Here is a 55,715-nt window from a genome sequence, read left to right on the forward strand (position 1 = left end):
CCCCATTTAACCCAGCATTTCGCGTTGCAAAAAGGCGTCAAGACCCGAAATCCCCGGGAGCTTACATCAGTAAGTGACCGGGGTTGAGGGCCGCAGACAACGCATCGGCAGCGGGAAAGGCGCCCCCCACCCATTTAACCCAGCATTTCGCGTTGCAAAAAGGCGTCAAGACCCGAAATCCCCGGGAGCTTACATCAGTAAGTGACCGGGGTTGAGGGCCGCAGACAACGCATTTGCAGCGTGAAAGGCGCCGGTTAAATTATTTGGCGTCGGTCGCCGTACCGTTAGCATGCCAGGTAAAGACCCCGAACTCGAACCCTTTCAGGTCGCCTTTCTGATCCCACGACAGCGGGCCCATCACGGTGTCTACCGTCGCGCCTTTCAGGTATTTAGCGATTTCCGCCGGATCGTCAGACTGATTCAGGCCCGCCTGCAGCGACTGCAGCGCCGCGTAGGTGGTCCACACGAAGGCGCCGCTCGGATCCTGTTTCTTCGCCTTGATCGCATCCACGATCGGTTTGTTCGCCGGAACCTGGTCGTAGTTCTTCGGCTTGGTCACCAGCAGGCCTTCCGCCGACTCGCCGGCGATGTTAGACAGGGAGACGTTCGCTACGCCTTCCGGGCCCATAAACTGGGTTTTCAGACCGGCAGCACGGGCCTGACGCAGGATCTGGCCCATTTCCGGGTGGTAGCCACCGTAGTAAACGAAATCGATATTCTCTTTCTTCAGGCGCGCCACCAGGGTGGAGAAATCTTTCTCACCGGCGGTGATGCCGTCGAAGAAGACCACGTTCGCCCCGCCTTTTTTCAGGCCATCCTGCACCGCACGGGCCAAACCTTCACCGTACTGCTGTTTATCATGTACCACAGCGATACGCTGCGGCTTCACTTTGTCGAGAATGTATTTCGCTGCGGTGGGTCCCTGATCGGAGTCCAGGCCGGTGGTGCGCAGGATCAGCTTATAGCCGCGCGCGGTCAGCTCCGGGGCAGTCGCTGCCGGCGTGATCATCAGAATGCCTTCGTCTTCATAGATGTCAGACGCCGGCTGAGTGGAAGAGGAGCACAGATGGCCAATAACGTACTTGATGCCGTCGTTGACCACTTTGTTGGCGACCGCTACCGCCTGTTTCGGGTCGCAAGCGTCATCATATTTGACGATCTGCAGCTTATTGCCCTTGATGCCGCCCTTAGCGTTGATATCCGCTACCGCCTGCTCGGCACCGGTAAACTCCTGGTCGCCGTACTGAGCCACCGGGCCGGACATCGCCCCGACGACCGCGATTTTGATGTCTTCCGCCAGCGCCGCGCTGCTCATAACTAAGGCAATACATCCTGCCAGTAACGCTTTACCCTTCATATTCATCCTGAGGCTCCCCATTATTATGGTTTTTGCATTTGTTGTGATGTTGTTTGTTAGCGCATTATTTTGTTTATATCGATAGGAAAAGCATATGATAGCTAATTCACCGGGGGCTGCTCGCGCTTTTGCAGCACACTATGCTAAACATACCGTCATTCTGAGGAATTTGAAACGACTAAATTGCGGGCTATGTAACAGATAAGTGACAAATAAAAAAACCGCGCCAGCATGAACCGGACGCGGTGCAAAACAGGCCCTGATTACCAGCCAGCGGGCAGGTAGCCTACCGCGGACGCTATCGCGTAGACGGCGCTGCAAAGATACAACAACACAATGAAGCATTGGATAAGCGGATGGGTCATCCAGGCCGGACAGGTCCAGCCTGGGGTCAGGTCGCCACGCTGGCGGGCGCCCTTCAGCATCAGGATCGGCATAATTGATAAAATGACGCCGCTGAACACTCCGGCAAAATAGAGCGCGTTGACGAAAGAAACCATGCCGCTATAGGCCAGCACGAACGGCGGGATCGCCACCACCAACAGCACCATCAGGCGCCGGGCGGGCTGTTCGTCATTCCCCAGGCGGAACTGATCGAAGATATTGGTCAGAAAGCTGCCGCCCAGCCCCCAGTAAGAGGTCAGCATGGCGCACAGCGCAAACAGGTTGGCCGAGAAGAACGCCCATTCGCCAAGCGCCCGGCCCCAGGAGATGGTGGCCACATCCGAGATATTGTCCAGGCCATTAAGCGAGATAACCGATAGCGGCACCAGCGCCAGCAGGGCAAAGGTCAAAGCCATACCGACCATAATGGCCCTGGGCAATTTTTCCGGTTTGTCGGCGAAGCCCCGCGCCATCTCCGGCACGATATACTGTGCCGAGAAGCAGAATGCCACGACATTGAAGACCGGAACCATATACAGCCAGTTGCCGTCGAGCAGATAGCCCACGCGGGTGGTCTCTTTCAACAGCGTGGCAATCACCAGCACCGAGATCATCACCACCATACCGATGCTGATAAATTTCTCGCCGCGGCCAATCGCCTTCAGGCCCAGGTAGAGCACCCCTGCCGCCGGGACGAAAAACAGCACGCTGCCCAGCGCCGGCGAGATGCCAAACAACGAGTGCAACAGCTTGCCGCTGCCGGTCATATAAGCCGTCAATGCGCCGACGCTGTTAACGCAAACGGAGAGGAACATCATCAGCGCGCCAAAGCCGCCGACGTAGCGCTTCGATAAACCACTGAGCTGCAGATGTTTACGGGTGCGGAGCGTGGATTCCGCGACATAGAGCATAGTCACCGTCGTCAGGCTGCCCACCAGCACCAGCCAGAACAGCAGCGGTAAGAAGCCCGCTTTGCTCGACGCATAGGCGATAGAGAGGACACCCGCACCGATATTGGTACCGACAATCATCGATACCCCTTCGATGAAGCTCAGAGATTTTGTAGGGACAGCCGTACGTTCCCGGCCGGTGAGGACGGGAGAAAAGGTGGAGTTTTCAGACATAATACTTTCCGTTTTACTCCGGCGGTTTTTACCGCCGGAAAAAAGGTGATATCAGGGTGATAAACCACTCACGCTGAGCATGAACAGCTGGCTGCGGCGTCCTGTTTCTGTTCGGCTTCCCTGCCGCCGCAGCCCGCCGGGGAGACGTTAGCTCTTCAGGATGCGCGCCAGAATATCCAGCGCTTTCGAGAACTGGGCGTCGGGGATAGTCAACGGATACAGGAAGCGGATCACGTTGCCGTAGACGCCACAGCTCAGCAGCAGCAGGCCGTTTTCCTGCGCTTTCTGTTGCACCTGGCGGGTGAACTCCGGCGACGGCTCGCCAGTTTGCGGATCGTTAAACTCCACCGCCACCATCGACCCCCGGCCACGGACATCAACGATCGCCGGGCAGGTGGCGCGCGCCTGGTTGAGCACCTCCTGCAGATGGCTACCCAGCTGTTCAGCCCGTTGACACAGCTGCTCTTCGGCAATGACATCCAGCACCGCGTGCGCCGCGGCCACCGCCAGCGGGTTACCGGCATAGGTTCCGCCCAGCCCGCCTGGGGCTGGCGCATCCATCACCTCGGCGCGACCGACAACGCCCGACAGCGGGAAGCCGCCGGCGAGGCTTTTCGCCATCGTCATCAGATCCGGTTTCACCTGATAGTGCTGCATAGCGAACAGCTTGCCGGTGCGGGCGAAACCGGTCTGCACTTCATCAGCGATCAGCAGAATACCGTGGGTATCGCACAGATCGCGCAGCGCCTGCATAAAATCGGCCGGCGCGACGTTAAAGCCGCCTTCCCCCTGGATCGGCTCGAGGATAATGGCCGCTACCTGATCCGGCGCAATATCCGCTTTGAAAATACGCTCCAGGCTTTTCAGCGCATCCGCGGTGGTCACGCCGTGCGCCTCATTGGGATAAACGCCGTGATAGACCGATCCCGGGAAGGGCCCGAAGCCGATTTTGTAGGGCGCGACCTTACCGGTGAGGGCCATGGTCATAAAGGTACGGCCGTGGAAGCCGCCGCCGAAAGTAATCAGCCCCGGGCGGCCGGTGTAAGCGCGGGCAATTTTCACTGCGTTCTCAACCGCTTCCGCGCCGGTGGTGAAGAAAGCCGTTTTTGCCGGCCCGTCAATTGGCGCCAGATCGTTGATACGCTCCGCCAGCGAAACATAACTTTCGTACGGCACAATCTGATAGGCGGTGTGGGTGAACGCCTGCAGCTGATCGGCGACCGCGGCGACCACTTTCGGATGACGGTGACCGGTATTTAACACGGCGATCCCGGCGGCGAAATCGATCACCTCATTGCCTTCGATATCCCACAGCGTGGCGTTTTCCGCCTTCTCGACAAAGTAGTTACACATTACGCCTACGCCGCGCGGCGTCGCCTGCTGGCGACGTTGATTCAGTTCTGAGCTTTTCACCTGCGAATCTCCTGTCGTGTATGTCACGTTATCGCAACAAATTAGAAACGATGTCGTTTATTTACACAGGAGTTGGCCCTATAATCGAGTACCAATTTAGAATATCTGAGGGATCCAATTGCGTTCGCTGGTGGGTGACCTGGTGCTGGTCCGTCTGCAGGAAGAGCGGGATCCTCTTCTGCACAAACGCTTATATAACGCGCTGCGCCGCGCGATCCTCGATGGTTCGCTGGCGCCGCAAAGCCGCCTGCCGCCGTCGCGCGATCTGGCGGGTGAACTCGGCGTATCAAGAAACACCATATTAACAACTTATGAACAATTACTGGCGGAAGGATATGTGGTTTCCCGCCGGGGAAGTGGAACATTCGTTGCCCAAACCGCCCCTGAGAGCTCATTGACGGCTAAAGGTCAGCAAGAAAACAGCAGTATCGCGGCACCGACGGTGCATCTTTCACGCCGAGGCCAACATCTGCTCGGCCAGGTCAGCGCCAGCCCGCGCCAGTGGGGGGCGTTTATACCCGGCGTGCCGGACGTTAACGCCTTTCCCCACCCGCTGTTCAGTAAGATCCAGGCCCGTATCAGCCGTCGGCCCAAGCCGGAGCGGCTCAGCTATAGCTGCAACGGTGGCACCCCGGAACTGCAGCAGGCGCTGGTGGATTATCTGCGCGTGTCGCGCGGCGTCCACTGTCAGGCAGATCAAATTCTTATCACCGAGGGGATCCACCAGGCGATCGATCTGGTCACCCGCATGCTGTGTGATAACGGCGATCTGGCGTGGGTGGAGGAGCCTTCCTATTGGGGGATCCGCCACGTGCTGGCGATGAACGACGTTCGGGTGGAACCCCTGACCGTCGATGCCAACGGCCTGTGCCCGCCGGAAACGGTTGACGACGCGCCGAGGCTCATCTTCGTTACGCCTTCCCACCAGTACCCGCTGGGCGCGGTGATGAGCCTTGAGCGCCGCCAGCGACTGCTGGCGCTCGCCCGTCAGCAGGGGAGCTGGATCGTCGAAGATGATTATGACAGTGAGTTTCGCTTTTCCGGCCAGCCGATCCCTGCCCTGCAGGGTCTGGTCCCCGATGCCCCGGTGGTCTATATCGGCACCTTCAGCAAAACGCTCTATCCCGGCCTGCGCCTGGGCTACGTGGTGATCCCCCGTCCGCTGGTCAGCGATCTGAAGCACGCCCATGCCGAGCTTTACCGCGGCGGCCATTCGCTGATCCAGATGGCGCTGGCGGAGTTTATTACCGCCGGCCACTATTCGGCCCATATCCGCCGTATGCGGTTGCTCTACAGCCGTCGCCGCGCCTTTTTAACTGAGCTTATCCAGCGGCACTGTATGCCGTACGCCCTGTCTGACTTCAGCGATAATGCCGGGCTGCATTTGATCCTCAATTTGCCCGCAGAGGCTGACGATGTGGCGATTGCCAAAGAGGCTAATGCGCGCCACATTCTGGTGCGGCCGCTGTCGCGCTACTACCTGACGGCGGCGCGGAAGAAAGGATTACTGATGGGATTCGCCAGCCAGCCCGAAGAGCAGATGGCGCCGGCGTTCAGCGTCTTACTCGGCTGCCTGCAGACGCACTGCCCGCAGATGCTCCTGCCCCGGGAGGACGCAGAAAAACAAAACGCCCCAACCTGAGGCGGGGCGTTATCGGGGAGCCTGATATCAGGTATCAGGCAGGCGTGGCGTATCAGGCTTCGATAGCGGCACGCAGTTTTTTCATGGCGTTCTTTTCCAGCTGACGCACACGCTCTGCGGAGACGCCGTAGCGGTCGGCCAGTTCCTGAAGCGTGGACTTGTTGTCTTCGTCCAGCCAGCGGGCGCGGATGATGTCCTGGCTACGCTCGTCCAGGCCCTGCATCGCATCAGTCAGCTTATTCGCCGCCTGCTCTTCCCAGTTGTCGTCTTCGATGCCGTCGGCAAAGTTAGACGTTTTGTCCTGCAGATAAAGGACCGGCGCCATCGGCTGGCTGTCGGACTCATCGTCGGAAGACATGTCGAAGGTCATGTCCTGGGCCGCCATACGGGATTCCATCTCGCGGACGTCTTTGCTCGACACGCCCAGCTCACGGGCCACCATTTCCACTTCATCCTGGTTGAACCAACCCAGACGCTGTTTGGTTTTACGCAGGTTAAAGAACAGCTTACGCTGTGCTTTGGTGGTAGCGACCTTCACAATACGCCAGTTACGCAGCACGTATTCGTGAATTTCAGCTTTAATCCAGTGCACGGCGAAGGAGACCAGGCGCACACCCACTTCCGGGTTGAAGCGACGCACGGCTTTCATCAGGCCGATATTGCCTTCCTGGATCAGATCCGCCTGCGGCAGGCCATAGCCCGAGTAGTTACGAGCAATGTGAACAACAAAGCGCAGGTGAGACAGAATCAGCTTTTTCGCTGCTTCCAGATCGCCCTGGTAATGCAGCTTTTCAGCAAGCTCCCGCTCTTCATCAGCCGACAGCATCGGCCAAGTGTTAGCGGCCCGGATGTACGATTCCAGGTTACCAACGGGGGCTAAAGCTAAAGTTTGCATTTCTTTGGTCATTCAAATCCTCTCAATTGATATCTTCTGACGCGTTCTTGTCCCCATCAGGCAACAAGCATGCCAGCATTCATGAGCAACGAGAATATCACTCACATTAGTATCAGACAGTGATTTTATCCACAAGTTCCATGCAACGGTGTGAATAAATTACGCACAAAATGTGACACCACGATGAACAAGTGAGGGCAGGAAAAGGAGAACAAGCTTGCGGTATCTTTCCCTGCGAACAGGAACTCATTGCAGCAGGGAAAGATTATATCACGCTTTTTTTAATCGGGAGTAAAGTGACGTAAATGTTGCACTGTCGCCAGCCAGGCGGCGACCCACCCGATCATCGAGCAGACAATCAGCATCAACAGGCACTCGTCGAAGCCCAGGCCGCTCAGCTCAAACTGGGTGCCGAACACTTTCGCCACTTCGGTCACTGCCGACGAGAGGCGCATCACCAGAATCTCCGACAGGATCAGCGATAAAAACGCGCCGGAGAATCCCAGCATCGCCCCGCCGTAGAGGAACGGACGCAGGATAAAGCCGTCGGTGGCGCCGATCAGCTTCTGCACGTTAATGGTATCGCGGCGGGCAAAGATGCTCAGGCGCACGCTGTTGCCGATCACCAGGAACACCGCCGCCACCATCAGCACGCCGATCATCGCCGACACGCGGCCTACCAGCCCGGTAAGCGAGGAGAGACGGGCAAACCAGCTGTCGTCCATCCGCACCTCATCCACCCCCTGGATCCGCGATACCCGCTCGCGCAGGGTATTGAGCGCTTCCGTGCTCTGGAAATCCAGCTTCGGCACCACGATGGCGACCGCCGGCAGCGGGTTCTCTTCCAGCATATCCAGTGCGCCGCCAAAGCCTGACCAGTTACGGAATTCACCCAGCGCCTCGTCACGGGACAAATAGTTTACCTTGTCGACGCCCTGCTCCGCCTGCAGCTGGCCCACCACCCGCGCCGCGGCGTCGTCATCCAGCGTTTTTTCCAGATAAACGGTGATCTGCGGCGATGGATAATACTGTGACGCCGCGCTGCTGACGTTTTTGTAGACCATGTAGCAGACGCTTGGCAGGGTCAACGAAATGGCGATGACCATCACCGTCAGGAAGGTCGCCAGCGGCGTGCTTTTGAGATCCTGCAACGCGCCGTGCCAGGCATAGCGCACCTGTTCGTTGAACACGTTACTCTTACGCGAGGCCGGGTTAGGCGCCGCTTTCGGCCGTTTTGGCGCATTGCGCCCGCCGCCGCTGCCACCCGCCGCGTTGCGCAGGCGATCGAACTTACTGCCGAACTGGCGAATCTGGTTCATTGCGTCGCGCTTATTCACCCCGAATGCCTCCATGCAGATGGCCGTCGCTGAGCGACAGCACGCGGTACGGACGACTGGAGATAAGCCCCAGATCGTGCGTCGCCATCAGTACCGTCACCCCAACGCGGTTAAACTCTTCAAACAGACGTAAAATCCCCTCCGAGAGCGCCTCGTCGAGGTTACCGGTCGGTTCATCCGCCAGCAGCACCGCCGGCTTGTTGACCACCGCGCGGGCTATACCGACGCGCTGCTGCTCACCGCCGGAGAGCTGAATCGGAAAGTTCTTCGCTTTGTCCAGCAGGCCGACCTTGTCCAGCGCCGCCGAGACGCGGCGACGAATGTCATCGCCGCTGGCGCCGGCGATAATCAGCGGGATCGCCACGTTGTCATACACGGTACGATCCATCAGCAAATGGTGGTCCTGGAAAATCATGCCGATCTGGCGGCGCAGGAATGGCACCTCACGGCTCTTCAGGCGGCTGATTTCATGACCGCTGAAGAAGATTTTCCCGGCGCTGGGCCGTTCAATACCACAGATAAGCTTCAGCAGGGTACTCTTCCCTGCGCCGGAATGGCCGGTCAGAAACGCCATCTCGCCCGGCTGCAGGTGGAAGGTCACCCCCTGCAGCGCTTGTCTCCCACCGAGATAGGCTTTGCTGACTTGTTCAAAGCGAATCATTCTTAATCCTCTCGGGCAAAAAGTGCCTCAATAAAGTCGCCCGCATTAAACGGACGCAGATCCTCAATACGCTCGCCGACGCCAATATAGCGAATCGGAATGCCGAACTGATCGGCCACCGAGAAGATCACGCCGCCTTTGGCGGTGCCGTCCAGCTTGGTCAGGGTGATCCCGGTCAATCCTACCGCCTCATGGAACAGTTTGGCCTGGCTAATGGCATTCTGCCCGGTGCTGGCGTCAATAGTTAACATCACCTCATGCGGCGCGTCGACGTCCAGTTTTTTCATCACCCGGACAATCTTCTTCAGCTCTTCCATCAGGTGCGATTTATTCTGCAGACGCCCGGCGGTGTCGGCAATCAGTACGTCAACATGGCGCGCCTTCGCCGCCTGAATGGCGTCGAAAATCACCGAGGCGGAGTCCGCGCCAGTATGCTGGGCGATCACCGGGATATTGTTACGCTGACCCCAGACCTGCAGCTGTTCCACCGCCGCCGCGCGGAAGGTATCACCCGCCGCCAGCATCACCGATTTACCCTGCTGCTCAAACTGACGCGCCAGCTTGCCGATGGTGGTGGTTTTCCCCACCCCGTTTACGCCGACCATCAAAATAACAAATGGCGTTTTGCCTTCTACGTTCAGCGGCTCATCCACTTTGGCGAGAATCTCGCCCATCTCTTCTTTCAGCAGGCCGTACAGCGCTTCCGCATCGCGCAGTTGCTTACGGCTGGCGCCTTCCGTCAGGTTAGTAATGATCTTGCGGGTGGTTTCCACCCCGACGTCGGCGATCAGCAGTTGCTCTTCCAGCTCTTCAAACAGATCATCGTCGATCTTCTTGCCGCGGAACAGGCTGATAAATCCGGAACCGAGATTTTCTTTGGTTTTCAGCAAGCTACGCTTGAGGCGGGCGAAAAAGCCTTCTTTCGTCGGTTTTTCCTGCTCCTGAGCCAGCGCTTCCACCGGCGCCTCGTCCTCGGGCTCCGGCACCACGACCGCCGCCTCTTCGGCCGCCTCGGCCGCCAGCGCCAGTGCTTCCAGCTCTTCATCGCTTAACGGGGCGTCCTCTTCAGGGACCTCCGTCTCCTGCGGCTCGGCGATAACGTCTGCCACAGGCTGCTCTGCTACGGCTTCCGCCACCACCGGTTCGGCGATCACCTCTTCCGCCAGCGGCTCAACCACCGCAGGCTGTTCAGGCGGTTCGCTGACCGCGGGCTCCGGTTCAACAACAGGCGCGTCTTCGACCAGAGCAGGCGTTTCCACCCACTCTTTTTCCTGCACGCTGGCAGGCTCCGCGAGGTGCGCTTTTTCGCTTTCGACCACCGTCTCGGTCACTTCGACGACATCTTCGGCAAACGCCTCCGGGTCTGCTTTCGGCGCGCTCGGCTCAGCAGGGGTTTCCGCTACCGGCGACTCATCGGCAACCGCTTGTTGTTCTTCTACTTTTTGTTCAGTCTCGGTTTCCTGTGCCTGTTCTTTCTGTCCAAAGCCCAGCCAGGAAAAGAAGCCACGTTTTTTCTCTTTTGCCATTTGCGACCACACTCCTCGCTGTTTTATTCATGGCGCAGCTTCATCAGAAGCTGAAAAAATGATGAAATTAGTCGGATAGTCTATCACTTAACTTAACTCGCAGCACCGCCCCCGGATTAAGGTTTCGTCAACCGCCGTCGATCGCTAGAATAGCAGGCCGGAAGTTGAGACTTGAGCAGAGAGATGAAAAAACCAAACCACGCGGGCAGCGGCCAGATCCGCATTATCGGTGGGCAATGGCGCGGCCGTAAATTACCGGTGCCGGAGAGCCCGGGCCTGCGGCCGACCACCGACCGGGTTCGCGAAACCCTTTTTAACTGGCTGGCGCCGTCCATCGTTGACGCGCACTGCCTCGACTGCTTTGCCGGCAGCGGCGCGCTGGGGCTGGAGGCGCTGTCCCGCTATGCGGCCAGCACCACGCTACTGGAGATGGAGCGCGGCGTAGCCCAGCAGTTGCAAAAAAATCTCGCCACCCTGAAAGCGGATCGCGGCAAGGTGATCACCACCAACACCCTCAGCTTCCTGAGCCAGCCGGGGACACCGCACCAGATCGTGTTCGTCGACCCGCCGTTCCGTCAGGGGCTACTGGAAGAGACGCTACGTCTGCTGGAGACACAAGGCTGGCTGGCCGATGAGGCCCTGGTGTATGTCGAAAGCGAAGTCGAAAACGGTTTACCGCCGGTGCCAGCTAACTGGCAGCTGTATCGTGAAAAAGTGGCCGGACAGGTCGCCTACCGTCTTTACCAACGTGAGGCCCAAGGAGAGCACCATGCTGATTAATTTAGGCCGCCTGCTGATGCTGTGCGTCTGGGCCTTTCTGTTATTGAACCTGTTTCAGCCCTTCCCGAAGCCGCTGAATATTTTCGTCAACGTCGCGCTGATTTTCATGATCCTGATGCACGGGCTGCAGTTGACGCTGCTGAAGGCGACGCAGCCGAAAGAGGCGCCGCCGCTGAGCCGCTTTGAGCAAATCCGCATTTTTATCTTCGGCGTGTTTGAGCTCGTCGCCTGGCAGAAAAAACTGAAGGCGACGCTGAAAAAGTAGTCCTGAAAAGGGCTCAGGGATCGGGCGTAAACGCCACGAACGCTGTGCCCTTATAACTCAACATCCCGCGATCGCCCACGCTCAGCGCATGATATTGCGGCGCGTCGAGGCGAAACATCACCTCCAGTCCACCGTTTTCGGGGCGAAAGCTCGCTTCATAGCGCGTCTCACTGCCTGCGGGCGTCACCGTCTGCTGCCGCGAGCGCCGATCGTTAATCACTTTTTCCCGTTTATTGCTGACGATAACCCGCTTTTGTAGCAACGGCGCGGCGTCATTCGCCTGTTTCTCACGGCGCTGCTGGACATAGCGAAACGAAGCCGCCACCACAATCACCGCGACGACCAGAACAAAAAAGAGGGGCATTTTACTCATCAAGGTTACCCATAAAAAATATCAGGATTCAGCATACTGCGTCGGGAATAACATTGTCATCTGCTACGCCAAACCACTACACTGAGTTGTAGCATCACGCATCCGTAACTTTCTTTATGATAACAGATACAGGGACTTACTATGCTTTGGTCATTTATTGCTGTCTGTTTCTCCGCATGGCTTTATGTCGATGCATCCTATCGTGGGCCGGCCTGGCGACGTTGGGTATTTAAACCTGTCACCCTGATTCTGTTGCTGTTACTGGCCTGGCAGGCGCCGATGTTCAATGCCATCAGCTATCTGGTGCTGGCCGGCCTGTGCGCCTCGCTGCTCGGCGACGCCCTGACCCTGCTGCCGCGCCAGCGGGTGATGTACGCGGTGGGCGCTTTCTTCCTGTCACATCTGCTGTATACCATCTGGTTCGCCAGCCAGCTGACGCTGTCGTTCTTCTGGCCGCTGCCGCTGGTGCTGCTGGTATTCGGCGCCCTGCTGATGGCGGTGATCTGGAGTCGGCTGGAAGAGATGAAAATGCCGGTGCTGACCTTTATTGGAATGACGCTGGTGATGGTCTGGCTGGCCGGTGAGCTGTGGTTTGCCCGCCCCACCAACACCGCGCTGTCCGGTTTCGCTGGCGCGGCCCTGCTGCTGCTGAGCAATGCCGTGTGGCTGGTGAGCCACTATCGTCGCCGCTTCCGCGCCGATAACGCCATTGCCGCCGCGTTCTACTTTGCCGGCCACTTCCTGATCGTGCGCGCGCTATACCTGTAATTTAGTCCTTGACTCTGGAGTCGACTCCAGAGTGTATCCTACGGCTAATGAGAAAATTATCATTTCCCGGAGGGTGCCATGTCGACTCCAGACGCGCAGGATAAAAAAGTCCCACAATTCTCGTCATTCACCATGCGGCCAGCGACCGCGCCGGCGGAGAGCTGCTGTACAGATCACGCCTGCGCCACAGAATCCGCCCCTGCCGCCGAAGCGCTCGACGACGCCCGCTATAGCTGGCAGGTTGATGGCATGGACTGCGCCGCCTGCGCCCGCAAGGTGGAAACCGCGGTTCGCCAGGTACCCGGCGTCAGTCAGGTCCAGGTGCTGTTCGCCACAGAAAAGTTGCTGGTTAACGCCGAGGGCGATATCCGCGCTCAGGTTGAGAACGCGGTCCGCCAGGCGGGCTATACGCTGCGCGATGCCGATGCTCCCGCAGCAGAGAAAACCCGAGGGTCGCTGCTGCGCGACAATCTGCCGTTACTGACGCTGGTTATCATGATGGCCCTGAGCTGGGGGCTGGAGCAGGCCAACCACCCTGCCGGTCAGTTGGCCTTTATTGCCACCACCCTGGTTGGCCTGTGGCCGGTTGCTCGCCAGGCGCTGCGCCTGATCAAGAGCGGGAGCTGGTTTGCCATTGAAACGCTGATGAGCGTCGCCGCCATCGGGGCGCTGTTTATCGGCGCCACTGCGGAAGCGGCGATGGTCCTGCTGCTGTTCCTGATCGGCGAGCGTCTCGAAGGCTGGGCCGCCAGCCGCGCACGGCAGGGGGTGAGCGCGCTGATGGCGCTGAAGCCCGACACCGCCATCCGTCTGCGCAACGGTGTGCGGGAAACCGTCGCCCAGCGCGACCTGCGTCCCGGAGATGTGATTGAAGTGGCCGCCGGCGGGCGTCTGCCGGCGGATGGCCAGCTGCTGTCGCCGTTTGCCAGCTTTGATGAAAGCGCCCTGACCGGCGAGTCGGTGCCGGTGGAGCGTCAGGCCGGGGAACGAGTCGCGGCGGGCGCCACCAGCGTCGATCGCCTGGTGCAGCTTACCGTGATATCCGAACCGGGCGACAGCGCCATCGACCGCATCCTGAAGCTGATTGAAGAGGCAGAGGAACGTCGGGCGCCAATCGAGCGTTTTATCGATCGCTTCAGCCGGATCTACACCCCGGCCATTATGGTCGTAGCTTTGTTGGTCGCCATTGTCCCACCGCTGTTCTTCGCCAGTGCCTGGCTGCCGTGGATTTATAAAGGGCTGACGCTGCTGCTGATCGGCTGTCCGTGCGCGCTGGTCATCTCCACGCCGGCGGCCATCACCTCCGGCCTGGCGGTCGCCGCCCGCCGCGGGGCGCTAATCAAAGGCGGCGCGGCGCTGGAACAGCTGGGCCAGGTGCGGCAGGTGGCGTTCGATAAAACCGGCACTCTGACCGTCGGCCAGCCGCAGGTGACTTCGGTGATCGCCACAGCTGAGGTTGACGACAACGCGCTGCTGGCGCTGGCGGCGGCGGTGGAGCAAGGCTCCAGCCACCCGCTGGCGCAGGCCATCGTCCGTGAAGCACAGCGGCGTCAGCTGAGTATTCCGCTTGCCAGCGGCCAGCGGGCGCTGGCGGGCTCTGGCATCGAAGCCGAGGTGAACGGCAGCCGCATCTTGATCTGCGCCGCCAGCAAAGCCGCCCCGGCAGAACATGAGGCGCAGATCCAGCAGCTGGAAAGCGCCGGGCAAACGGTAGTGCTGGTGATGCGCGGCGAGACGCTGCTCGGTATTCTGGCGCTGCGCGACACCCTGCGCGACGACGCGCGTCAGGCGGTGGATGCTCTGCATCAGTTGGGGGTTCAGGGGGTGATCCTTACCGGGGATAACCCGCGCGCCGCGGCAGCCATCGCCAGCGAACTGGGGCTGGAATTCCGCGCCGGTCTGCTGCCGGCGGACAAAGTGAAAGCCGTCATGGCGCTGAATGCCGATGCGCCGCTGGCGATGGTCGGGGACGGAATCAACGACGCCCCGGCGATGAAAGCGGCCACCATCGGCATCGCCATGGGCAGCGGCACCGATGTGGCGCTGGAGACGGCCGACGCCGCGCTGACCCATAACCGTCTGACCGGCCTGGCGCAGATGATTTCTCTGGCGCGCGCCACCCATGCCAATATTCGCCAGAACATCGCGATAGCCTTAGGGCTGAAGGGGATTTTCCTCGTCACCACCCTGCTTGGCCTGACCGGCCTGTGGCTGGCGGTGCTGGCGGATACCGGCGCCACCGTGCTGGTAACGGCTAACGCGCTGCGGTTATTGCGTAAGAAGTTGTAGCATAGATACCGGCTTCCCTGCTCGCGCTACGCTTAGCAGGGCTACGGTTCCAGACCGTCGGGTAGCCCGGATAAGGCGCTACGCGCCGCCATCCGGAGTATTTCCTGCTCGCGCTGCGCTTAGCAGGGCTACGATTCCAGACCGTCGGGTAGCCCGGATAAGGCGCTACGCGCCGCCATCCGGGGTATTCCCTGCTCGCGCTGCGCTTAGCAGGGCTACGGTTCCGGACCGTCGGGTAGTCCGGATAAGGCGCTACGCGCCGCCATCCGGGATATTCCCTGCTCGCGCTACGCTTAGCAGGGCTACGATTCCGGACCGTCGGGTAGCCCGGATAAGGCGCTACGCGCCGCCATCCGGGGTATTCCCTGCTCGCGCTGCGCTTAGCAGGGCTACGGTTCCAGACCGTCGGGTAGCCCGGATAAGGCGCTACGCGCCGCCATCCGGGATATTCCCTGCTCGCGCTGCGCTTAGCAGGGCTACGATTCCGGACCGTCGGGTAGCCCGGATAAGGCGCTACGCGCCGCTATCCGGGAAAAGCTCAGTGGCTTTTGCGGATCAGATAGCGGTACGGCAGGGCTTCGGTTTCCTGGGCCACCAGCTCATGCTCCATAAAGCGGCAGAATCCCGGGATATCGCGGGTGGTGGCCGGATCGTCAGCAATAATCAGCAGCGTCTCGCCGACCGGCATCGTCCGCACGGTTTTACGCACCATCATGACCGGCTCCGGGCAGCGGAGCCCCAGGGCATCCAGGGTATGGTCAGGAGTGGAGAAAAGTTCGCTCATTTTAGTCTCACGTTAACAAAACGGCCCTAGTTTACCCCCAGTTCGCCAGTACGCAAGCCAGGTTAACGTTTGCGCGAAAAACAACCATTGCATTACGCCGACAACGCAGTATCATGCAGCCGTTTTTTATTGGGTTCCCTCACCCCAACGTTCCGCTGCCGATTGCTCCTTAACCTGAAGCATGACGGGCATAAAAAGGTCACAATATGAATCCGTTTACTACCGTACAGCGCAAAAAAGCGCTCGTCTGGCTTTCGCTATTTCATCTGCTGGTCATCACCTCCAGCAACTATCTGGTTCAGCTGCCGATCTCCATTTTTGGTTTCCATACCACCTGGGGCGCGTTTAGTTTTCCGTTTATCTTTCTCGCCACCGATCTGACGGTACGCATTTTTGGCGCACCGCTGGCGCGACGCATCATTTTCGCGGTGATGGTCCCGGCGCTGGTTATCTCTTACGGCATCTCTGCGCTGTTCTACATGGGCGAGTGGCAGGGCTTTGCCGCGCTGGGCACCTTTAATCTCTTCGTCGCGCGCATCGCCATCGCCAGCTTTATGGCCTATGCACTGGGGCAGATCCTCGACGTCCACGTCTTCAACCGCCTGCGGCAGAGTCGCCACTGGTGGCTGGCCCCCACCGCCTCGACGCTGTTCGGCAACATCAGCGATACCGTCGCGTTCTTCTTTATCGCTTTCTGGCGCAGCCCGGACCCGTTTATGGCCGCCCACTGGGGGGAAATCGCCCTCGTCGACTACAGCTTTAAAGTGCTTATCAGCATTATTTTCTTCCTGCCGATGTACGGCGTGCTGTTAAATATGCTGTTGAAAAGACTGGCGGATAAATCTGATTTGTCGGCATTACAGCCGAGTTAAAGGTACTCGCGGGCCGATGTGTTAAGATAGCCGGATGAGCCATTAGTGGCCGTTTATCGAAAGGAAGATGTCAATGCGCAATTTGGTTAAATATGTCGGTATTGGCCTGCTGGTAATGGGGCTTGCCGCCTGCGATAACAGCGATTCAAAAGCGCCAACCGTTGGCGCAGCAGCGGAGAGCAATGCCAGCGGCCAGGCAATCAGCCTGCTGGATGGCAAACTGAGCTTCACCCTGCCTGCGGGCATGGCCGACCAGAGCGGCAAACTGGGTACCCAGGCGAACAACATGCACGTCTACTCTGACGCTACCGGCCAGAAAGCGGTCATCGTCATCGTCGGCGACAGCACCAATGAAGATCTGGCGGTACTGGCGAAACGACTGGAAGATCAGCAGCGTAGCCGCGACCCGCAGCTGCAGGTGGTGAGCAACAAATCGCTGGAGATGAAAGGCCATACCCTGCAGCAGCTGGACAGCATCATCTCTGCCAAGGGGCAGACCGCCTGGTCTTCCGTGATCCTCGGCAAAGTGGATGACAAACTGCTGACCCTGCAGGTGACCCTGCCGGCGGACAACCAGCAGCAGGCGCAGACCGAAGCAGAAAGCATCATCAACACCCTCACCATCCAGTAATTACTGGCCTGGTGCGATGGCCTCCGGTTCGCTAACCGGGGGCCGTTTTTTTAGCCGCCAGCCCAACAGCAGCGCCGCCATCACCAGCCCAGCCGCGGCGAGATAAATCATCGAGATCCCGGTCCACGCCATCAGCAATCCGGCCAGCGGCCCGGTGACCCCCAACGACAAATCCATAAACACGGTATAGGTCGCCAGCGCCGACCCCTGATTGTGCTGCGGCACCGCTTTGACCGCCACCACCCCCAGCGCCGGGAAGACCAGCGAGAACCCCGCCCCGGTAAGGAAGGTACCGATTTTCGCCAGCAACGGCGTATCGGCAAAGCCGACCAGCAGTAGTCCGATAATCTCCACGCTAAAGCAGAGCATCGCCACGTTCAGTCCACCGAGGCGATTAATGCCGTTAGGAAACAGCAGCCGCGTGCCAACGAACGCGCAGCTGAATAACGTCAGAGCGAAAGCCGCGCCGTCCCAGCCTTTGGCGTCATAAAACAGCGTGATAAAGGTGGCGATCACCCCGAAGCCGGCGGAGGCCAGCGCCAGCGCCATACCGTAGGGCCAGACCCGGCCAAGCACCGCGCGAAACGACATCGCTTTACCTTTGGTAGCCTTCACCGCCGCGCGGGGCAGCGCACAGAGGATCGCCACCAGCGCCACCGCCATAATGACTACCGCCAGGCCGCTGAGGCCAATGTGTGAATAGCACAGCACGCCGAGCGGCGCGCCCATCGCCATCGCCCCGTAGGTCACAATCCCGTTCCACGAGATCACCCGCCCGATATGCAGCGAACCGACCACGCCGACGCCCCACAGCGTCGAGCCTGTGCCGGCGAAGCTCTGGCCGATACCAAGGATCACCCGTCCGAGGCATAACAGCAGCAAGCTAACCAGAGGCCAGCCGCTGCTCCAGGCCGCCAACAGATAGCTCAAACCGCTCAAAAAACAGCCACAGAGACCGAAGACGACAATCTTTTTAGGCCCCAGCAGGTCGGCATAGCGCCCGGCATGCGGGCGGCTGAGCAGCGTGGCGAAATATTGCAGACTAATCACCAGCCCGGCCCAGAAAGCGCTAAAGCCCATGACATCATGCACATAGCCGGGCAGCACCGCCAGCGGCAGGCCGATGGTGAGATAGCTGGCAAAGTTAAAGATAACGACAGAGACAATCCGCAGATTGAGGCGCAGTCCATTGAGCGCCGGCTCGGCGACGGGTTCGGGCATCAGGTTCCACCAGAGTTTTATAACATAGAACCACTATTACCACGACCTCCGTTGAAAAGCAGCCTTCCGATAGTAATAGCCGGACCGGCGACATCGCCATGCCCATCACCGCAAATTCCGCGACGATTTGTCGGCTTTACTCAATTGAAATATATACATGCATATTAATGATTGTCGCTATTGCCTGGTCAGGATTAAATTACATATACTTCATCGCTGCCCTGATAGCGCCTTATTGTTTATCAGAATTTTAATATTTCAATAACATTGGAGTATTCATCTGTCATATTTATAAATACAGATGAAGATTTGAATCTGACAGAACAACCACAGCATATCAGCCTGCTTAAATTTTTCTCACGTGGCATAAACCAATGCCCTGTAGCTAATAAATTGATATGGAGTATTCATGAAAAAAATTATTCATTGGATGATTGCCGCAACGGTTGTCAGCGCGCTTGCCGGTTGCGCGCGTACCGCCCCTATTGAACAAGTCAATACGATAGTGAGTGCCGGTCATACTGCGGCGCAGGTGAAGGATGCGATTATCAAAGCGGGTGCACAGCGCGAATGGATTATGTCTGATGCGGGCCCTGGCGTTATTAAAGGTCACTTACAAAATCGCGACCATGTTGCTGACATTAAAATTAACTACTCCGCAACAAGTTATTCTATTGTTTATATGAGTAGTCTGAATCTAATGGCCGCCAACGGAAAAATTCATAGAAACTATAACCGTTGGGTACACAACCTCGATAAAGATATCCAGGTTACCCTGGCGGCAAACACCGCAATGCAACAATAAATATACATACGGGTCACTAATGGCCCGTTTCCTCCGATTATATGTAAAAGGTTGTACCAAACGTGTACCAACAGGATTCTCTCAGCGCGCTTGATGCCATCACTGAAGCGCAGCGTATTGCTTTTGCTCCTATGCTCTTTCAAAGCGCATTATGTCTACGAAACTCAGGCATTCTGGCTTTTCTGGACCAGCAAGGTAAACTCGGCGCGACGCTTGAAGCCATCAGCGAAATTTTCGAGGGAAAAGAATATGCCGTTAGCGTTTTGCTGGATATGGGGTTAAGCGGTCGTATCCTTACCTGTAAAGAAGAGCGCTATTACCTTTCTAAAATAGGACATTTCTTACTTCATGATACGATGACGCGAGTAAATATGGATTTTACTCAAGACGTTTGTTATCAGGGATTATTCTTTCTGGAAAATGCCCTCCAGGAAGGAAAGCCTTCAGGGTTAAAAGTTTTTGGTGAGTGGCCAACGATCTACCCAGCATTGTCGCAACTTCCGCAAGCGGCGCGTAAAAGCTGGTTTGCTTTCGATCATTACTATTCCGACGGCGCCTTCAGCGCCGCGCTACCATATGTATTCGCCAGCCGGCCCGCAACCCTGTACGATGTCGGCGGGAATACCGGCAAGTGGGCGCTGCGCTGCTGCCAGTATGATGAAAATATCGCAATTACGTTATTAGATTTGCCGCAACAAATTGCGCTGGCCCGCGAAAATATAGAAAATGCGGGCCTTACCCATCGCATTGACTGTCATGCTGTGGATATGCTGAGTGACGCCCCCTTACCAGGAGAGGCGGATATCTGGTGGATGAGCCAGTTCCTTGACTGTTTTTCCCCGGAACAAATTATCACCCTACTCAGTAACGTCGCGCAGGTCATGAAACCTGGCGCGCGCCTGTGTATTCTGGAGCTGTTCTGGGATGCGCAGAAGTTTGAAGCAGCATCATTTAGTCTGAATGCGTCTTCGCTCTACTTTACCTGTATGGCCAACGGCAACAGTCGTTTCTACAGCGTAGAGAAGTTTTATCGCTATCTGGAAATGGCGGGTTTCCGGGTAGAACAACGCCACGATAATTTAGGCGTTGGGCATACCTTGTTGATATGTGAGAAGAATAATTGATTTTTCGCGGACGCGTGTAGATGACATTTGCATTTAACATAGTTGATTGGCAGGCCTTCGCGCCTGGAGTCAGTGGCACCGAGCAGTGGCAACGGTGGTCACAGCATTTGCACGCCATCGATCCAACCGCGGCGCCGGCCAAACTTAGCGAATTACCGATGATGACCGCCCGTCGACTCAGTTCAGGCAGCAGGCTGGCCGTGGAGTGCGGGCTGGCGATGCTGCGCCGCCATGAGATCGACGCCGTTCTCTATACCAGCCGTCACGGCGAACTAGAACGTAACTATCGCATCCTGCACGCCCTGGCGATGGAGCAGGCGCTCTCGCCTACCGATTTCGCCCTATCGGTACATAACTCCGCCGTCGGCAATCTGACGATTGCAGCGAAAAAACCCATTGCATCGTCATCGCTCTCCGCTGGACGCGATACTTTCCAACAGGGTTTATATGAAGTGATGGCTCTACTACAGGCGGGCTATCAGCGCGTCTTGATGGTTGATTTCGATGGTTTTCTGCCTGAATTTTATCACTCGCAGCTACCACCGGCGATGCCAACCTGGCCCTACGCGGTGGCGTGGGTCATTGAAACGGGAAGCCAATGGCGCTGCAAAGCGCAACGTCATGACGCAGTCGAAGAGAGCACGCTGCCGCAAAGCCTGTTGTTTTTACAGTATTATTTGCAGAATGCGCGCGCATTCACGCTGCCCGGCGAACGCGTGCAATGGCAGTGGAGCCGTTCATGACCTCTCTTCTGTGTCGCCTTAATCGGCTCTGGCGCGCGGCGATGACCGGTTTTTGTTTCGCGCTGTTTGGCCTTGGCGGGCTGCTGCTCTCTGTTGTCTGGTTCAATCTATTGCTGCTCCTGGTGCGCGATAAGGCCCGCCGCCGCCGCATCGCGCGGCGCAGTATTTCGCTCAGTTTCCGCTGTTTTCTCAGCGTGGTGAAAGGCGTCGGCGTACTCGATTACCAGATTAAAGGGCGCGATATTTTACGTCAGGAGCGCGGTTGCCTGGTGGTCGCCAACCATCCCAGCCTTATCGACTACGTTATGCTGGCCTCGGTGATGCCGGAGACCGACTGCCTGGTGAAAAGCGCGTTGCTGAAAAACCCATTTGTCAGCGGCGTGATCCGCGCGGCGGATTATTTGATTAACGATCGCGCCGATGCCCTGCTCCCGGCCAGCCGGCAGCGCTTACAGCAGGGCGATACCATTTTGATTTTCCCGGAAGGAACCCGAACGGTGCCGGGAGAAAAAATGCAGCTGCAGCGCGGCGCGGCCAATATCGCCGTGCGCTGCGGCAGCGACTTGCGCGTCGTCATCATCCGCTGCACCGAGCATATGCTGGGTAAACAGAGCAAGTGGTACGACGCGCCGCGAACGAAGCCGTTATTTACCGTCGAAGTCGGAGAACGGTTGCGAATAGACCAGTTTTACGAGGCAAATAAACAAGAACCGGCGCTGGCCGCACGGCAGTTAAACCGGCATATTTTGCTTAAATTAGAATCAGGCACTACACCTGAAACAGGAATTAATGATGCAAGCGCTTTATCTTGAAATTAAGAATCTGATAATCAGTACATTGAACCTGGACGAGTTGTCCGCTGATGATATCGACACCGATGCCGCCCTGTTTGGCGATGGCCTGGGTCTGGACTCCATCGATGCGCTGGAGCTGGGCCTGGCGGTGAAAAATCAGTACGGCGTGGTGCTGTCGGCTGAGAGCGAAGAGATGCGTCAGCACTTTTTCTCCGTCGCCACGCTGGCATCATTTATTCAAGCGCAGCGTGCCTGAGGAGAACCGTCATGACCGAACAACAAGCCATTTACGAAGAAGTCTCCTCGCTGCTGGTGAAGGTATTTGAAATCGATCCGCAGGATATTAAACCTGAGGCCCACCTGTACGAAGATCTCGAACTGGACAGCATCGACGCCATCGACATGATCGTCCATCTGCAAAAGAAAATCGGCAAGAAAATCAAGCCAGAAGAGTTTAAAACCGTACGCACCGTGCAGGATGTCGTCGATGCGGTAGAACACTTACTGAAAGAAGCGTAATTCACCATGTCGGGCATACGCTCGCTGCCGGTCGTTCCGTTATTGACAGGGGTATTGCTGCTGGCCTGGCCGTTCTTAGTCTGGTTTGGCCTCGCGCATAACAGCCTGCAAGGGCTGTTGCCGCTCATGGCGCTGATGTTGTTTTTACGCTTTCGCCAGACCCGGCGACAAGCGGGAGCGCTGAGCGTGGTCACTCAGATTGTGGCGGTGGCCGGCATGACGCTGTGTATCGCCAGCTACCTGCTGAAAACCCATCAGCTGCTGCTGTTTTATCCGGTGGTGGTGAACAGCGTGATGCTGGCGGTGTTTGGCGGTTCGCTATGGTCAACGATGCCGATCGTCGAGCGCCTGGCGCGACTGCGTGACCCCACTCTCCCGGACAGAGCCGTGCGCTACACCCGACGCGTCACCCAGATCTGGTGCGCCTTTTTCATCATTAACGGCAGCATTGCGCTGTTTACCGCGCTGTATGGCGATCTGTCCCTGTGGACGGCGTGGAACGGCATGATTTCCTATCTGCTGATGGGCACGCTAATGGCCAGCGAGTGGCTGGTGCGCCAGCGGGTGATAAAACGAGATAAACCATGAAGCAGCCTCTCCCGCTGGACCAGTGGCTCAGCGCCCCGCGTTCGCCGGAAACGCCGATCGCGTGGCAGGACGCCCAAGTCTGGACGCTCGCGCATCTGCGCCATGACGTTGTCCGCCTGCTCACGCACTTGCGACAGCAGCCAGGCGCGCGCTGGGCGCTGTGCATTGAAAATAGCTACTTGTTTATCGTCGCCCTGCTGGCAACGCTGCATGCCGGCAAAACGCCCGTGCTCCCCGGCCACGGTCGCCTGTCGCTGTTAAATGAGCAAAAAGCGCTGTTTGACGGCCTGCTCAGCGATAAAGCGCTGGCATGGGATGGGCCGCTGCTGAAGGTCGAGTCCACCATGACACCGATGCGCGACGAGACAGATTTTCCGGCGCCAGGCAAAGACGCGCGCATCGAGTTGTTCACCTCCGGCTCCACCGGCCAGCCGAAGCCAATTAGCAAACCAATTGACTCCCTCGACCACGAGGCGGCGCTGTTATCGGCGCACTATGCCGGGCGTCTGACGGGCTGTCGGGTGGTGGCCTCCGTGGCGCCGCAGCATTTGTATGGCCTGACGTTCCGCTTGTTTCTGCCGATGGCGCTGGGGTTGCCGCTGCACGCCGCAATGCTGGAATACCCCGAACAGCTAACGGCATTAAGCCACCAGCATCGCTACCTGTTTATTAGCAGCCCGGCCTTCCTCAAACGGCTTGACCACCGGCTGCCCCCGCCGCCGATGGCGATGATTGTGTCCGCCGGCGGCCAGCTGCTCTGGCGGGATGCCATGCAGGCCGCCAGCTGGTGCAATACCTGGCCGGATGAAATCTACGGCAGCACCGAAAGCGGCGTCATCGCCTGCCGCCCGCGCCTGCAGGATCAGGCGCCGTGGCAGCCATTCCCAGGCATCCGCTTTCAGCCAGAAGGCGACACGTTTCGCCTGTTTTCTCCGCTTGTCGCCGACAATCGCGGCCTGCTGCTCGACGACATCCTGCATTTCACTGAAAGTGGTCACTTCCAGTTGGCTGGCCGTCGGGATCGCGTGGTCAAAATTGAAGAGAAGCGCATATCGCTGAGCGAAGTGGAGCAGCGCCTGCTGGAACTTGAAGGCGTTATCGACGCCGCCGTCCTGCCCATCACCCGCGGCAGCCGCCAGAGTATCGGCGTATTGCTGGTACTTAATCATGACGCTCGCCGGCGCTGGGGAAAAAGCCAGGAGCTGCAATGGCGGAAAGCGCTGCGCCCCCTGCTGGAACCGGTCGCCATTCCCCGCTTCTGGCGGGTGGTTGACGAGATCCCCCTTAACAGTATGAACAAGCGTGTCTACGCGCAGTTACAGGAGTTATTTCATGCAGCCCCATGAAATTGAGCGCCGTCAGCCGCAAGCCGATCGGCTTGAAATTGTTTTATCTCTGGATCCGGCGCTCTCCTGGTTTCGCGGCCACTTTGCCGTCCAGCCCCTGCTGCCCGGCGTCGCGCAGATTGACTGGGCGATGCATTACGCCACCACCCTGCTCGCGCCCGGCTGGCGCTTTCACGATATTCAAAATGTGAAATTCCAGTCGCCGCTGCTGCCGGGCGCGATCGTCACGCTGACCCTGAGCTGGCAGGAAGCGCGCCAGCTCATCACCTTCAGCTATCAGCGCCACGACGGTGAAGCGCGGCACACCGCCAGCAGCGGGAAAATTCACTTATGCCGCTAAATTTCTCTCCCTGCGTGCTGATCCCCTGCTATAACCACGGCGCGATGATGCCGCGGGTACTGGCGCGCCTTGAGCCGTTTAATCTTCCGTGCATCGTGGTGGACGACGGCAGCGATTCCAGTACGCGGCAGGAGCTGGAGCGACTGGCAGCGGAAATCGCCAGTCTGACCTTAATCCGCTTACCACAGAACGCGGGCAAAGGGGCTGCGGTGATCCGCGGCTTACAGGCCGCAGCGCAAGCCGGGTTCAGCCACGCGGTACAGGTCGATGCCGACGGACAGCACGCCATTGAAGATATTCCGCAGCTGCTGGCGCTGGCGCAGAAGCATCCCGAAGCGCTGATCTCCGGCCAGCCGGTTTACGACGACTCTATCCCGCGCTCGCGCCTGTACGGACGCTGGATCACCCACGTCTGGGTATGGATTGAAACGCTGTCGCTGCAGCTGAAAGACAGCATGTGCGGCTTTCGCGTCTATCCGCTGGCGCCGACGCTGCGCCTGGCTAAGCGCGTGACGCTCGGCAAGCGGATGGATTTTGATACCGAAGTGATGGTGCGCCTCTACTGGCAAGGAAACGCCAGCTACTTTGTCCCGACCCGCGTGACCTATCCCCCGGACGGCGTATCGCATTTCGATGCCTTCAGAGATAACTGCCGCATCTCGCTGATGCATACCCATCTGTTCCTCGGCATGCTGCCGCGGATCCCCTCGCTGCTGCTTCGCCGCGCCTCGCCGCACTGGGCGCGTCAGCAGGAGGTCAAAGGATTATGGGGGATGCGCCTGATGCTGCTGGTGTGGCGGCTGTTGGGGCGCAAGGCGTTCTCGCTGCTGCTCTATCCGGTGGTCGGCGTCTACTGGCTGACGGCCAGCACCGCGCGCCGCGCTTCACGAAACTGGCTCGCCCGCGTGCGCGACCAGTTAGCCGTCCGTCAGCTGCCGGTACCCGCCAGACTGAACAGCTATCGCCACTTTCTGCGCTTCGGCGAGGCGATGCTGGATAAAATCGCCAGCTGGCGCGGCGAGCTGCAGTTCGGCCGCGATGTGGTGTTTGCCGCAGGCGCCGAGGAGACGCTCAGTCTCGACGATCCGCGCGGCAAACTGCTGCTGGCCTCGCATCTTGGCGATGTCGAAGCCTGCCGCGCGCTGGCGCAGCTGCAGGGCGGCAAAACCATCAACGCCCTGGTATTCAGCGAAAACGCGCAACGTTTTAAACAAATTATGGCGGAGATGGCGCCTCAGGCCGGACTCAACCTGATGCCGGTGACCGATATCGGCCCGGAAACCGCCATGCTGTTGCAAGAAAAGCTGGATCGCGGCGAATGGATCGCTATTGTCGGCGACCGTATTGCGGTTAACCCGCAGCGCGGCGGTGAATGGCGCGTCTGCTGGAGCCGTTTTATGGGGCAAACCGCCCCCTTTCCACAAGGGCCGTTTATCCTGGCAGCTATTTTGCGCTGCCCGGTGAATTTGATTTTCGCTCTCCGCCAACAGGGCAAACTACGTATTTACTGCGAACCGTTCGCCGATCCGCTGCTGCTGCCGCGCGCCGAACGCCAGCAGGCATTGCAACACATCATCGACCGCTACGCCGAACGGCTGGAACACTACGCGCTGCAGTCGCCGCTCGACTGGTTTAACTTTTTCGATTTCTGGCGTCTGCCGGATCCCAAAGACAAGGAGTAAAGGGTGCTTAACGATCCCCGTTTTACTGCTGAAGTAGAGCTGACTATTCCGTTTCATGACATCGATATGATGGGCGTCGTATGGCATGGCAACTATTTTCGCTACTTCGAAATTGCCCGTGAGGCGCTGCTTAACCAGTTCAACTACGGCTACCGGCAGATGAAAGATTCTGGTTATTTGTGGCCGGTGGTGGATACCCGCGTGAAATACCGCGACGTTATCACCTTCGAACAGCGCATTCGCGTACGCGCGCGGATAGAAGAGTTTGAGAACCGCTTGCGCATCGGCTACGAAATTTTTGATGCCGTCAGCGGCAAACGTACCACCACCGGCTACACCATCCAGGTCGCGGTGGACGAAAATAGCCGCGAGATGTGTTTCGTCAGCCCGGATATTCTGTTTGAACGCATGGGGGTCACGCCATGAGATTGCTGCTGTTGTTGGGACTGTTCATCAGCCCGCTGGTGAACGCCCTGACGCTCGATGACCTGCAAAAACAATTTAGCGAACAGCCGGTGGTGCGCGCCCACTTCGATCAAGTTCGAACGATTAAGGATCTGCCGCAGCCGCTGCGATCCCAGGGGCGGATGTTGATCGCCCGCGACCAGGGCTTGCTGTGGGATCAAACCTCGCCGTTCCCGATGCAGCTGCTGCTGGATGACAAACGGATGGTGCAGGCGATCAACGGCCAACCGCCGCAGACCATCACCGCCGAAAACAACCCGCAGATGTTCCAGTTCAACCATCTGCTGCGCGCGCTGTTCCAGGCGGATCGTCACGTGCTGGAGGAGAACTTCCGCGTGGAATTCGCCGATAAAGGCGAAGGGCGATGGACGCTGCGTCTGACGCCTGTCACCACACCGCTGGATAAGATTTTCGCCAGCATCGACCTCGCCGGAAAAACCTATCTGGAGCAGATTCAGCTCAACGATAAACAAGGCGATCGCACCGATATCGCCCTTTCCCAACATCAACTGACGCCAGCGCAACTGACCGATGACGAACGCCAACGCTTTGCCGCCCAGTAAACGTCCTGCGCTGATCTGGGGCGTCGTCTGCCTGATACTGGCGAGCGCGCTGCTGGCCCTGCTGCCCCAGGCCCGGCTCAACAGCAGCGTGCTGGCGATGCTGCCAAAACAGACGCTCGGCGCGATCCCCCCCGCACTGAACGACGGCTTTATGCAGCGTCTGGATCGCCAGCTGGTCTGGCTGGTCAGCCCCGGTAAACAGGCCGACCCGCAGGTGGCTCGCGACTGGCTGCGGTTGCTGCAAACCTCAGACGCGCTGGCCGAGGTCAAAGGCCCAATGGATGCCGCCAGCCAGCAGGCCTGGGGAATGTTTTTCTGGCAACATCGCAATGCGTTAATCGACCCCGCCACCCGCGCGCGTCTGCAGGACGGCGGCGAAGCGCAGGCCCAGTGGATCCTTTCGCAGCTCTATTCGGCGTTTTCCGGGGTCAGCGGTAAAGAGTTACAAAACGACCCGCTGATGCTGATGCGCGGCTCGCAGCTGGCGATGGCGAATAGCGGCCAGCGGATGCAGCTGCAGGACGGCTGGCTGACCAGCAAAGACGCAGAAGGCAACGTCTGGTATCTGCTGCACGGCGAGCTGGCGGGTTCGTCGTTTGATATGCAGCAGACGCACCGGCTGGTCACTACGCTCGGCGAGCTGGAGAAGGAGTGGAAAACCCATCACCCGCAGGCGCAGCTATTATCACGCGGCACTGTATTCTATAGCGATTACGCCAGCCAGCAGGCGAAGCGCGATATCTCCACCCTCGGCGCGGCCACCCTGCTCGGCGTTATCCTGCTGATCGTGGCGGTGTTCCGCTCCCTGCGCCCGCTGCTGCTGTGCGCGATCTCTATCGCCATCGGCGCGCTGGCCGGCACCGTCGCCACGCTGTTGCTGTTTGGCGAGCTGCATCTGATGACCCTGGTGATGAGCATGAGCATCATCGGTATTTCCGCCGACTATACGCTCTATTACCTGACCGAGCGCATGGTCCATGGCGCAGCGTCTTCACCGTGGCAAAGCCTTGTCAAAGTCCGGAAAGCGCTGCTGCTGGCGCTGCTCACTACCGTGGCGGCTTATGTCATCATGATGCTGGCCCCCTTCCCGGCGATTCGCCAGATGGCGCTCTTCGCGGCGGTAGGATTAAGCGCCTCCTGCCTGACGGTGATTTTCTGGCATCCATGGCTGTGCCGCGGGCTCCCCGTGCGCCCGGTGCCGGCGATGGCGCTGCTGTTACGCTGGCTCGCCGCCTGGCGGCGCAATAAAAAGCTGTCCATCGGCCTCCCCGTTGCGCTGGCGCTGTTGTCGCTGGCGGGGCTAGCGACGCTGCGGGTGGATGATGATATTTCGCAGCTCCAGGCGCTGCCGCAGGATATTCTGGCTCAGGAAAAAGCGATTACCGCGCTCACCGGACAAAGCGTCGACCAGAAGTGGTTTGTGGTGTACGGCGAATCCGCCCAGCAAACGCTGGAACGGCTGGAAGCATTTATGCCCGCGCTGGCTAAGGCGCAAACCGACGGTATACTCGACGGATATCGCGCCATTCCGCTGAATTCGCTCGCCCGACAGCAGCAGGATCTTACTCTGTTGCAACGCGCCGCACCCGTCGTCGGCCAGGCGCTAAGTCACGCCGGGCTGGCGAAAGTTAATCCCGTTCTCAACCCGATGCCGGTAACGGTCGACGACTGGCTTGCCAGCCCGGCCAGCGAAGGCTGGCGGCTGCTATGGCTGACGCTGCAGGATGGCGAAAGCGGCGTACTGGTCCCGGTGAGCGGCGTGAAAGACAGCGCGGCGCTGAAGGCGCTCAGCGCAAAGCAGGCTGGCGTTGCGTGGGTCGATCGTAAAAGCGATTTCGACCAGCTTTTCGCGCTCTACCGCCATATTTTAACCGGACTGTTGTGCGTTGCGCTGGCGGTGATTGCCTGCGGCGCCGTTCTCCGCCTTGGCTGGCGCAAAGGGCTAATAAGCCTGGTGCCGTCGGTACTGTCGCTGGGCTGCGGGCTGGCGGCGCTGGCGCTTAGCGGCCACCCGGTTAACCTGTTCTCCTTGCTGGCGTTGGTGCTGGTACTGGGCATCGGCATTAACTACACGCTGTTTTTCAGCAACCCGCGCGGCACGCCGCTGACATCGCTGCTGGCGGTCACGCTGGCGATGATGACCACCTTATTAACGCTTGGCATGCTGGTCTTTAGCGCCACTCAGGCCATTAGCAGTTTTGGCATTGTTCTGGTGAGCGGCATTTTCACCGCTTTCCTGCTTTCGCCGCTGGCGATGCCGACCAAAAAAGAGAAAAAAAGACGATGATAAGACCATCATTCTGGCGCGCCTTCGCGCTACTCGCCGCCTTAGTACTGGCCGGCTGCAGCCATTCGCAGCCGGAGCCGCAAGGCCGCCCGCAGGCATGGCTTGAGCCGGGTACGCGCGTCACGTTACCGCCGCCTGGCATCTCGCCGGCTATCAGCTCGCAACAGTTGCTCACCGGCAGCTTCAACGGCCAAACCCAATCGCTGCTGGTCATGCTCAATGCCGATGATAAAAAGCTCACGCTGGCGGGCCTGTCGTCCGTCGGTATCCGTCTGTTTCTTGTGACCTACGATGAAAAAGGGCTGCGCGCTGAACAGTCAATCGTGGTTCCGCAACTGCCGCCAGCCAGCCAGGTGCTGGCCGATGTCATGCTCAGCCATTGGCCGGTTAGCGCATGGCTGCCGCAGTTGCCGAAAGGCTGGACGCTAACCAACCGCGGCGACAAACGCGAACTGCGTAACGCGCGCGGGAAGCTGGTCACGGAAATCACCTATATCAACCGCAAAGGCAAGCGCGTGCCGATTAGCATCGAACAGCACGTCTTTAAATACCACATCACCATTCAATACCTGGGTGACTGAGATGATCTACATTTCTGCCGTCGGCATGATTAACGCGCTGGGTCGCGATAATGATGAAGTCGCCGCCAATCTGGCTCGCGGTATCGCGCCCGGCATGCGCCCGCGCGAGGGGTGGCTACAGGGACATCCGCAGGCGGTTTTCGCGGGCGTGGACGGCGAATTACCCGCCATTCCCGATACCTTTAGCGCCCATCGTTCGCGCAATAATCAACTGCTGCTGGCGGCGCTGGCGCAAATTCAGCCGCAGGTGGATGACGCTATCGCCCAATACGGGCGTGAACGCGTTGCCGTAGTGCTTGGCACCAGCACCTCGGGGCTCGACGAAGGTGACGCGCACGTCACGTTGACCCTTAGCGGCGCGGAAAGCGCGGCCTGGCAATATCCGCAGCAGGAGCTGGGAGACCCGTCGCGTTTTCTCAGCCACTGGCTGGCGCTGGATGGCCCGGCATTTACGCTGTCAACCGCCTGCTCATCCAGCGCCAGAGCCATTATCAGCGGACGCCGACTGATTGAAGCCGGGCTGGCGGATGTGGCGATTGTCGGCGGCGCGGATACCCTCAGCCGAATGCCGATCAACGGCTTTCACAGCCTGGAGTCGCTCTCCACGACTCAGTGCCAGCCGTTTGGCCGCGATCGCTGCGGCATCACTATCGGCGAAGGGGCGGCGCTGATGCTGCTGACCCGCGAGCCGCAGCCTATCGCGCTGCTGGGTATCGGCGAGTCCAGCGACGCCTGGCATATTTCCGCCCCGCATCCTGAGGGAGAAGGGGCAATTCGCGCTATCCAGCAGGCGCTGGACGATGCGGGCATCGCCCCTGAACAGGTGGGCTATATCAACCTGCACGGCACCGCCACGCCGCTGAACGATCGGATAGAGTCTCACGTCGTCAACGCGCTATTTGGCGAGCAGGTGCCATGCAGCTCCACCAAACATCTGACCGGGCATACGCTGGGCGCGGCGGGGATCACCGAAGCCGCCATCGGCATGCTGATCCTGCAACGTAAGCTGTTGCTGCCGGCGCAAGATTTCAGCCAGTCGCCGCACGACGCCACCCTTCCGCCGTGCGGGATTATCGAACGTCCCCAGCCGCTGCCGCGGCCGATTATCCTGTCGAACTCGTTTGCCTTTGGCGGTAATAACGCCAGCATTCTGCTCGGGAGCATTTAATGAGCCAATATTTATCGCCTGGCGCTTATCTGCCGCACAAGCCGCCAATGCTGCTGCTGGAAGAGGTCCTCAATGTCACCGATGAAACTGCTACCTGCCGGGTCACGGTCTCAACCCATGGCGTCCTGGCGCCGTTCATTGATGCCGAGGGCAACCTCCCCGGCTGGTTCGCCCTGGAACTCATGGCGCAAACCATTGGCGTCTGGTCCGGCTGGCACCGCCAACAACAGGGGCAGGAGTCCATCTCACTTGGTATGGTGCTTGGTGCGCGCGAGTTAGTCTGCGCGGCAGGCTGCCTGCCGGGCGGCAAGGCGCTGTCCATCACCGTGAAGCTGTTAGTGCAGGACGAGCGTTTCGGCAGCTTTGAATGCGCCATTACGGCAGACGATGAAGAACTGGCAAGCGGACGGGTCAATACTTTCCAGCCGACGCCAACAGAACTTAACACCCTATTTCAACAAGGAGCGTCAGAATGAGTCGTTCAGTTTTGGTCACCGGCGCCAGTAAAGGCATCGGTCGCGCTATCGCCCGTCAGTTGGCGGCGGATGGCTTTGTGGTCGGCATCCACTATCATCGCGATGTGTCGGGCGCACAGCAAACTCTGGAGGCGATAACCGCCGCCGGCGGCTCGGGCCGTCTGCTGAGCTTTGATGTCGCCAACCGCGCGCAGTGTCGCGACGTGCTTGAGCAGGATATGGCTGAACACGGGGCATGGTACGGCATTATCAGCAACGCCGGCATCGCCCGCGACGGCGCTTTCCCGGCGCTCGGCGAAGAGGACTGGGACGCGGTGATCCACACCAACCTCGACAGTTTCTACAACGTCATTCATCCCTGCATCATGCCGATGATTAGCGCGCGTCAGGGCGGGCGTATCATCACGCTTTCGTCCGTATCCGGCGTCATGGGCAACCGCGGTCAGGTCAACTATAGCGCCGCTAAGGCGGGGATCATCGGCGCCACCAAAGCGCTGGCCATTGAACTGGCGAAACGTAAAATCACCGTGAACTGCATCGCCCCGGGGCTTATCGACACCGGGATGATCGAAATGGAAGAGACTGCGCTAAAAGAGGCGATGTTGATGATCCCGATGAAACGTATGGGACAAGCGGACGAAGTGGCCGGGCTTGCCAGTTATTTAATGTCGGATGTGGCGGGATATGTCACCCGACAGGTCATTTCAATCAATGGAGGGATGTTATGACACGTCGTGTGGTCATTACCGGGATGGGCGGCGTCACCGCCTTTGGCGACACCTGGCGCGATGTTTCCGCTGGCCTGCAGCGTTATAAAAACGCCGTGCGCGCCATGCCGGAGTGGCGTATTTACGAGGGTCTGCATACGCTACTGGGCGCGCCGATCGATGACTTCACTCTGCCCGCTCACTATACCCGCAAGCGCATTCGCGCGATGGGGCGCGTGTCGCTCCTCTCCACCCGCGCCACTGAACTGGCGCTCGAGCAGGCCGGGCTTATCGACGATGCCGTGCTGAGCAACGGCGAAACCGGCATCGCTTACGGCTCGTCAACCGGCAGTACCGGCCCGGTGAGCGAGTTCGCTACCATGTTGACGGAAAAGCACACCAACAATATTACCGGCACCACCTACGTGCAGATGATGCCGCATACCACCGCCGTTAATACAGGGCTGTTTTTCGGCCTGCGCGGCCGCGTTATTCCAACGTCAAGCGCCTGTACCTCCGGTAGCCAGGCGATCGGATACGCCTGGGAAGCGATCCGTCACGGCTATCAAACGGTGATGGTCGCCGGCGGCGCGGAAGAGCTATGCCCGTCGGAAGCCGCGGTATTTGATACCCTGTTCGCTACCAGCCAACGTAATGAACGGCCCGAGATCACTCCCGCCCCGTTCGATGAACAGCGCGATGGGCTAGTGATCGGCGAAGGCGCCGGTACCCTTATACTGGAAGAGCTGGAGCACGCCAAAGCGCGCGGCGCGACTATCTACGGCGAAATCATCGGCTTCGCCACCAACTGCGATGCCACGCATATCACCCAACCGCAGCGCGAAACTATGCAGATCTGCATGGAACAATCGTTAAAAATGGCGGGATTAAGCGCCCGGGATATTGGCTACATTTCGGCCCACGGCACCGCGACCGACCGCGGCGATATCGCCGAAAGCCAGGCGACGGCGGCGATTTACGGCGACAGCGTGCCGATCTCCTCGCTGAAAAGTTATTTCGGCCATACCCTTGGCGCCTGCGGGGCGCTGGAGGCGTGGATGAGTCTGCAGATGATGCGCGAGGGCTGGTTCGCGCCAACGCTGAATTTGCATAATCCGGATGCTAACTGCGGCAATCTTGACTACATCATGGGCGAAGCGCGCAAGATTGATTGTGAATTCCTGCAGAGCAACAACTTCGCCTTCGGCGGCATTAACACCTCAATCATTATTCAGCGCTGGCCGTGAGATGTATCAGCTTATCCTCGGCCACATCTCAACCCTTAGCGCCCTGCCGCTACCGTCTGCGCTGATGGCGCAGGCGCCGGACGGCCCGCGGCGGGCCAGCTGGCTTGCCGGCCGCGCGCTGCTGGCGCATGCGACTACCCCGCTAATGGATATTCAGTATGGCGAACAGGGTAAACCAGCTTTCCCGCCCGATAGCGGGCTGTGGTTTAACCTTAGCCACAGCGGCGACCATATTGCTTTGCTGCTGAGCGATGAAGGCGAGGTTGGTTGCGACATAGAAGTGATTCGCCCGCGCGAAGGCTGGCAACGGTTGGCTAACGCCCTGTTCAGCGAGGGCGAGCATCAGGAACTGGAGCGCGAACCACCGGAGCAACGGTTAGTCGCCTTCTGGCGTATCTGGACGCGCAAAGAGGCCCTGGTGAAACAGCGCGGCGGCAGCGCCTGGCAGATGGCCTCTGTTGACAGCGCCTTTCGCGGCGCGCTGTCATTGAGCCAGGTTCAGTATGAAGGGTTAAGTATTGCGGTCTGTACGCCCACGCCGTTCACGCTGACAGACGCGCACATTCAACATTTCAGAGTCGCGGTTTAAGCGGTCAAAAGATGATGGCGGAAAAGCAGCCCTCCTTTCAGAATATTGGCAGTCGGCGAACCGCTACACTTATCTGGCGCGACTCATAAAAGGAATCCCTATGTCCTCTCCGCAGGCTGATAAAGCCGGGCTCCATATTTTACTTAAGCTGGCAGCGCTGGTGATTATCCTCGCCGGGATCCACGCCGCCGCCGATATTCTGGTGCAGCTGCTGCTGGCGCTGTTTTTCGCTATTGTCCTCAACCCGCTGGTCACCTGGTTCATTCGCCGCGGGGTGCGGCGTCCGTTCGCCATTACCCTGGTGGTGACGGCGATGCTGGTGATGCTCACCGCGCTGCTTGGCGTACTGGCGGCGTCGCTCAATGACTTTGTCGCCATGCTCCCCGATTTCAACCGCGCCCTGACGCGCAAGATCCTCCAGCTCCAGGAGTATCTCCCCTTCCTTAATCTGCATATCAATCCGGAGCGCATGCTGCGGCGCATGGATTCAGAACGGCTGATGACCTGGGCCACGACGCTAATGACTCAGCTTTCCGGGGCGATGGCCAGCATCGTGCTGCTGGTGATGACGGTGATCTTTATGCTGTTTGAGGTTCGCCACCTGCCCTACAAACTGCGTTTTGCCCTCAATAACCCTCGCCTGCATATCGCCGGATTGCACCGGGCGCTGAAAGGCGTCACCCATTATCTGGCGCTGAAGACGCTGATTAGCCTGTGGACCGGGCTGATTGTCTGGCTAGGGCTGCTGGCGATGGGGGTACAGTTCGCCCTGATGTGGGGAGTGCTGGCGTTTCTGCTGAACTATGTGCCGAACATTGGCTCCGCTATCTCCGCTATCCCCCCGATGCTGCAGGCGCTGCTGTTTAGCGGCATTTATGAGTGCCTGTTGGTCGGGGCGCTGTTTCTGGTGGTGCATATGGTGCTGGGCAACATGGTGGAGCCGCGCATGATGGGCCATCGGCTGGGAATGTCGACCCTGGTGGTGTTCCTGTCGTTGCTGGTCTGGGGCTGGCTGCTGGGGCCGGTGGGGATGCTGCTCTCGGTACCGTTAACCAGCGTCTGTAAAATCTGGATGGAGACCACCGTCGGAGGCAGCAAGCTGGCGATCCTGCTCGGCCCGGGCCGTCCCAAAAGCCGGCTCCCCGGCTAGCGGCGTTTGACCGGCCAGAAGATGGTCAACACGCCGGCGACAATGATCGTCACGCCCAGCAGCGATTGCCAGTAGAACGGCTCATGCCAGCCGGGCAACCAGATGGCGGCGGCCCACACGAGGATATAGCTCAGGCTCAGCAGGGCATACGCTTTCGACAGCGGCAGGCGATGCAGGGCAAAGTACCAGCAGACCATCGACAGCAGGTAGCCCAGCAGGCCGAAAAACAGGCCGAAGGTCCCGGGCTGGAAATGCAGCAGATGCTGGAGAAATGCCACAATATCGGTCAGCGGCGGCAAGGCCACCATGGCGCTGCGCAGCAGCAACTGCGCGGCGCTGACGAGGCCGACGCTGAATAATGCCCAGAGAAAGCCCATCAGACGCTGGTCCCCAGAATGACAATGCCCACGACGATCAACCCGACGCCAAGCCAGTGACGGCGAGCGACCGGCTCATGCCAGATGCCCCAGCCCGCGAGGGTAACCCAGACGAAATTCAGGCTCAGCATCGGATAGGCGATGCTGACCGGAATAGACTGCAGCACGCTCAGCCACAGCAGCATGCCGCAGCCCAGGCATAACAGCGCCATCCCCAGCCAGAAGAGTATATGGCGACTCCGCCGTCCGCGACGGGACGGGCGGGTCGCCTGTTTCTGGCAGAGTTGCCCGGCGCAGCTCAGCAGGCTGGCGAACACCAGACAGATCCAGACGCTCATTGCGGCAGATACTGAAGGAAGACCACCCGACCCAGCTCGTAGGCGTTATCTGGCTTCGGTAACGGTAAGTCAACCATACTCTCTCCTTTATCCATCAACAGCACCAGCGAGACCGGCCCCTGCTGACGGTGCGTGGCCAGCCAGTCGGCAAAACCGGCCTGGCTGACAAAGCTTCCCTGAGCATCCGGCCAGTCGAGACCGTACTTCAGCTCACCCTGTTTGTCGAACATAATAATATCGCTGCGCTTCAGCTCCCAGGCCAGGCCGCCGGCGATCCCAACGTTGTTGGTCAGGACGTAACGGCTGGGCTGCAGGGATTCACTGACGATATCCACGAGGAACTGCGGCTGTTTGCTGTCGATAACCCGGTCCGGGATGGCGAAGCCCACCAGCAGCGCCAGGCCGAGCGGACAGAGCGCGGCGAGGCTCCAGCGGCGGCCAGGGTTTTTCATCGCCAGCCAGCCCATCAGCGCCCAGACGGCGAAGGCGATCGCCGCCAGCAGACATTTATACAGCTCAATCTTGGTCCACACCGGCTTGTGCATCACGCCCCAGGGTGAGACCACCAGCACGGCGATCAGCCCCAGCAGGCCAACGCCCAGGTTGATCATCCCGTTGATGCGCAGCGCTTTTGCGCCGGTCTTTGCGGCCTCCAGCGCGTAGCGGGCCATCAGAATCGACAGCGGCGCAAAGCACGGCAGGATATAGGTCGGCAGTTTGCCTTTGGCGATACTGAAGAACAGGAACGGCATCGCCACCCAACCCAGCAGATACAGCGCGCCGCGAGCCTCATCGCGCTCAAGCCAGCCGCGCTTCAGCGCCCCCGGCAGCAGGGCCAGCCACGGCAGGCTGCCGGCGATCAGGAACGGAATGTAGTACCAGAACGGCGCTTTGTGCTGGGCATCTTTTTCGGCAAAACGCTGAATATGCTCGACCCAGAAGAAGTAGCGCCAGAAGTCCGGCTCGCGCTGGGCGATAGCCAGCCCCCAGGGCAGCACCACCAGCGTACAGACGATCACCGCCAGCCAGCCGTAGGTCAGCACTTCACGCCAGCGTTTACGGGCGATCACCCACGGCAGCACGCCCACCACCGGCACCGCCAGCGCCAGGAAGCCCTTGGTCATCACCCCCATACCGCAGGCGACGCCCAGCAGCGCGTAGCCCAGTATTTTGCCGCTGCGGCTCTGCGCCTGCGCCGCGCCCCAGAAGCTGCACATCGCCAGCGCCAGCCACAGGGTGATCATCGGGTCCAGCACCGCATAGGTGCCAATCGCATACACCAGCATCGCGGTAAGGAAAATCACCGGCGACAGGACAGCCACCTTTTTGTCGCGAAAGACGCGCCACGCCAGCCAGGCCACCAGCAGGGCAGTCATGGTGATAGCGAAGACCGACCCAAAGCGTACGCCGAAGTTATTATGGCCAAACAGCCACTGACCGATACTGTTGATCCAGTAACCGGCAATCGGCTTTTCGAAGTAGCGCAATCCGAGAAAATGCGGCACCACCCAGTCACCGGTGGCCAGCATTTCACGGCTGATCTCCGCATAGCGGGTTTCATCGGGTTGCCAGAGCAAACGAAAATTAAGCGGCAGCAGGTAATACAGCGCAAACAGCGCAATCAGAGAGACGCCATAGCGAATGCTTTTCATCAAACACCCGAAGTCAGTAATTGTTCACGTCCGAGCCAGCCTTCCCGGCCAGCCAGTTCACCCCGAACCACTTTGCCAGACGGCAGCTCGCTAAAGTCAGCGGGCAGCAGCTGGCTCAGTGGGCAAAACTGAATTTCCTCTTCCGCCGCCATGGTCAGCAGTTCATTGAACTGATCGGCGTAAGCAATACCTTCCACTTCGGCGTGAATGGTATAGACCGGCACGCCCGGGTCGCGATGGATGCAGTCGAGCAGGTAGCGGTTAAAGCCGGCGATATCGACCGCCGTGCCCACCGCCTCATCCCAGGTCGGCAGCGTGACCGGGATCTGCACCGTACCAAACGTGCCGCTACCGAGCTGGGGCAGGAACGGCCGCGTGCCGCGACAGTCGCTGTTGTAGAGAAAATCGAAGGATTCTTTGGCTTTGACCACCCGCTGATCGGCGCGCCAGCCGGCGACAGCCGAACAGGTGACCGGCCGGCCGATGATGCGTTCCAGTTCGAGCAGGCCGCGCTCAACCTCCAGCGCCAGCCGTTCCTGCGGCCAGACGCCGCTCCACGCCTGCCAGCTGTAGTGATCCCAGGCGTGCAGCCCGACTTCATGAGACTCGGCGGTCGCGCGGATCACCGCTTCGTTACCCGCGCCGATGCGGCGTCCCGGCCACGCGGTGCCAGCCAGCAGAATATCCCAGCCGTACAGCGAAGCCGCTCTGGAACGCAGCATCTTCCACAGAAACTTCGGTTTTACCAGGCGCCACAGATGGCGCCCCATATTGTCCGGCCCGACGCTGAAGAAGAAGCTTGCCTGGATCCCGTGCTGGCCCAGCAGGTCCAGCAGCCGTGGAACGCCGTCCCGCGTTCCGCGAAAGGTATCGACATCTATGCGTAAGCCGACCTGTTTCATGGATTTTTATCGTCCACCAGTTCAACTGTACGCAGGAAGAAGTCCAGCGTGTGTTCGACCGTTTCTTCCATCTCCACCTTCGGTTCCCAGTTCAGGCAGCGTTTGGCGTTGCGAATGCTCGGCTTACGATGCTCAACGTCCTGGTAGCCCTTCCCGTAGTAATCGCTGCTTTCCACTTCACGGAAGCCGGCAAACGGCGGGAAGCGATCGCGCAGCGGATGGCGTTCGAAGCAGGCGAGCAGCATTTCGGCCAGCTCTTTGATGCTCGCTTCGTTTTCCGGGTTGCCGATGTTGATGATCTGCCCGTCGCAGCGGCCGTCTTTGTTCTCGATGATGCGGAACAGCGCTTCGATACCGTCGCTGATATCGGTGAAGCAGCGCTTCTGCTTGCCGCCCTCGATGAGCTTGATCGGCGACCCTTCCACCAGGTTGAGGATCAGCTGGGTGATGGCGCGGGAACTACCGATACGCGCGGCGTTGAGGTTATCCAGGCGCGGTCCCATCCAGTTGAACGGACGGAACAGGGTGAACTTAAGATCGTACTTATCGCCGTAGGCCCAAATCACGCGGTCCAGCAGCTGTTTAGAAACCGAGTAGATCCAACGCTGTTTGTTGATCGGCCCGACCACCAGATTGGAGGTATCTTCGTCGAAGTTTTTGTCGGTGCACATGCCGTACACTTCAGAGGTCGACGGGAAGATGATGCGCTTATTGTATTTCACGCAATCGCGGATGATCTTCAGGTTCTCTTCGAAATCCAGCTCGAACACGCGCAGCGGGTTGCGGGTGTATTCGATAGGGGTGGCGATGGCCACCAGCGGCAACACCACGTCGCATTTCTTAATGTGATACTCGATCCACTCGGAGTGAATGCTGATATCGCCTTCCACGAAGTGGAAACGCGGGCTCTCAAGGAAACGGCTGATGGCGTCGGAGCCGATATCCAGGCCGTAAATTTCATAGTTGTCGTCCTGCAGCAGGCGCTCGGTCAAATGGTTACCGATAAAGCCATTGACGCCAAGGATCAGCACGCGGGTGCGACGCTTAATCGCCACCACCGGTTTGCTGCTGATCACTGCCCCGGACACCAGGCCCAGCGCCTGCGCCAGCTGAGCGCCCTGCATGTACACACCGCGTTCGGTCTGGCCGGTGACAATTTCCAGCGCCCCGTCCTGGCACGCCACGATCAGCGGCGCAACGGAGATAACGGTACCCGGTTTGGCTGCCGGCAGATCGTGGCGGACGCGGGATTTCCAGACGATAAACTTGTTCGCGCCAGCGTAGCCGAAGGCGCCCGGCCACGGATCCGAGACGGCACGCACCAGATTGTGCAGGGTCTGCGCCGGCTGCTCCCAGTCGAGGCGGCCATCCTCCGGGGTACGACGCCCCACGTAGGTCGCCTGGCTGTGATCCTGCGGGCGCTCTGCGGTTTTTCCTTCAAGGATCGCCGGCAACGCCTGGCCCAGCAGCTCAGTGGCGGCGGCGCACAGCTTACGATGCAGCGTCAGGGCCGCGTCATCCGGGCCAATCGCCACGGTTTGCTGGGCGACGATATCGCCGGCATCCGCGCGGTTCACCATGCGGTGCAGGGTGACGCCGGTTTCGCTTTCGCCATTGACCAGCACCCAGTTCAGCGGCGCACGGCCACGATATTTCGGCAGCAGCGAACCGTGCAGGTTGAACGCCCCTTTCGGCGCCAGATTGAGGATCTCATCGCCCAGCAGGTTGCGGTAGTAGAAGGAGAACAGCACGTCCGGCTTCATCTCGCGGATACGCTCAATCCACAGCGGATGGTTCACGTCTTCCGGCGCCCACACTGGAATGCCCTGCTCGGCGGCAAGGCGCGCCACGGAGCCAAAGAAATGGTTTTCGCCAGGGTTATCCGGGTGGGTGAAAATAGCAGCGATATCATACCCGGCGTCCAGCAGGGACTGGATACCGGTGCAGCCCATATCGTGATAAGCGAAGACTACGGCTTTCATGAACGATCTTCCTCTTTAGATGCCGTTTCCGGCTGGCGAACAACACGTTGAATAAAGTAGCGGGGACGAGCGCGAACGTCGTTATAGATGCGTCCGATATACTCGCCGAGCAGGCCCATACCGATAAACTGGGCGCCGATGAACATAAACAGCACGGCGAAGAGCATGAACACCCCTTCTGCAGCCCACTGCGGCCCAAAGGCCAGGCGCAGCACCACCAGCAGCAGGCCGAAGGCGAAGCCCAGCAGGGCAATCACGCTGCCGAAAATGCTGAGCAGACGCAGCGGCGTGGTGGTCAGACAGGTCACCAGGTCGTACATCAGGTTGATCAGGCGCATGAAGCTGTATTTGGAGTCGCCGAATTCGCGCTCGGCATGCATCACCGGGATCTCGACCGCGCGACGGGCGAAGGTATTCGCCAGGATCGGGATAAAGGTGCTGCGCTCGTGGCAGTTGAGCATCGCGTCGATAATATGGCGGCGGTAAGCGCGCAGCATGCAGCCGTAGTCGCCCATCGCTTTGCCGGTGGTGCGCTGGATCAGGCGGTTGATCATCTTCGAGGCGCTTTTGCGGAAGATGCTGTCCTGACGGTTCTGGCGGACGGTGCCCACCACGTCGTAGCCTTCATCAGCCTTCTCTACTAACCGCGGAATTTCCTCCGGTGGGTTTTGCAGATCGGCATCAAGGGTAATAATCAGATCGCCCGTCACATGGCTAAAGCCGGCCATGATCGCCGAGTGCTGGCCGTAGTTACGGTTTAACAGCACGGCGACGACGTGACTGCCTTCCGCCTCGGCGGCTTCGGTCAGCATGCGCGCAGAATCGTCGCTGCTGCCATCGTCGATCAGCAGAATTTCATATTGCCGCCCCAGCGTGGCGCAGGCGGTATCCGTACGACGAAGCAGTTCCGGCAGACTATCCTGTTCGTTATAAACCGGGATAACCACCGAGACCTTCTTCACGGGAGGGTAAGTAAGCATATCAACGTCCTGACAGCTGGCGCAGTGCGGAAATGACGCGAGTGACATCGTCATCGGTCATGTCCGGGAACAACGGGAGAGAACAGATGCGGGCGCTGTTCCATTCGGTATTTGGCAGGGAAACCTCAGGGAAGCGCTCGCGGTAATATTTTTGCGTATGAGCCGCACGGAAATGCAGACCCGTGCCGATACCCATCGCCTTCAGCTTTTCCATCAGCGCGTCGCGGCTGATGCCGCATGCGGCCTCATCGACGCGGATGATAAACAAGTGCCAGGCGTGCTGGTGATCCCATGCCGGGACGGTCAGCGGTTTAAACGGCGTGTCCGCCAGCTCGCGCAGGTAGCGCTGGGCAATCTCCGTCCGGCGCTGATTGGCGTGGCTCAGTTTTTCCAGCTGGACCAGCGCCAGAGCGGCGTTGATATCGGCAAGGTTGTACTTGAAGCCCGGGGTGATCACCTCCGCCTGCGGCGCGCGGCCGTGGGTCTGACGATCATAGGCGTCCACGCCCAGACCATGGAATTTCAGACTGCGGATACGGGAGGCCAGCTCGTCGTCGTCGGTGACAATCAGCCCGCCTTCGGCGCAGGTCATGTTCTTGATCGCGTGGAACGAGAAAATGGCGGTCCCCTGCCAGCCAATGTGGCGGCCTTTATAATGGGTACCCGCCGCATGGGCGGCATCTTCAATCACCGGAATGCCGTGGCGCTCGCCCACCGCGCGAATGGCGTCGATGTCGGCTGGCGCGCCCGCGTAGTGCACGGGAATTATCGCTTTGGTACGCGAAGTGATCGCCGCTTCCACCGCGTCAGGGGTAATCATCAGATTGTCGTTATCGACATCGATCATCACCGGCGTAGCGCCCAGCAGGCAGATCATATTGAGAGTGGAGACCCAGGTCTGGGAAGGCGTAATGACTTCATCGCCGGGGCCAATACCCAGCGCCATCAGGGTCACATGCATCCCGCCGGTCGCTGAACTGACGGCAATCGCGTGGCGGTTGCCGGTCAGCTGGCAGAATGCCGCTTCGAGTGCCTGATTCTTCGGTCCGGTGGTGATCCAGCCCGACGCTAAAACTTCACGCAGCGCAGCCAGCTCTGCGTCGCCCATCGACGGGCGCGAAAACGGCAAAAAATCGCTCATCATCATCCTGTTCTGTAGTTGACCCACGCACAAATCAGGGTCGTTAGAATAAAATATCCTGCGCCTGCGGACTTAAACGAAATTAAAATGAAGTGAGTTCAGCGCGGCATTCCATTTCAGGGTATTTCGACCACTATTAATGTAGTCGACCTTGCTTAGGATAATATTAAGAAATTAATATTTTCTCAGAATAAGTAATAACTCATTACTAAACAGTATGATAGGAATTTTTTATGGCAGGGGTATGACAGGAAAGCGTTCCTGTTAAGCGGCAAGAAACAGGAACGCAATAGCAAAAAGTAAACGGGAATTAAACCAATACACAATACTTAAATTAGCGATCGTCACGCTTAATGACAAAATGTTAGCGCAGATCACAAAGTTATTTCTGCTGAATTACAAATTTGCAGGAAAATCCGCAGGTAATTCGCTCGCCGGGCAATTAATGACCTCGTCATTATCGGCGCCACAGTCGCGAATGAAGGTGATAGTGGCGAACTCGTCAATCACTTCCGTTGGATAGGCCGGGCCGGCATCACGGTACGAATTCATCAGCGGAATATGGTCGTTCTGGAAGCAGACGGTTTTTTCCGGGTTATTCATGATCCAGCGCGGAAAGAAAATGGTGCCGTGGAACAGTTTGTCGCCCAGGTTGACGATCAGGCTGACGTCGGTGCCGGTCGGTTCGGTCCAGGAGATTTTGTAGATACTTTCCCCCACCCGCACGATGTACGCTTCCTGATCTTTCACCCAGCGATTGCCGACGATGCCGCTGTGAATACGGTAGTCGAGGGTGTGGCCATTTTTGACGTAAATCTCGTAGTTCCAGCCGTTGTCGTAGGTATAGACCAGATGTTTACCGATAAAGCCGCTGAGGTCATGTTTGTCGAAAGTGCTCATCATTTATTCTCCTCTGTTTTGTTGAGGACAGCATACGTCTTTAAAAAATGAATGAATAACGCTATGTTTGGATTAAATACATCCAAATTTTAGATTGATTATGCACAAGACAACCCTGGAGCAATGGGCGTTACTCGAAAAGGTAGTGGAATTGGGGAGCTTTGCCAGAGCGGCGGAGGAGACCAACCGCAGTCAGTCTTCGGTGAGCTATAACCTCGCGCTGCTGCAGGAGCGCTTAGGCGTGGCGCTGCTGGCGCCGTCCGGCCGGCGGGCGGTGCTGACCCCGGCCGGCGAACTGCTGCTGAATCAGGTCAAACCGCTGCTGCAGGCCTTCGCCTACGTCGAGACCCACGCCGCCACCTTACGCAACGGGGCGCGTACCCGCCTGGATCTGGTGGTCGACAGCATTTTCCCGCGCCAGCGGCTGTTCGCGATTTTACGCCAGTTTCAGCAGCGCTATCCCCAGACCCAGGTCAGACTCACCGAAGTGCTGGAAAACGTTGATGACGAGAGCGCGGCGCGGACAGAAGCTGATGTGATGGTGCTGACCCGCCGCCAGGATATTACCGGCCGCGGAGAGTGGCTGATGAATATTGATTTTATCGCCGTCGCCCACCGCGACCACCCTCTCGCCACGCTCGACGGGCCGCTGGAGGACAGCACGCTGGCGCCGTGGCCGCTGGTGCGCATTGCCGATCAGACCGGCGATGGCCAGGCGACGCGTGACGCCTGGACCTTCTCCACCATTGACGCCGCCATTGATGCGGTGATGTATCAGGTCGGGTTCGGCTGGCTGCCGGAAGAGCGCATTCGCCCCCATCTCGACCAGGGCGTGCTGAAGCGGCTGCCCCTCAGCCACGGCGCGCGCCGCGCGACGCCGCTGCACCTGATCGTTAAGCGGGACCTGGCGCCGATCGACGAGCAGGTAGCCACGCTGCTGGGCTTATTCCGGGCGCCCTGAGAAGCGCAGGCGGTGTTTACCGCCCGCGTGTAATGATACGATTTTCTTATACTTTCCGGCGCAATATTGATCCAGGTTACTCCCAAAGTATGATGAATCACTAAAATCGTCATACTTTCCTGTCGCTGAGATCACCGTCTTGTCTACTATCCGCCTCACCCTGCTGGCGCTGGTTGCCTGCGTCCCTTTACTGGCTCAGGCCGCGCCGCACCAGCTCACCACCGCCTGGCCGGTTAACGTCGGCCCGCTGAATCCCCATCTCTATACACCCAACCAGATGTTTGCCCAAAGCATGGTCTATGAACCGCTGGTGAAGTATCAGGCTGACGGCAGCGTACAGCCCTGGCTGGCGACCCGCTGGCGTCACGCCGCCGATGGTAAAACCTGGTGGTTCACCCTGCGCGACGATGTGACCTTCTCCAATGGCGAACCGTTTAACGCCCAGGCCGCGGCGGCCAATTTCCAGGCGGTGCTGGCCAACCGCCAACGCCATGCCTGGCTTGAGCTCGCCAACCAGATCACCGACGTGCGGGCGCTCAGCGCCACTGAGTTGCAGATCACTCTGAAAAGCGCCTACGCGCCCTTACTCCAAGAGCTGGCCCTGCCCCGCCCGTTCCGCTTCATCGCGCCCTCGCAGTTTATCGATGGCGGCACCGCCAGGGGCATTAAAGCCCCGATCGGCACCGGTCCGTGGCGACTGGCGAGCTCGCAGCTCAATCAGCGCGATGTGCTGGTACGCAATGAGCGCTACTGGGGTCGTAAACCGGCACTGCAGCAAATCACCATCAAGGTGATCCCCGACGCCACCAGCCGGGCGGTGGCGTTCGAAACCGGGGAAATCGATATGCTCTACGGTGACGAAGGGCTGCTGCCGCTGGACACCTTCGAACGTTTTCGCCATCACCCCGGCTACGTGGCGCGCCTGTCCGCCCCGGTGGAAACGGTGATGCTGGCGCTGAACGCCAGCCAGGGCCCGACCCGCGAGCAGGCGGTTCGTGAGGCGCTCAACTACGCCGTCGATAAACAGACCCTTGTCGATAGCGTGTTGTATGGCACCCAGCAGGTTGCCGACACCCTGTTTGCCCCCTCGGTCCCCTACGCGCCGCAGGATCTGACGCCGCGCCGTTACGACCCGGCAAAAGCCCGCGCCCTGCTGGAGCAGGCTGGCTGGCAGCAGCCGGATGGCCAGCCCTGGCGACAAAAAGCCGGGCAACCGCTGGCGATTGAGCTGGCGTTTATCGGCACCGACGCGCTGGCTAAATCAATGGCCGAAATTATTCAGGCCAATCTGCGGCAGGTCGGCGTCCAGGTCACCCTGGTGGGTGAGGAGGAGAGCAGCATTTACGCCCGCCAGCGCGAAGGCCGCTTCGGTATGATCTTCAATCGCACCTGGGGCGCGCCCTACGATCCGCATGCCTTTTTAAGCTCGATGCGCGTCCCGTCGCATGCAGATTACCAGGCCCAGCGAGGCCTGCCGGACAAGGCGCTGATTGATAAAGAGATTAGCGAAGTACTGACCACGGGGGACGAGGCGCTGCGGAGAAAACGGTACCACGATGTGCTGACCCGCCTGCATCAGGACGCGGTGTATCTGCCCATCAGCTATGTCTCGCTGATGTCGGTTGCGCACCAGGAGGTCGGGGAGATCCCGTTCGCCCCGGTGACCACCGAGATCCCTTTCGATCAGATTAACCCGGTAACGCCATAATGCTACGCTATATTTTACGCCGCCTGCTGCTGCTGATCCCGCTGCTGCTCGCCGCCTCCGCCATCATCTTTCTGCTGCTGCGGCTCGGCACCGGCGACCCGGCGCTGGATTATTTACGTCTGTCGAACCTGCCGCCCACTGAAGAGATGGTTGCCTCGACCCGCGAGCTGCTGGGGCTCAACCAGCCGCTCACTATGCAATATCTGCACTGGCTGTGGCGGGCGCTGCACCTGGATTTCGGTCTCTCCTATGCCACCCAGCGTCCGGTCCTGGATGACCTGCTGCACTTCCTGCCTGCCACCCTGCTGCTCACCGGCGCGGCGCTGGCGCTGATCCTCGTCACCTCGCTGCCGCTGGGCATCTGGGCGGCGCGCCATCGCGATCGCCTGCCGGACTATGTGGTACGGCTGATTGCCTTTCTTGGCGTCTCAATGCCGAACTTCTGGCTGGCCTTTCTGCTGGTGATGCTCTTTTCCGTGCATCTGCAGTGGCTCCCGGCGATGGGGTATGGCGACTGGCAGCACCTGATTTTGCCCGCCGTCTCCATCGCCTTTATGTCGCTGGCGATCAACGCCCGCCTGCTGCGCGCCAGCATGCTGGACGCCGCCAGCCAGCGTCACGTGATATGGGCGCGGCTACGCGGATTGAGCGCGCGCCAGGTGGAGCGCCGACATATCCTGCGCAATGCCACCCTGCCGGTGGTGACCGCCATGGGCATGCACATTGGCGAGCTGATCGGCGGCACCATGATTATCGAAAATATCTTTGCCTGGCCCGGGGTCGGCCGCTACGCAGTTTCCGCCATTTTCAATCGCGATTACCCGGTGATCCAGTGCTTTACCCTGATGATGGTGACGGTGTTCGTGCTGGCTAATCTGGCGGTAGATGTGCTTAACGCGGCGCTCGACCCGCGCCTGCGCCGCCACGAGGAGGTGAGCGCATGAGATGGCTACAAAGCTTTCGCTGGCCGGTAAAACTGGCCATGCTGGTTATCGCGCTGTTGGCAGTCATCGCCATCGGCAGCGGCTGGTGGCTACCCTGGGATCCAGCGGCGATTGACCTTCAGCAGCGGCTGCTACCGCCGGGCGCAGCGCACTGGCTCGGCACCGATCATCTCGGCCGGGATATTTTCTCACGCCTGCTGGCCGCCACCCGCGTTTCGCTGGGGGCGGTGATGGCTTGTCTGCTGCTGGTGCTGCTGATCGGTCTGGCGGTCGGCGGCAGCGCCGGGCTGCTGGGCGGCCGCGCCGACCGCGGCCTGATGCGCCTCGCCGAACTGTTTATGACCTTTCCGACCTCGATCCTGTCGTTCTTTATGGTGGGGGTGCTGGGTACCGGGTTGACCAACGTGATCCTCGCCATTGCGCTGTCGCACTGGGCCTGGTATGCCAGAATGGTGCGTAACCTGGTGGTTTCCCTGCGCCAGCGCGAATTTATCCTCGCCGCCCGACTGAGCGGCGCCAGCCAGTGGCGGCTGTTCAGCGACCATCTGGCCGGGGCGGTGATCCCCTCGCTGCTGGTGCTCGCCTCGCTGGATATCGGCCATATGATGCTTCACGTGGCAGGCATGTCGTTCCTCGGTCTCGGCGTCAGCGCGCCGACGGCGGAATGGGGGGTAATGATCAACGACGCCCGACAGTATATCTGGACCCAGCCGCTGCAAATGGTCTGGCCGGGGCTGGCGCTGTTCATCAGCGTGATGGCTTTTAACCTGCTGGGCGACGCGCTGCGCGATCGTCTCGATCCCCACCTGATCGCGGAGCATAGCCACTGATGCCGCAGAAGATCCAACTGGAACAGATCTCGCTTGCCGCTGACCGACCGCTGGTCAGCGACGTTTCCTTCACCCTGCGCCGCGGGCAGGTGCTGGCGCTGCTCGGCAGCAGTGGCTGCGGAAAATCGCTGACCTGCGCCGCCGCGCTGGGCATGTTGCCGCCTGGCGTCAGGCAAACCGCCGGCCGGGTGCTGCTCGACGGCATTCCGGTGCACGGCGAACAACTGCGCGGCTCGACTATTGCCACCATCATGCAAAACCCACGCAGCGCCTTTAATCCACTGCAGACCATGGCCGCGCACGCCCGGGAAACCTGCCGGGCAGCGGGTCGTGAAACGAATGACGCCGTGCTGCTGGCAGCGATGGAGGAGGTCGGTCTGGACAATCCGCGGGCGCTGCTGAAGCGCTACCCCTTTGAGATGAGCGGCGGCATGCTGCAGCGGATGATGGTCGCTCTCGCCCTGCTCAGCCGCGCGCCCTTTATCATCACCGACGAGCCGACGACCGATCTCGATGCCATCGCCCAGGCGCGCATTCTCGATCTGCTGGCGGATATCGTCGCCAGGCGCGGTCTGGGGCTGCTGCTGGTGACGCATGATATGGGCGTCGTGGCGCGGCTGGCGCATCACGTGACGGTCATGGAGAACGGTCGCCTCGTTGAACACTGCGATGTGAATACGCTATTTAGCGCCCCGCGGCACCCGCTCAGCCAGCGCCTGCTGGCCGCGCATCTGGCGCTGTACGGCCTGGAGAAAACACCATGAATTTACTCAGCGTCACCGGAGTGAGTCACGATTATCCTCACCACGGCAGGGTCCTGCATGCGATCCATCTCGCCATCGCCCCCGGCGAAACGGTGGCCCTGCTCGGACGCAGCGGCTGTGGGAAAAGCACCCTGGCGCGGATGCTGGTGGGTCTGGAAACGCCGCAGCACGGTGATATTGCCTGGCGCGGCACGCCGCTGACTGCCCTCAAGGGCGAGGCCATCGGCGCCTTCCGCCGTGATATTCAGCTGGTATTTCAGGATGCCTTCAGCGCGGTGAATCCGCGCAAAACGGTGCGCGAGATCGTCAGCGAGCCGCTACGCCATCTGTTACGCTTGTCGCGTGAGGCGCGTTCGCGGCGGGTGGAAGAGATGCTGCTGGCCGTCGACCTCGCGCCGTCGCTGCTCGATAAGCGCCCGGCGCAGCTCAGCGGCGGACAGCTGCAGCGCGTCTGCCTGGCACGCGCCCTGGCGGTACGGCCGCAGCTGTTGATCCTGGATGAAGCGGTTTCAAATCTCGATCTGCTGCTGCAGGCGGAGATTATCGCCCTGCTGAAGCGTCTGCAGGCGCAGTTTGACACCGCCTGCCTGTTCATCACCCACGACCTGCGGCTGGTGGAGCGCTTTTGCCAGCGAGTGCTGGTGATGGAGCACGGGCGCATCGTCGAAACCGCGACGGTCAGCTTACCGCTGCGCCTGCACTCCCCTGCCGGACAGGCGCTCCAGCAAGCGGTGCTCCCCCCTTTTCCTGCCACTCTGCTAAACGAGGCCATGCCATGCAGCGCGTAACCCTGACCCTTGATGATGACCTGCTGGCCGCCCTCGATGCGCTCAGCGCCCGCCGTGGCTACCACAATCGCTCGGAGGCGGTACGCGATATTCTGCGCGACGCCCTCAACCAGGATCCTCCGTCGCCGGAATCACGGCGCGGGTATGCCGTCCTGTCGTACGTGTATGAACATGAGAAACGCGAACTGGCGAGCCGGCTGGTGGCCACCCAGCATCATCATCACGATCTCTCCGTCGCCACGCTGCATGTGCATATCAGTCATGACGACTGCCTGGAGATTGCGGTGCTGAAAGGTGACATGGCCGAGGTACAGCATTTTGCCGACGACGTGATTGCCCAGCGCGGCGTGCGGCATGGGCATTTGCAGTGTTTAGCGGATGAAAATTAAAACGATGGCGATCTGCTGCAGACTGTTTTAAGCCTGTTTGAGACGTTCATTGAGCGTCTCGAGGATCCAGGTGTTTACGGAAACCTGTTCCTCCGCAGCGGCGGAGCTAAGACGCTCACCAAATGACTCAGGATAGCGCAGCGTGAAGGTTTTCAGCTTTTCCGGGTGAGCATAAGGCTCAATCCCCGCTTCATGACAATCTGCGAGATATTCCTGTAATGATATCTCGCCCTCCTGTTGTAACCCTTGAATGCTATCGGAAACAAAATCGCAATATCCTGATAATCCCAGGAACTTACCACGGAATGCATTGAGCTCAGGCACGTAGTTGATAACGGCGGGTTGCCCGGCAATCTCCATTGAGTTTGGCGTTTTAGGTTTGATCATGGTTTTACCCCTATAGTGATTAACCAATCGCGCACGCTCTCCACGGCGCCTTTGTCGGTATCCGGCGAAGGATGAGGCCTGTGAAAGCTGGCAATGCTGTGGTTCAACAAAAATTTACAGCGCGAGCCGCGTCCTTCTTTAATCTCCCCGCCTAACGCTTTGATTAGCGATTCAATGTCGGCCCATTTAATGCCCTGTGGGACAGGGGTTTTAAACAGTTGCTCCAACGTGTGGCGCTGTTTATTACGTAAAGATAAAACCTGCTGCTCCATCGCCCTGCCCCATGACTTCATCCATTGAAGTCAAGCTAATGATAGCACAAGATGAAGTCAAGCCAAATCCTGATGAAGTTTGTTTATCAACAGTTGATAAACCACATAAATTATACGCTTTGTGAATTATCCCTCTTCGCCAATAATGGCGCCTCATTTAACGATCTCGTTATGGCGAGGCTCCTGCATAAATACAAGTTACCGCCCTGTTGGTATCGAGAGAGACCACTCAGGGAAATACAGGCTTCCATCGAATCAAGGTGTTGCCAAGGTAACTTCTGGCGGTCATGACCGTTCAGATACGTTATGCAGTGCTAAAACCAGGACGTAGGGATCTGCCTGCGCTAACCCTGTCTTGTTCGCCCCTATGAGTGATTTTTTATAGGGATTTTAATCATGTCTTCCATTCAACTCTGCGCCGCCCATCAGGCGACCTCTGGCTTCGACGGCGATGCGATCGCCCAGTACATGCGTACCGATTTTATTACGCTGCAGGAACATCTCAGCGTCCATGAGGCACGCGAACACTTTATCTCCCAGCTGGACAGTGATGATATTCCCGGCCAGGTGTTTGTCGTCGCCGGCAGGAAACTGCGCGGCAGCCTGTCGGTCAAAAAGCTCCTGCAGGAAGGGGATGTCGGGCAGTCTATCCGCTACCTGATGGACAGCTGCCTGTTTCGCGTCAAACCTGACGACGAGCGCCCGCAGGTGATTGCCGAGCTCAGCGAGCGCGGCCTCGACCTGGTACCGGTTGTCGATAAAGGCGAGCTGGTCGGCTGCCTGATGGAAAAGGAGATCGCCCATCTGCTGGAGGATGACGTCACCGAAGACGCCCAGCTGCAGGGGGCGACGCTGCCGCTGGAAAAACCGTACCTCGAGATCAGCCCGTGGACGCTGTGGAAGAAGCGCTCGGTGTGGCTGCTGCTGCTGTTCGTGGCCGAAGCCTATACCAGCAGCGTGCTGCAGCATTTCGAAGAGGCGCTGGAATCGGCCATCGCCCTCGCCTTCTTTATTCCGCTGCTCATCGGCACCGGCGGCAATAGCGGAACGCAGATCACCTCGACGCTGGTGCGCTCGATGGCGCTGGGGGAAGTGCGGCTGCGCGATATGGGGCGGGTGATCCGCAAAGAGGTGTCGACCTCGTTTCTGATTGCCCTGACCCTGGGTCTGGCGGGCTGCCTGCGCGCCTGGATGATGGGGATTGGCATGGAAATCACGCTGATCGTCAGCCTGACGCTGGTATGTATTACCCTGTGGAGCGCGATTGTCTCGTCGATCATTCCGATGGTGCTTAAGCGGATCGGCATCGACCCGGCGGTGGTTTCCGCGCCGTTTATCGCTACGCTGATTGATGGCACCGGGCTGATTATCTATTTCAAAATAGCCCAGTATTTTCTTGGGTTGAACTGATCAAGTAAGCCCGGGTGCCACAGTACCCGGGCCCTTGGATTACCCTTCCACCAGCGCCTGCGCGCAGGCCCAGGCGCTTGACCACGCCCACTGGAAGTTATAGCCGCCGAGCCAGCCGGTGACGTCCATCACTTCGCCGATAAAGTAGAGACCCGACGCCTTACGCGCCTCCATGGTACGTGACGAAAGTTCGTTGGTATCCACGCCGCCGAGGGTCACCTCCGCCGTCCGGTAGCCTTCGGTGCCGTTCGGCTGCACGCGCCAGGCGGTCAGTGTCTCCACCAGCGTCTGCTGATCGCGAACGTTCAGTTGCTTCAGTGTCACATCAGGTATCTGTCCCAGCTGCTGCAGACACTCCACCAGCCGCTTCGGCAGCTGCATCGCCAGGGTATTTTTCAGGCTCTGGTTGGGATGCGCGCTGCGCTGCTCGTTAAGGAAGTCCTCAAGATTGCAGTCCGGCAACAAGTTAACAGTGACGAACTCGCCGGGCTGCCAGTAGCTGGATATCTGCAGCACCGCCGGCCCGGAAAGGCCACGATGGGTAAACAGCAGATTTTCGCGGAACAGGGTGCCGTTCTCGGCGGTAATGGTAGAAGGCACCGAAACGCCGGAGAGCACCTGAAGCTGCTCGAGCAGCGGCTTATGCAGGGTAAACGGCACCAGCCCGGCGCGGGTCGGCAGTACCTTCAGGCCGAACTGCTCGGCCACCTTGTAGCCAAACGGCGAGGCGCCGAGCCCCGGCATCGACAGACCGCCGGAGGCAATCACCAGCTTTTTGGTCATCAGCGTTTCGCCGTTCACCTGTAGCCGGTAGCCTTGTTCATCTCGCTCGACGCTGAGAATTTCGCTGCGCAGGCGGATCTGCACGTCGCCCTTTTCGCATTCCGCGAGCAGCAGATTGACGATCTGCTCCGCCGAATCATCACAAAACAGCTGGCCGAGCGTCTTCTCATGCCAGGCGATGCCATATTTGCCGACCAGCTCGATAAAGTCCCACTGGGTGTAGCGCGCCAGGGCAGATTTGCAAAAATGCGGGTTTTGGCTCAAATAGGCCGCCGGCTCAACATACATGTTGGTAAAGTTGCAGCGGCCGCCGCCGGACATCAGAATTTTTCGTCCCGGCTTTTTGCCGTTATCGAGCAGCAGGACGCGGCAGCCGAGCTGGCCCGCCTGCGCTGCGCAAAACATTCCCGCCGCTCCGGCGCCAACGACAATGGCATCAAACCTTTCCACACCGCGTTCCTCGTTCCCCAATTGTCGGGTTTTGTAAATATTTCACTCTGGTCACACCAGCGGGAAAAATCCCGCATTAGATACATCATTGAAAGATATAGGATTACTCCCAACAGGGTAAAACCTAAACAGGAAGAAAATCAAAAAAAGTCTATATTTCACTTTGCCCGCGCCGCTAAAGTCACTGATAATGCGCCGCGTTCATGTCCTCAAAATGGCGTAACGTCCTATGCTACATTTATTTGCCGGTCTGGATTTACATACCGGACTATTATTATTGCTTGCTTTAGCTTTTGTACTGTTTTACGAAGCGATTAACGGTTTCCATGATACCGCAAACGCGGTGGCTACGGTTATCTACACTCGCGCAATGCGGTCGCAGCTTGCTGTGGCGATGGCGGCGCTCTTCAACTTCTTCGGCGTTCTGCTGGGCGGTCTCAGCGTAGCCTATGCCATTGTGCATATGCTGCCCACCGATCTGCTGCTTAACATGGGTTCCGCACATGGCCTCGCCATGGTGTTCTCTATGCTGCTGGCGGCGATCATCTGGAACCTCGGCACCTGGTATTTCGGCCTCCCGGCCTCCAGTTCTCACACCCTGATTGGCGCCATCATCGGTATTGGTTTAACCAATGCGCTAATGACCGGTACTTCAGTGGTTGATGCGCTGAATATCCCGAAAGTCATCGGCATTTTTGCTTCGCTTATCATCTCGCCGATCGTCGGTCTGGTGATTGCGGGCGGCCTGATTTTCATTCTCCGTCGCTACTGGAGCGGTACCAAAAAACGCGCGCGTATCCACCTGACCCCCGCAGAGCGTGAAAAGAAAGACGGTAAGAAAAAACCGCCGTTCTGGACCCGTATCGCCCTGATCCTGTCCGCTATCGGCGTGTCGTTCTCCCACGGCGCCAACGATGGGCAGAAAGGCATTGGTCTGGTGATGCTGGTGCTGATTGGCGTCGCCCCGGCGGGCTTCGTGGTGAATATGAACGCCTCCGGTTACGAAATCACTCGTACCCGCGATGCGGTCAACAACGTGGAAACCTTCTTCCAGCAGCGCCCTGACCTGCTGAAGAAAGCCACCGGTGTTGACCAACTGGTTCCGTCTCCGGATACCAATACCGCGGCCAACGGTGAGTTTCATTGCCATCCAGCAAATACTATCAACGCGCTTGACCGCGTGAAGACTATGCTGACCGGCGTTGAAACCTACGATTCACTGTCACCGGATCAGCGCGGTCAGCTGCGTCGCATTATGCTCTGCATCTCCGACACCACTGATAAAGTGGCGAAGCTGCCGGACGTCAGCGCTGACGACCAGCGTCTGCTGAAGAAACTGAAAACCGATATGCTGAGCACCATCGAGTACGCGCCAATCTGGATTATTATGGCGGTCGCGCTGGCGTTAGGTATCGGCACCATGATCGGCTGGCGCCGCGTGGCGACCACCATCGGCGAGAAGATTGGTAAGAAGGGCATGACCTACGCTCAGGGGATGTCGGCACAGATGACCGCAGCGGTTTCTATCGGTCTGGCGAGCTACACCGGAATGCCGGTTTCCACCACCCACGTGCTCTCCTCCTCGGTGGCGGGGACAATGCTGGTGGATGGCGGTGGTCTGCAGAAAAAGACCGTGACCAGCATCCTGATGGCCTGGGTGTTGACCCTTCCGGCAGCGATTATCCTTTCAGGCGTCCTTTACTGGCTCTCCCTGAAACTGATTTAAACGTCATTCGATCAAAACGGGTCAGCTTGCTGGCCCGTTTTTTTATCCCGAAGATGCCTTTAGTGCCAGATCATCAGCGCAATCAGGCTCACCACCACCAGACCGCACAGCGCGCTGGTCAGGATAAACTGACGACGGACACGTTCGCAGCGACGAATAAATTCATCATCGTGATGGTCACGGTAACGCTGGGCGTAGATATACCAGACCAGCCGCATCTGTTTGCTGGGCTGCCCATGCGAGGTAAAAAAGCCGCCGCCATCAACATACTGATAGAGCAAGGGATCGCAACCACGTAGCACCACCAATAATGCACGCAACGATGAGAAGTAGCGTGCCATATTCACCACACAAACGACACACAGGGCCCAAAACAGCGCAATAGTGCTGATCATACCTCCTCCCCGGCGACCCGCCCACGGAGAAATCCTCCGCGGCTACCGCTCCCCAAATAACTCACGACGATACCGTAAAGAGTGCGATTCCGATCACATTTATTTTTCCGACCGGCTCATTAAATAGTGTAGGAGATCCA

Annotated in this window: 58 protein-coding genes and 1 riboswitch; of the genes, 36 read left to right on the plus strand and 22 right to left on the minus strand. The window is 59.1% G+C overall.

All coding sequences use genetic code 11. From position 1 onward, the window contains the following. Positions 1 to 259: 259 nt before the first annotated feature. The 3 genes from livJ to FHW76_RS14300 all read right to left on the minus strand — a co-directional run bounded on the left by livJ (position 260) and on the right by FHW76_RS14300 (position 4,278). Positions 260 to 1,363 carry a branched chain amino acid ABC transporter substrate-binding protein LivJ gene (gene livJ, locus FHW76_RS14290; RefSeq protein ID WP_002920812.1) on the minus strand — a complete coding sequence of 368 codons (1,104 nt, stop codon included), beginning with the start codon at positions 1,361 to 1,363 and terminating at the stop codon, positions 260 to 262. Positions 1,364 to 1,620: 257 nt separating this feature from the next. Further along, on the minus strand, positions 1,621 to 2,865 hold the full coding sequence (locus FHW76_RS14295) for an aromatic amino acid transport family protein (protein WP_008806968.1): 1,245 nt from the start codon (positions 2,863 to 2,865) through the stop codon (positions 1,621 to 1,623). A 147-nt stretch (positions 2,866 to 3,012) separates the two neighbouring features. Then, positions 3,013 to 4,278, minus strand: coding sequence for a 4-aminobutyrate--2-oxoglutarate transaminase (locus tag FHW76_RS14300; protein WP_044650082.1), 1,266 nt, complete (start codon positions 4,276 to 4,278; stop codon positions 3,013 to 3,015). Positions 4,279 to 4,396: 118 nt separating this feature from the next. Between FHW76_RS14300 and FHW76_RS14305 the strand changes: the two genes are divergently transcribed. Beyond that, a complete protein-coding gene (locus tag FHW76_RS14305) occupies positions 4,397 to 5,920 on the plus strand; it encodes a PLP-dependent aminotransferase family protein (protein ID WP_023323355.1) in 1,524 nt (507 codons plus the stop codon). Positions 5,921 to 5,972: 52 nt separating this feature from the next. Here the strand turns inward: FHW76_RS14305 and rpoH are convergent, their stop codons facing one another. The 4 genes from rpoH to ftsY all read right to left on the minus strand — a co-directional run bounded on the left by rpoH (position 5,973) and on the right by ftsY (position 10,339). After that, on the minus strand, positions 5,973 to 6,827 hold the full coding sequence (rpoH, locus tag FHW76_RS14310) for an RNA polymerase sigma factor RpoH (RefSeq protein ID WP_002920815.1): 855 nt from the start codon (positions 6,825 to 6,827) through the stop codon (positions 5,973 to 5,975). A gap of 269 nt (positions 6,828 to 7,096) precedes the next feature. Then, the gene (gene ftsX, locus FHW76_RS14315) at positions 7,097 to 8,152 is read right to left on the minus strand and encodes a permease-like cell division protein FtsX (RefSeq protein ID WP_008806965.1); all 1,056 of its coding nucleotides are present in this window, start codon (positions 8,150 to 8,152) and stop codon (positions 7,097 to 7,099) included. Beyond that, complete coding sequence (gene ftsE, locus FHW76_RS14320) at positions 8,145 to 8,813, minus strand: cell division ATP-binding protein FtsE (protein WP_008806964.1); 669 nt, start codon at positions 8,811 to 8,813, stop codon at positions 8,145 to 8,147. The genes ftsX and ftsE overlap by 8 nt, the downstream gene beginning before the upstream one ends. Before the next feature lie 2 nt (positions 8,814 to 8,815). After that, entirely contained in the window at positions 8,816 to 10,339 is a 1,524-nt protein-coding gene (gene ftsY, locus FHW76_RS14325) for a signal recognition particle-docking protein FtsY (RefSeq protein ID WP_044650079.1), read from the minus strand. A gap of 183 nt (positions 10,340 to 10,522) precedes the next feature. Between ftsY and rsmD the strand changes: the two genes are divergently transcribed. Together rsmD and FHW76_RS14335 are read left to right on the plus strand one after the other, a co-directional pair. Beyond that, entirely contained in the window at positions 10,523 to 11,119 is a 597-nt protein-coding gene (rsmD, locus tag FHW76_RS14330) for a 16S rRNA (guanine(966)-N(2))-methyltransferase (protein WP_002920820.1), read from the plus strand. After that, entirely contained in the window at positions 11,109 to 11,384 is a 276-nt protein-coding gene (locus FHW76_RS14335) for a DUF1145 family protein (protein WP_002920822.1), read from the plus strand. The genes rsmD and FHW76_RS14335 overlap by 11 nt, the downstream gene beginning before the upstream one ends. A 13-nt stretch (positions 11,385 to 11,397) precedes the next feature. Here FHW76_RS14335 and FHW76_RS14340 read toward each other — a convergent pair whose 3' ends face one another. Next, complete coding sequence (locus FHW76_RS14340; protein WP_165454255.1) at positions 11,398 to 11,748, minus strand: DUF2500 domain-containing protein; 351 nt, start codon at positions 11,746 to 11,748, stop codon at positions 11,398 to 11,400. A gap of 150 nt (positions 11,749 to 11,898) precedes the next feature. Between FHW76_RS14340 and FHW76_RS14345 the strand changes: the two genes are divergently transcribed. Beyond that, positions 11,899 to 12,525: a lysoplasmalogenase gene (locus tag FHW76_RS14345; RefSeq protein ID WP_004173987.1), complete on the plus strand. Its 627-nt coding sequence runs from the start codon at positions 11,899 to 11,901 to the stop codon at positions 12,523 to 12,525. Between the two features lie 78 nt (positions 12,526 to 12,603). Beyond that, positions 12,604 to 14,814, plus strand: a complete 2,211-nt coding sequence (zntA, locus tag FHW76_RS14350; protein ID WP_008806962.1) for a Zn(II)/Cd(II)/Pb(II) translocating P-type ATPase ZntA — start codon at positions 12,604 to 12,606, stop codon at positions 14,812 to 14,814. A 538-nt stretch (positions 14,815 to 15,352) separates the two neighbouring features. On the opposite strand, the gene tusA is transcribed toward zntA, so the two are convergent. Next, positions 15,353 to 15,598: a sulfurtransferase TusA gene (tusA, locus tag FHW76_RS14355; protein ID WP_002920858.1), complete on the minus strand. Its 246-nt coding sequence runs from the start codon at positions 15,596 to 15,598 to the stop codon at positions 15,353 to 15,355. Positions 15,599 to 15,804: 206 nt separating this feature from the next. Here tusA and FHW76_RS14360 point away from each other — a divergent pair, with 206 nt between their 5' ends. Then, entirely contained in the window at positions 15,805 to 16,470 is a 666-nt protein-coding gene (locus tag FHW76_RS14360) for a 7-cyano-7-deazaguanine/7-aminomethyl-7-deazaguanine transporter (RefSeq protein ID WP_008806961.1), read from the plus strand. Between the two features lie 73 nt (positions 16,471 to 16,543). After that, entirely contained in the window at positions 16,544 to 17,101 is a 558-nt protein-coding gene (locus tag FHW76_RS14365) for a DcrB family lipoprotein (RefSeq protein WP_012540380.1), read from the plus strand. On the opposite strand, the gene FHW76_RS14370 is transcribed toward FHW76_RS14365, so the two are convergent. Next, complete coding sequence (locus FHW76_RS14370) at positions 17,102 to 18,322, minus strand: MFS transporter (protein ID WP_008806959.1); 1,221 nt, start codon at positions 18,320 to 18,322, stop codon at positions 17,102 to 17,104. A gap of 409 nt (positions 18,323 to 18,731) precedes the next feature. Between FHW76_RS14370 and FHW76_RS14375 the strand changes: the two genes are divergently transcribed. The 20 genes from FHW76_RS14375 to FHW76_RS14470 all read left to right on the plus strand — a co-directional run bounded on the left by FHW76_RS14375 (position 18,732) and on the right by FHW76_RS14470 (position 35,496). Next, positions 18,732 to 19,127, plus strand: a complete 396-nt coding sequence (locus tag FHW76_RS14375; RefSeq protein ID WP_183476791.1) for a lipoprotein — start codon at positions 18,732 to 18,734, stop codon at positions 19,125 to 19,127. Positions 19,128 to 19,189: 62 nt separating this feature from the next. Continuing rightward, positions 19,190 to 20,251 carry a methyltransferase gene (locus FHW76_RS14380; RefSeq protein ID WP_117143636.1) on the plus strand — a complete coding sequence of 354 codons (1,062 nt, stop codon included), beginning with the start codon at positions 19,190 to 19,192 and terminating at the stop codon, positions 20,249 to 20,251. A 20-nt stretch (positions 20,252 to 20,271) separates the two neighbouring features. Next, positions 20,272 to 20,994, plus strand: a complete 723-nt coding sequence (locus FHW76_RS14385; RefSeq protein WP_117143635.1) for a beta-ketoacyl synthase chain length factor — start codon at positions 20,272 to 20,274, stop codon at positions 20,992 to 20,994. Continuing rightward, positions 20,991 to 21,806 (plus strand): 1-acyl-sn-glycerol-3-phosphate acyltransferase, encoded by an 816-nt coding sequence (locus FHW76_RS14390; RefSeq protein ID WP_122533698.1) that lies wholly within the window; start codon positions 20,991 to 20,993, stop codon positions 21,804 to 21,806. Before FHW76_RS14385 ends, FHW76_RS14390 begins: the two co-directional genes overlap by 4 nt. Further along, positions 21,787 to 22,044, plus strand: coding sequence for a phosphopantetheine-binding protein (locus tag FHW76_RS14395; RefSeq protein WP_045397051.1), 258 nt, complete (start codon positions 21,787 to 21,789; stop codon positions 22,042 to 22,044). The genes FHW76_RS14390 and FHW76_RS14395 overlap by 20 nt, the downstream gene beginning before the upstream one ends. An 11-nt stretch (positions 22,045 to 22,055) precedes the next feature. Next, a complete protein-coding gene (locus FHW76_RS14400; protein WP_122533697.1) occupies positions 22,056 to 22,307 on the plus strand; it encodes an acyl carrier protein in 252 nt (83 codons plus the stop codon). A 6-nt stretch (positions 22,308 to 22,313) separates the two neighbouring features. Next, positions 22,314 to 22,895 (plus strand): hypothetical protein, encoded by a 582-nt coding sequence (locus FHW76_RS14405; RefSeq protein ID WP_117143633.1) that lies wholly within the window; start codon positions 22,314 to 22,316, stop codon positions 22,893 to 22,895. Then, positions 22,892 to 24,241, plus strand: coding sequence for an AMP-binding protein (locus FHW76_RS14410; RefSeq protein ID WP_117143632.1), 1,350 nt, complete (start codon positions 22,892 to 22,894; stop codon positions 24,239 to 24,241). Before FHW76_RS14405 ends, FHW76_RS14410 begins: the two co-directional genes overlap by 4 nt. Next, positions 24,228 to 24,581: a hydroxymyristoyl-ACP dehydratase gene (locus FHW76_RS14415; RefSeq protein WP_117143631.1), complete on the plus strand. Its 354-nt coding sequence runs from the start codon at positions 24,228 to 24,230 to the stop codon at positions 24,579 to 24,581. The genes FHW76_RS14410 and FHW76_RS14415 overlap by 14 nt, the downstream gene beginning before the upstream one ends. After that, positions 24,572 to 26,263, plus strand: coding sequence for a glycosyltransferase (locus FHW76_RS14420; protein ID WP_122533696.1), 1,692 nt, complete (start codon positions 24,572 to 24,574; stop codon positions 26,261 to 26,263). The genes FHW76_RS14415 and FHW76_RS14420 overlap by 10 nt, the downstream gene beginning before the upstream one ends. A gap of 3 nt (positions 26,264 to 26,266) precedes the next feature. Further along, a complete protein-coding gene (locus FHW76_RS14425; RefSeq protein WP_122533695.1) occupies positions 26,267 to 26,689 on the plus strand; it encodes a thioesterase family protein in 423 nt (140 codons plus the stop codon). Further along, entirely contained in the window at positions 26,686 to 27,291 is a 606-nt protein-coding gene (locus FHW76_RS14430; protein WP_117143628.1) for an outer membrane lipoprotein carrier protein LolA, read from the plus strand. The genes FHW76_RS14425 and FHW76_RS14430 overlap by 4 nt, the downstream gene beginning before the upstream one ends. After that, positions 27,260 to 29,578 carry an MMPL family transporter gene (locus FHW76_RS14435; protein ID WP_122533694.1) on the plus strand — a complete coding sequence of 773 codons (2,319 nt, stop codon included), beginning with the start codon at positions 27,260 to 27,262 and terminating at the stop codon, positions 29,576 to 29,578. Before FHW76_RS14430 ends, FHW76_RS14435 begins: the two co-directional genes overlap by 32 nt. Continuing rightward, complete coding sequence (locus FHW76_RS14440; RefSeq protein ID WP_117143626.1) at positions 29,575 to 30,159, plus strand: DUF3261 domain-containing protein; 585 nt, start codon at positions 29,575 to 29,577, stop codon at positions 30,157 to 30,159. Before FHW76_RS14435 ends, FHW76_RS14440 begins: the two co-directional genes overlap by 4 nt. Before the next feature lies 1 nt (position 30,160). Next, positions 30,161 to 31,327, plus strand: a complete 1,167-nt coding sequence (locus tag FHW76_RS14445; protein ID WP_117143625.1) for a beta-ketoacyl-[acyl-carrier-protein] synthase family protein — start codon at positions 30,161 to 30,163, stop codon at positions 31,325 to 31,327. After that, complete coding sequence (locus FHW76_RS14450) at positions 31,327 to 31,803, plus strand: 3-hydroxy-fatty acyl-ACP dehydratase (RefSeq protein ID WP_150342223.1); 477 nt, start codon at positions 31,327 to 31,329, stop codon at positions 31,801 to 31,803. The genes FHW76_RS14445 and FHW76_RS14450 overlap by 1 nt, the downstream gene beginning before the upstream one ends. Continuing rightward, entirely contained in the window at positions 31,800 to 32,531 is a 732-nt protein-coding gene (locus tag FHW76_RS14455; RefSeq protein ID WP_122533692.1) for a 3-ketoacyl-ACP reductase FabG2, read from the plus strand. The genes FHW76_RS14450 and FHW76_RS14455 overlap by 4 nt, the downstream gene beginning before the upstream one ends. Further along, complete coding sequence (locus FHW76_RS14460) at positions 32,528 to 33,757, plus strand: beta-ketoacyl-ACP synthase (protein WP_122533691.1); 1,230 nt, start codon at positions 32,528 to 32,530, stop codon at positions 33,755 to 33,757. Before FHW76_RS14455 ends, FHW76_RS14460 begins: the two co-directional genes overlap by 4 nt. Position 33,758: 1 nt before the next feature. Beyond that, on the plus strand, positions 33,759 to 34,346 hold the full coding sequence (gene acpT / locus FHW76_RS14465) for a 4'-phosphopantetheinyl transferase AcpT (RefSeq protein ID WP_048964457.1): 588 nt from the start codon (positions 33,759 to 33,761) through the stop codon (positions 34,344 to 34,346). Between the two features lie 100 nt (positions 34,347 to 34,446). Continuing rightward, the gene (locus FHW76_RS14470; RefSeq protein WP_008806958.1) at positions 34,447 to 35,496 is read left to right on the plus strand and encodes an AI-2E family transporter; all 1,050 of its coding nucleotides are present in this window, start codon (positions 34,447 to 34,449) and stop codon (positions 35,494 to 35,496) included. Here FHW76_RS14470 and arnF read toward each other — a convergent pair. The 8 genes from arnF to FHW76_RS14510 form a co-directional block, all read right to left on the minus strand. Beyond that, entirely contained in the window at positions 35,493 to 35,873 is a 381-nt protein-coding gene (gene arnF, locus FHW76_RS14475) for a 4-amino-4-deoxy-L-arabinose-phosphoundecaprenol flippase subunit ArnF (protein ID WP_008806957.1), read from the minus strand. The two genes, FHW76_RS14470 and arnF, sit on opposite strands and share 4 nt — an antisense overlap. Beyond that, positions 35,873 to 36,211, minus strand: coding sequence for a 4-amino-4-deoxy-L-arabinose-phosphoundecaprenol flippase subunit ArnE (gene arnE / locus FHW76_RS14480; protein WP_008806956.1), 339 nt, complete (start codon positions 36,209 to 36,211; stop codon positions 35,873 to 35,875). Before arnE ends, arnF begins: the two co-directional genes overlap by 1 nt. Next, positions 36,208 to 37,863, minus strand: a complete 1,656-nt coding sequence (gene arnT, locus FHW76_RS14485; protein WP_008806955.1) for a lipid IV(A) 4-amino-4-deoxy-L-arabinosyltransferase — start codon at positions 37,861 to 37,863, stop codon at positions 36,208 to 36,210. Before arnT ends, arnE begins: the two co-directional genes overlap by 4 nt. Then, the gene (gene arnD, locus FHW76_RS14490; RefSeq protein WP_101855578.1) at positions 37,863 to 38,765 is read right to left on the minus strand and encodes a 4-deoxy-4-formamido-L-arabinose-phosphoundecaprenol deformylase; all 903 of its coding nucleotides are present in this window, start codon (positions 38,763 to 38,765) and stop codon (positions 37,863 to 37,865) included. Before arnD ends, arnT begins: the two co-directional genes overlap by 1 nt. Beyond that, on the minus strand, positions 38,762 to 40,747 hold the full coding sequence (arnA, locus tag FHW76_RS14495) for a bifunctional UDP-4-amino-4-deoxy-L-arabinose formyltransferase/UDP-glucuronic acid oxidase ArnA (protein ID WP_008806953.1): 1,986 nt from the start codon (positions 40,745 to 40,747) through the stop codon (positions 38,762 to 38,764). The genes arnD and arnA overlap by 4 nt, the downstream gene beginning before the upstream one ends. Then, positions 40,744 to 41,727 (minus strand): undecaprenyl-phosphate 4-deoxy-4-formamido-L-arabinose transferase, encoded by a 984-nt coding sequence (gene arnC, locus FHW76_RS14500; RefSeq protein WP_008806952.1) that lies wholly within the window; start codon positions 41,725 to 41,727, stop codon positions 40,744 to 40,746. The genes arnA and arnC overlap by 4 nt, the downstream gene beginning before the upstream one ends. Before the next feature lies 1 nt (position 41,728). Further along, on the minus strand, positions 41,729 to 42,868 hold the full coding sequence (gene arnB, locus FHW76_RS14505) for a UDP-4-amino-4-deoxy-L-arabinose aminotransferase (protein ID WP_012540377.1): 1,140 nt from the start codon (positions 42,866 to 42,868) through the stop codon (positions 41,729 to 41,731). 396 nt (positions 42,869 to 43,264) lie between these two features. After that, positions 43,265 to 43,771 carry a phenolic acid decarboxylase gene (locus FHW76_RS14510; RefSeq protein WP_012540376.1) on the minus strand — a complete coding sequence of 169 codons (507 nt, stop codon included), beginning with the start codon at positions 43,769 to 43,771 and terminating at the stop codon, positions 43,265 to 43,267. A 97-nt stretch (positions 43,772 to 43,868) separates the two neighbouring features. On the opposite strand from FHW76_RS14510, the gene FHW76_RS14515 reads away from it, so the two are divergent. The 7 genes from FHW76_RS14515 (at position 43,869) to nikR (ending at position 50,152) form a co-directional block, all read left to right on the plus strand. After that, the gene (locus FHW76_RS14515) at positions 43,869 to 44,729 is read left to right on the plus strand and encodes a LysR family transcriptional regulator (RefSeq protein WP_008806950.1); all 861 of its coding nucleotides are present in this window, start codon (positions 43,869 to 43,871) and stop codon (positions 44,727 to 44,729) included. A gap of 139 nt (positions 44,730 to 44,868) precedes the next feature. Then, positions 44,869 to 46,437, plus strand: coding sequence for a nickel ABC transporter substrate-binding protein (nikA, locus tag FHW76_RS14520; RefSeq protein ID WP_008806949.1), 1,569 nt, complete (start codon positions 44,869 to 44,871; stop codon positions 46,435 to 46,437). Beyond that, positions 46,437 to 47,381 (plus strand): nickel ABC transporter permease subunit NikB, encoded by a 945-nt coding sequence (gene nikB / locus FHW76_RS14525; RefSeq protein WP_032733899.1) that lies wholly within the window; start codon positions 46,437 to 46,439, stop codon positions 47,379 to 47,381. Before nikA ends, nikB begins: the two co-directional genes overlap by 1 nt. Then, positions 47,378 to 48,211: a nickel ABC transporter permease subunit NikC gene (gene nikC, locus FHW76_RS14530; protein WP_012967107.1), complete on the plus strand. Its 834-nt coding sequence runs from the start codon at positions 47,378 to 47,380 to the stop codon at positions 48,209 to 48,211. Before nikB ends, nikC begins: the two co-directional genes overlap by 4 nt. Next, a complete protein-coding gene (locus FHW76_RS14535; protein ID WP_183476792.1) occupies positions 48,211 to 48,975 on the plus strand; it encodes a nickel import ATP-binding protein NikD in 765 nt (254 codons plus the stop codon). The genes nikC and FHW76_RS14535 overlap by 1 nt, the downstream gene beginning before the upstream one ends. Then, positions 48,972 to 49,763: a nickel import ATP-binding protein NikE gene (nikE, locus tag FHW76_RS14540; RefSeq protein WP_012540373.1), complete on the plus strand. Its 792-nt coding sequence runs from the start codon at positions 48,972 to 48,974 to the stop codon at positions 49,761 to 49,763. The genes FHW76_RS14535 and nikE overlap by 4 nt, the downstream gene beginning before the upstream one ends. Next, entirely contained in the window at positions 49,751 to 50,152 is a 402-nt protein-coding gene (gene nikR, locus FHW76_RS14545; protein WP_004181488.1) for a nickel-responsive transcriptional regulator NikR, read from the plus strand. Before nikE ends, nikR begins: the two co-directional genes overlap by 13 nt. A gap of 27 nt (positions 50,153 to 50,179) precedes the next feature. Here the strand turns inward: nikR and FHW76_RS14550 are convergent, their stop codons facing one another. Continuing rightward, positions 50,180 to 50,539, minus strand: coding sequence for a type II toxin-antitoxin system HicB family antitoxin (locus tag FHW76_RS14550; protein WP_022066422.1), 360 nt, complete (start codon positions 50,537 to 50,539; stop codon positions 50,180 to 50,182). After that, positions 50,536 to 50,811, minus strand: coding sequence for a type II toxin-antitoxin system HicA family toxin (locus tag FHW76_RS14555; protein ID WP_022066423.1), 276 nt, complete (start codon positions 50,809 to 50,811; stop codon positions 50,536 to 50,538). Before FHW76_RS14555 ends, FHW76_RS14550 begins: the two co-directional genes overlap by 4 nt. A gap of 158 nt (positions 50,812 to 50,969) precedes the next feature. After that, positions 50,970 to 51,151, plus strand: a riboswitch (M-box (ykoK) riboswitch). Positions 51,152 to 51,207: 56 nt separating this feature from the next. On the opposite strand from FHW76_RS14555, the gene FHW76_RS14560 reads away from it, so the two are divergent. After that, positions 51,208 to 52,221 carry a magnesium transporter gene (locus FHW76_RS14560; protein WP_022066424.1) on the plus strand — a complete coding sequence of 338 codons (1,014 nt, stop codon included), beginning with the start codon at positions 51,208 to 51,210 and terminating at the stop codon, positions 52,219 to 52,221. Between the two features lie 39 nt (positions 52,222 to 52,260). Here FHW76_RS14560 and FHW76_RS14565 read toward each other — a convergent pair whose 3' ends face one another. Beyond that, on the minus strand, positions 52,261 to 53,454 hold the full coding sequence (locus FHW76_RS14565) for an NAD(P)/FAD-dependent oxidoreductase (protein ID WP_012967106.1): 1,194 nt from the start codon (positions 53,452 to 53,454) through the stop codon (positions 52,261 to 52,263). Positions 53,455 to 53,683: 229 nt separating this feature from the next. On the opposite strand from FHW76_RS14565, the gene pitA reads away from it, so the two are divergent. Beyond that, positions 53,684 to 55,180 (plus strand): inorganic phosphate transporter PitA, encoded by a 1,497-nt coding sequence (gene pitA / locus FHW76_RS14570; protein ID WP_008806938.1) that lies wholly within the window; start codon positions 53,684 to 53,686, stop codon positions 55,178 to 55,180. A gap of 59 nt (positions 55,181 to 55,239) precedes the next feature. Here pitA and uspB read toward each other — a convergent pair whose 3' ends face one another. Then, positions 55,240 to 55,575, minus strand: a complete 336-nt coding sequence (uspB, locus tag FHW76_RS14575) for a universal stress protein UspB (protein WP_002921203.1) — start codon at positions 55,573 to 55,575, stop codon at positions 55,240 to 55,242. Between the last annotated feature and the right edge of the window lie 140 nt (positions 55,576 to 55,715).

It is taken from the genome of Klebsiella sp. RC2 (assembly GCF_014192815.1).
Classification (GTDB): Bacteria; Pseudomonadota; Gammaproteobacteria; order Enterobacterales; family Enterobacteriaceae; genus Klebsiella; species Klebsiella variicola.

Bases quoted from the DNA above. Each gene is read 5' to 3' on its own strand.
- livJ (WP_002920812.1), bottom strand. From the start codon at position 1,363: ATGAATATGAAGGGTAAAGCGTTACTGGCAGGATGTATTGCCTTAGTT.
- FHW76_RS14295 (WP_008806968.1), bottom strand. From the start codon at position 2,865: ATGTCTGAAAACTCCACCTTTTCTCCCGTCCTCACCGGCCGGGAACGT.
- rpoH (WP_002920815.1), bottom strand. From the start codon at position 6,827: ATGACCAAAGAAATGCAAACTTTAGCTTTAGCCCCCGTTGGTAACCTG.
- ftsE (WP_008806964.1), bottom strand. From the start codon at position 8,813: ATGATTCGCTTTGAACAAGTCAGCAAAGCCTATCTCGGTGGGAGACAA.
- ftsY (WP_044650079.1), bottom strand. From the start codon at position 10,339: ATGGCAAAAGAGAAAAAACGTGGCTTCTTTTCCTGGCTGGGCTTTGGA.
- rsmD (WP_002920820.1), top strand. From the start codon at position 10,523: ATGAAAAAACCAAACCACGCGGGCAGCGGCCAGATCCGCATTATCGGT.
- FHW76_RS14335 (WP_002920822.1), top strand. From the start codon at position 11,109: ATGCTGATTAATTTAGGCCGCCTGCTGATGCTGTGCGTCTGGGCCTTT.
- FHW76_RS14340 (WP_165454255.1), bottom strand. From the start codon at position 11,748: ATGCCCCTCTTTTTTGTTCTGGTCGTCGCGGTGATTGTGGTGGCGGCT.
- FHW76_RS14345 (WP_004173987.1), top strand. From the start codon at position 11,899: ATGCTTTGGTCATTTATTGCTGTCTGTTTCTCCGCATGGCTTTATGTC.
- zntA (WP_008806962.1), top strand. From the start codon at position 12,604: ATGTCGACTCCAGACGCGCAGGATAAAAAAGTCCCACAATTCTCGTCA.
- tusA (WP_002920858.1), bottom strand. From the start codon at position 15,598: ATGAGCGAACTTTTCTCCACTCCTGACCATACCCTGGATGCCCTGGGG.
- FHW76_RS14360 (WP_008806961.1), top strand. From the start codon at position 15,805: ATGAATCCGTTTACTACCGTACAGCGCAAAAAAGCGCTCGTCTGGCTT.
- FHW76_RS14365 (WP_012540380.1), top strand. From the start codon at position 16,544: ATGCGCAATTTGGTTAAATATGTCGGTATTGGCCTGCTGGTAATGGGG.
- FHW76_RS14370 (WP_008806959.1), bottom strand. From the start codon at position 18,322: ATGCCCGAACCCGTCGCCGAGCCGGCGCTCAATGGACTGCGCCTCAAT.
- FHW76_RS14375 (WP_183476791.1), top strand. From the start codon at position 18,732: ATGAAAAAAATTATTCATTGGATGATTGCCGCAACGGTTGTCAGCGCG.
- FHW76_RS14385 (WP_117143635.1), top strand. From the start codon at position 20,272: ATGACATTTGCATTTAACATAGTTGATTGGCAGGCCTTCGCGCCTGGA.
- FHW76_RS14390 (WP_122533698.1), top strand. From the start codon at position 20,991: ATGACCTCTCTTCTGTGTCGCCTTAATCGGCTCTGGCGCGCGGCGATG.
- FHW76_RS14395 (WP_045397051.1), top strand. From the start codon at position 21,787: ATGCAAGCGCTTTATCTTGAAATTAAGAATCTGATAATCAGTACATTG.
- FHW76_RS14400 (WP_122533697.1), top strand. From the start codon at position 22,056: ATGACCGAACAACAAGCCATTTACGAAGAAGTCTCCTCGCTGCTGGTG.
- FHW76_RS14405 (WP_117143633.1), top strand. From the start codon at position 22,314: ATGTCGGGCATACGCTCGCTGCCGGTCGTTCCGTTATTGACAGGGGTA.
- FHW76_RS14410 (WP_117143632.1), top strand. From the start codon at position 22,892: ATGAAGCAGCCTCTCCCGCTGGACCAGTGGCTCAGCGCCCCGCGTTCG.
- FHW76_RS14415 (WP_117143631.1), top strand. From the start codon at position 24,228: ATGCAGCCCCATGAAATTGAGCGCCGTCAGCCGCAAGCCGATCGGCTT.
- FHW76_RS14420 (WP_122533696.1), top strand. From the start codon at position 24,572: ATGCCGCTAAATTTCTCTCCCTGCGTGCTGATCCCCTGCTATAACCAC.
- FHW76_RS14430 (WP_117143628.1), top strand. From the start codon at position 26,686: ATGAGATTGCTGCTGTTGTTGGGACTGTTCATCAGCCCGCTGGTGAAC.
- FHW76_RS14435 (WP_122533694.1), top strand. From the start codon at position 27,260: ATGACGAACGCCAACGCTTTGCCGCCCAGTAAACGTCCTGCGCTGATC.
- FHW76_RS14440 (WP_117143626.1), top strand. From the start codon at position 29,575: ATGATAAGACCATCATTCTGGCGCGCCTTCGCGCTACTCGCCGCCTTA.
- FHW76_RS14445 (WP_117143625.1), top strand. From the start codon at position 30,161: ATGATCTACATTTCTGCCGTCGGCATGATTAACGCGCTGGGTCGCGAT.
- FHW76_RS14450 (WP_150342223.1), top strand. From the start codon at position 31,327: ATGAGCCAATATTTATCGCCTGGCGCTTATCTGCCGCACAAGCCGCCA.
- FHW76_RS14455 (WP_122533692.1), top strand. From the start codon at position 31,800: ATGAGTCGTTCAGTTTTGGTCACCGGCGCCAGTAAAGGCATCGGTCGC.
- FHW76_RS14460 (WP_122533691.1), top strand. From the start codon at position 32,528: ATGACACGTCGTGTGGTCATTACCGGGATGGGCGGCGTCACCGCCTTT.
- acpT (WP_048964457.1), top strand. From the start codon at position 33,759: ATGTATCAGCTTATCCTCGGCCACATCTCAACCCTTAGCGCCCTGCCG.
- FHW76_RS14470 (WP_008806958.1), top strand. From the start codon at position 34,447: ATGTCCTCTCCGCAGGCTGATAAAGCCGGGCTCCATATTTTACTTAAG.
- arnF (WP_008806957.1), bottom strand. From the start codon at position 35,873: ATGGGCTTTCTCTGGGCATTATTCAGCGTCGGCCTCGTCAGCGCCGCG.
- arnE (WP_008806956.1), bottom strand. From the start codon at position 36,211: ATGAGCGTCTGGATCTGTCTGGTGTTCGCCAGCCTGCTGAGCTGCGCC.
- arnT (WP_008806955.1), bottom strand. From the start codon at position 37,863: ATGAAAAGCATTCGCTATGGCGTCTCTCTGATTGCGCTGTTTGCGCTG.
- arnD (WP_101855578.1), bottom strand. From the start codon at position 38,765: ATGAAACAGGTCGGCTTACGCATAGATGTCGATACCTTTCGCGGAACG.
- arnA (WP_008806953.1), bottom strand. From the start codon at position 40,747: ATGAAAGCCGTAGTCTTCGCTTATCACGATATGGGCTGCACCGGTATC.
- arnC (WP_008806952.1), bottom strand. From the start codon at position 41,727: ATGCTTACTTACCCTCCCGTGAAGAAGGTCTCGGTGGTTATCCCGGTT.
- arnB (WP_012540377.1), bottom strand. From the start codon at position 42,868: ATGAGCGATTTTTTGCCGTTTTCGCGCCCGTCGATGGGCGACGCAGAG.
- FHW76_RS14510 (WP_012540376.1), bottom strand. From the start codon at position 43,771: ATGATGAGCACTTTCGACAAACATGACCTCAGCGGCTTTATCGGTAAA.
- FHW76_RS14515 (WP_008806950.1), top strand. From the start codon at position 43,869: ATGCACAAGACAACCCTGGAGCAATGGGCGTTACTCGAAAAGGTAGTG.
- nikB (WP_032733899.1), top strand. From the start codon at position 46,437: ATGCTACGCTATATTTTACGCCGCCTGCTGCTGCTGATCCCGCTGCTG.
- nikC (WP_012967107.1), top strand. From the start codon at position 47,378: ATGAGATGGCTACAAAGCTTTCGCTGGCCGGTAAAACTGGCCATGCTG.
- FHW76_RS14535 (WP_183476792.1), top strand. From the start codon at position 48,211: ATGCCGCAGAAGATCCAACTGGAACAGATCTCGCTTGCCGCTGACCGA.
- nikE (WP_012540373.1), top strand. From the start codon at position 48,972: ATGAATTTACTCAGCGTCACCGGAGTGAGTCACGATTATCCTCACCAC.
- nikR (WP_004181488.1), top strand. From the start codon at position 49,751: ATGCAGCGCGTAACCCTGACCCTTGATGATGACCTGCTGGCCGCCCTC.
- FHW76_RS14550 (WP_022066422.1), bottom strand. From the start codon at position 50,539: ATGATCAAACCTAAAACGCCAAACTCAATGGAGATTGCCGGGCAACCC.
- FHW76_RS14555 (WP_022066423.1), bottom strand. From the start codon at position 50,811: ATGGAGCAGCAGGTTTTATCTTTACGTAATAAACAGCGCCACACGTTG.
- FHW76_RS14560 (WP_022066424.1), top strand. From the start codon at position 51,208: ATGTCTTCCATTCAACTCTGCGCCGCCCATCAGGCGACCTCTGGCTTC.
- pitA (WP_008806938.1), top strand. From the start codon at position 53,684: ATGCTACATTTATTTGCCGGTCTGGATTTACATACCGGACTATTATTA.
- uspB (WP_002921203.1), bottom strand. From the start codon at position 55,575: ATGATCAGCACTATTGCGCTGTTTTGGGCCCTGTGTGTCGTTTGTGTG.